General features: G+C 70.6%; 51 protein-coding genes, 6 tRNA genes and 2 pseudogenes (2 of these 59 only partly in view). 37 read left to right on the top strand and 22 right to left on the bottom strand.

The annotated features are described in order from the left end of the window. The 4 genes in view from argJ to H1D24_RS11080 are tightly spaced (at most 7 nt apart) and all read left to right on the top strand, a layout consistent with a single transcriptional unit that may run on beyond the window. On the top strand, window positions 1–510 hold the 3' end of the coding sequence (gene argJ / locus H1D24_RS11095; RefSeq protein ID WP_181657272.1) for a bifunctional glutamate N-acetyltransferase/amino-acid acetyltransferase ArgJ. 645 nt of this gene lie to the left of the window's left edge; the window shows 510 of its 1155 coding nt (coding positions 646–1155); the start codon falls outside the window, past its left edge; it ends in the stop codon at window positions 508–510. Further along, window positions 507–1415, top strand: coding sequence for an acetylglutamate kinase (gene argB, locus H1D24_RS11090; protein ID WP_181657271.1), 909 nt, complete (start codon window positions 507–509; stop codon window positions 1413–1415). The genes argJ and argB overlap by 4 nt, the downstream gene beginning before the upstream one ends. Beyond that, window positions 1412–2632, top strand: a complete 1221-nt coding sequence (locus H1D24_RS11085; protein WP_181657270.1) for an acetylornithine transaminase — start codon at window positions 1412–1414, stop codon at window positions 2630–2632. Before argB ends, H1D24_RS11085 begins: the two co-directional genes overlap by 4 nt. 7 nt (window positions 2633–2639) lie before the next feature. Further along, the gene (locus H1D24_RS11080) at window positions 2640–3179 is read left to right on the top strand and encodes an arginine repressor (protein ID WP_181657269.1); all 540 of its coding nucleotides are present in this window, start codon (window positions 2640–2642) and stop codon (window positions 3177–3179) included. Window positions 3180–3275: 96 nt separating this feature from the next. Here H1D24_RS11080 and H1D24_RS11075 read toward each other — a convergent pair whose 3' ends face one another. From H1D24_RS11075 to H1D24_RS11060, 3 genes and pseudogenes are all read right to left on the bottom strand, one after another. Then, a complete protein-coding gene (locus H1D24_RS11075; protein ID WP_181657268.1) occupies window positions 3276–4241 on the bottom strand; it encodes a bile acid:sodium symporter family protein in 966 nt (321 codons plus the stop codon). Window positions 4242–4365: 124 nt separating this feature from the next. Then, on the bottom strand, window positions 4366–4914 hold the full coding sequence (locus tag H1D24_RS11070) for an N-acetyltransferase (protein WP_181657267.1): 549 nt from the start codon (window positions 4912–4914) through the stop codon (window positions 4366–4368). A 2-nt stretch (window positions 4915–4916) separates the two neighbouring features. Beyond that, window positions 4917–6188, bottom strand: a pseudogene (locus H1D24_RS11060) (NsdA family TPR-like regulatory protein). Between the two features lie 715 nt (window positions 6189–6903). Between H1D24_RS11060 and H1D24_RS11055 the strand changes: the two are divergent. Beyond that, window positions 6904–7164: a hypothetical protein gene (locus tag H1D24_RS11055; protein WP_181657264.1), complete on the top strand. Its 261-nt coding sequence runs from the start codon at window positions 6904–6906 to the stop codon at window positions 7162–7164. Here H1D24_RS11055 and H1D24_RS11050 read toward each other — a convergent pair. Beyond that, window positions 7161–7868 carry a L,D-transpeptidase family protein gene (locus tag H1D24_RS11050; protein WP_181657263.1) on the bottom strand — a complete coding sequence of 236 codons (708 nt, stop codon included), beginning with the start codon at window positions 7866–7868 and terminating at the stop codon, window positions 7161–7163. The genes H1D24_RS11055 and H1D24_RS11050 overlap by 4 nt on opposite strands. 3 nt (window positions 7869–7871) lie before the next feature. Continuing rightward, window positions 7872–8459 carry a pyridoxamine 5'-phosphate oxidase family protein gene (locus H1D24_RS11045; RefSeq protein ID WP_181657262.1) on the bottom strand — a complete coding sequence of 196 codons (588 nt, stop codon included), beginning with the start codon at window positions 8457–8459 and terminating at the stop codon, window positions 7872–7874. 96 nt (window positions 8460–8555) lie between these two features. Between H1D24_RS11045 and H1D24_RS11040 the strand changes: the two genes are divergently transcribed. The 4 genes from H1D24_RS11040 (at window position 8556) to H1D24_RS11025 (ending at window position 13070) form a co-directional block, all read left to right on the top strand. Then, window positions 8556–8930 carry a DUF488 domain-containing protein gene (locus H1D24_RS11040; RefSeq protein WP_181657261.1) on the top strand — a complete coding sequence of 125 codons (375 nt, stop codon included), beginning with the start codon at window positions 8556–8558 and terminating at the stop codon, window positions 8928–8930. A gap of 192 nt (window positions 8931–9122) precedes the next feature. Continuing rightward, the gene (locus tag H1D24_RS11035) at window positions 9123–10319 is read left to right on the top strand and encodes an argininosuccinate synthase (protein ID WP_181657260.1); all 1197 of its coding nucleotides are present in this window, start codon (window positions 9123–9125) and stop codon (window positions 10317–10319) included. Window positions 10320–10412: 93 nt separating this feature from the next. Next, the gene (gene argH, locus H1D24_RS11030) at window positions 10413–11840 is read left to right on the top strand and encodes an argininosuccinate lyase (protein WP_181657259.1); all 1428 of its coding nucleotides are present in this window, start codon (window positions 10413–10415) and stop codon (window positions 11838–11840) included. A gap of 258 nt (window positions 11841–12098) precedes the next feature. After that, the gene (locus H1D24_RS11025; RefSeq protein WP_181657258.1) at window positions 12099–13070 is read left to right on the top strand and encodes an aldo/keto reductase; all 972 of its coding nucleotides are present in this window, start codon (window positions 12099–12101) and stop codon (window positions 13068–13070) included. A 19-nt stretch (window positions 13071–13089) separates the two neighbouring features. Here the strand turns inward: H1D24_RS11025 and H1D24_RS11020 are convergent, their stop codons facing one another. Both H1D24_RS11020 and H1D24_RS11015 read right to left on the bottom strand, forming a co-directional pair. Further along, the gene (locus H1D24_RS11020; RefSeq protein ID WP_181657257.1) at window positions 13090–13602 is read right to left on the bottom strand and encodes an HAD domain-containing protein; all 513 of its coding nucleotides are present in this window, start codon (window positions 13600–13602) and stop codon (window positions 13090–13092) included. Window positions 13603–13685: 83 nt separating this feature from the next. Further along, window positions 13686–14357 carry a lysophospholipid acyltransferase family protein gene (locus tag H1D24_RS11015; protein ID WP_181657403.1) on the bottom strand — a complete coding sequence of 224 codons (672 nt, stop codon included), beginning with the start codon at window positions 14355–14357 and terminating at the stop codon, window positions 13686–13688. A 342-nt stretch (window positions 14358–14699) separates the two neighbouring features. Here H1D24_RS11015 and H1D24_RS11010 point away from each other — a divergent pair, with 342 nt between their 5' ends. The 3 genes from H1D24_RS11010 to H1D24_RS11000 all read left to right on the top strand — a co-directional run bounded on the left by H1D24_RS11010 (window position 14700) and on the right by H1D24_RS11000 (window position 17018). Next, window positions 14700–15878: a glycerophosphodiester phosphodiesterase gene (locus H1D24_RS11010; protein ID WP_181657256.1), complete on the top strand. Its 1179-nt coding sequence runs from the start codon at window positions 14700–14702 to the stop codon at window positions 15876–15878. Window positions 15879–15952: 74 nt separating this feature from the next. Then, a complete protein-coding gene (locus H1D24_RS11005) occupies window positions 15953–16474 on the top strand; it encodes an RNA polymerase sigma factor (RefSeq protein ID WP_181657255.1) in 522 nt (173 codons plus the stop codon). Between the two features lie 40 nt (window positions 16475–16514). Then, window positions 16515–17018 (top strand): GNAT family N-acetyltransferase, encoded by a 504-nt coding sequence (locus H1D24_RS11000; RefSeq protein ID WP_181657254.1) that lies wholly within the window; start codon window positions 16515–16517, stop codon window positions 17016–17018. Between the two features lie 9 nt (window positions 17019–17027). On the opposite strand, the gene H1D24_RS10995 is transcribed toward H1D24_RS11000, so the two are convergent. After that, entirely contained in the window at window positions 17028–17405 is a 378-nt protein-coding gene (locus H1D24_RS10995) for a hypothetical protein (RefSeq protein ID WP_181657402.1), read from the bottom strand. A gap of 76 nt (window positions 17406–17481) precedes the next feature. Then, a complete protein-coding gene (locus tag H1D24_RS10990; RefSeq protein WP_181657253.1) occupies window positions 17482–17841 on the bottom strand; it encodes a hypothetical protein in 360 nt (119 codons plus the stop codon). Between the two features lie 621 nt (window positions 17842–18462). Here H1D24_RS10990 and H1D24_RS10985 point away from each other — a divergent pair. The 9 genes from H1D24_RS10985 (at window position 18463) to H1D24_RS10945 (ending at window position 31621) form a co-directional block, all read left to right on the top strand. Then, entirely contained in the window at window positions 18463–19497 is a 1035-nt protein-coding gene (locus H1D24_RS10985; protein ID WP_181657252.1) for a methionine ABC transporter ATP-binding protein, read from the top strand. Beyond that, the gene (locus H1D24_RS10980; RefSeq protein ID WP_181657251.1) at window positions 19494–20288 is read left to right on the top strand and encodes a methionine ABC transporter permease; all 795 of its coding nucleotides are present in this window, start codon (window positions 19494–19496) and stop codon (window positions 20286–20288) included. The genes H1D24_RS10985 and H1D24_RS10980 overlap by 4 nt, the downstream gene beginning before the upstream one ends. A 137-nt stretch (window positions 20289–20425) precedes the next feature. Beyond that, window positions 20426–21259: a MetQ/NlpA family ABC transporter substrate-binding protein gene (locus tag H1D24_RS10975; protein ID WP_181657250.1), complete on the top strand. Its 834-nt coding sequence runs from the start codon at window positions 20426–20428 to the stop codon at window positions 21257–21259. A gap of 31 nt (window positions 21260–21290) precedes the next feature. Continuing rightward, window positions 21291–22121, top strand: a complete 831-nt coding sequence (locus H1D24_RS10970) for a MetQ/NlpA family ABC transporter substrate-binding protein (protein ID WP_181657249.1) — start codon at window positions 21291–21293, stop codon at window positions 22119–22121. 215 nt (window positions 22122–22336) lie between these two features. After that, window positions 22337–22981 (top strand): GNAT family N-acetyltransferase, encoded by a 645-nt coding sequence (locus H1D24_RS10965; protein ID WP_181657248.1) that lies wholly within the window; start codon window positions 22337–22339, stop codon window positions 22979–22981. 127 nt (window positions 22982–23108) lie between these two features. After that, window positions 23109–24359 (top strand): precorrin-6y C5,15-methyltransferase (decarboxylating) subunit CbiE, encoded by a 1251-nt coding sequence (gene cbiE, locus H1D24_RS10960; RefSeq protein ID WP_181657247.1) that lies wholly within the window; start codon window positions 23109–23111, stop codon window positions 24357–24359. A 408-nt stretch (window positions 24360–24767) separates the two neighbouring features. Beyond that, window positions 24768–29147: a nicotinate-nucleotide--dimethylbenzimidazole phosphoribosyltransferase gene (gene cobT / locus H1D24_RS10955; RefSeq protein WP_181657246.1), complete on the top strand. Its 4380-nt coding sequence runs from the start codon at window positions 24768–24770 to the stop codon at window positions 29145–29147. Between the two features lie 269 nt (window positions 29148–29416). Next, window positions 29417–30661, top strand: coding sequence for a uroporphyrinogen-III C-methyltransferase (gene cobA, locus H1D24_RS10950; RefSeq protein ID WP_181657245.1), 1245 nt, complete (start codon window positions 29417–29419; stop codon window positions 30659–30661). Between the two features lie 63 nt (window positions 30662–30724). Beyond that, the gene (locus H1D24_RS10945) at window positions 30725–31621 is read left to right on the top strand and encodes a TrmH family RNA methyltransferase (RefSeq protein ID WP_181657244.1); all 897 of its coding nucleotides are present in this window, start codon (window positions 30725–30727) and stop codon (window positions 31619–31621) included. 158 nt (window positions 31622–31779) lie between these two features. Here H1D24_RS10945 and H1D24_RS10940 read toward each other — a convergent pair whose 3' ends face one another. Genes H1D24_RS10940 through H1D24_RS10930 form a run of 3 tightly spaced genes read right to left on the bottom strand, consistent with a single transcriptional unit; the run spans window position 31780 to window position 35691 of the window. Further along, entirely contained in the window at window positions 31780–33846 is a 2067-nt protein-coding gene (locus H1D24_RS10940; protein WP_181657243.1) for an iron ABC transporter permease, read from the bottom strand. 4 nt (window positions 33847–33850) lie between these two features. Continuing rightward, window positions 33851–34834 carry an ABC transporter substrate-binding protein gene (locus H1D24_RS10935; RefSeq protein WP_181657242.1) on the bottom strand — a complete coding sequence of 328 codons (984 nt, stop codon included), beginning with the start codon at window positions 34832–34834 and terminating at the stop codon, window positions 33851–33853. Further along, entirely contained in the window at window positions 34831–35691 is an 861-nt protein-coding gene (locus H1D24_RS10930; protein WP_181657241.1) for an ABC transporter ATP-binding protein, read from the bottom strand. Before H1D24_RS10930 ends, H1D24_RS10935 begins: the two co-directional genes overlap by 4 nt. Before the next feature lie 549 nt (window positions 35692–36240). Here H1D24_RS10930 and H1D24_RS10925 point away from each other — a divergent pair. Further along, window positions 36241–38028, top strand: a complete 1788-nt coding sequence (locus tag H1D24_RS10925; protein ID WP_181657240.1) for an ABC transporter ATP-binding protein — start codon at window positions 36241–36243, stop codon at window positions 38026–38028. 75 nt (window positions 38029–38103) lie between these two features. Continuing rightward, a complete protein-coding gene (locus H1D24_RS10920) occupies window positions 38104–39804 on the top strand; it encodes an ABC transporter ATP-binding protein (protein ID WP_181657239.1) in 1701 nt (566 codons plus the stop codon). A 217-nt stretch (window positions 39805–40021) separates the two neighbouring features. Here the strand turns inward: H1D24_RS10920 and H1D24_RS10915 are convergent, their stop codons facing one another. Together H1D24_RS10915 and H1D24_RS10910 are read right to left on the bottom strand one after the other, a co-directional pair. Then, a complete protein-coding gene (locus H1D24_RS10915; protein ID WP_309484272.1) occupies window positions 40022–40786 on the bottom strand; it encodes an ABC transporter permease in 765 nt (254 codons plus the stop codon). Window positions 40787–41006: 220 nt separating this feature from the next. Beyond that, window positions 41007–42407, bottom strand: a complete 1401-nt coding sequence (locus H1D24_RS10910; RefSeq protein WP_181657400.1) for a serine/threonine-protein kinase — start codon at window positions 42405–42407, stop codon at window positions 41007–41009. A 201-nt stretch (window positions 42408–42608) separates the two neighbouring features. On the opposite strand from H1D24_RS10910, the pseudogene H1D24_RS10905 reads away from it, so the two are divergent. The 4 genes and pseudogenes from H1D24_RS10905 to H1D24_RS10890 form a co-directional block, all read left to right on the top strand. Further along, a pseudogene (locus H1D24_RS10905) lies at window positions 42609–42805 on the top strand (DUF8836 family protein); the annotation flags it as partial. A 238-nt stretch (window positions 42806–43043) separates the two neighbouring features. Beyond that, window positions 43044–43253: a hypothetical protein gene (locus H1D24_RS10900; protein WP_181657238.1), complete on the top strand. Its 210-nt coding sequence runs from the start codon at window positions 43044–43046 to the stop codon at window positions 43251–43253. A gap of 323 nt (window positions 43254–43576) precedes the next feature. After that, on the top strand, window positions 43577–44533 hold the full coding sequence (locus tag H1D24_RS10895) for a phosphotransferase family protein (RefSeq protein WP_181657399.1): 957 nt from the start codon (window positions 43577–43579) through the stop codon (window positions 44531–44533). A 69-nt stretch (window positions 44534–44602) separates the two neighbouring features. After that, complete coding sequence (locus H1D24_RS10890; RefSeq protein WP_181657237.1) at window positions 44603–44908, top strand: TFIIB-type zinc ribbon-containing protein; 306 nt, start codon at window positions 44603–44605, stop codon at window positions 44906–44908. An 85-nt stretch (window positions 44909–44993) separates the two neighbouring features. Here the strand turns inward: H1D24_RS10890 and H1D24_RS10885 are convergent. The 5 genes from H1D24_RS10885 to H1D24_RS10865 all read right to left on the bottom strand — a co-directional run bounded on the left by H1D24_RS10885 (window position 44994) and on the right by H1D24_RS10865 (window position 45508). Continuing rightward, window positions 44994–45065, bottom strand: a tRNA-Val gene (locus H1D24_RS10885). A gap of 30 nt (window positions 45066–45095) precedes the next feature. Then, window positions 45096–45167, bottom strand: a tRNA-Val gene (locus H1D24_RS10880). A gap of 86 nt (window positions 45168–45253) precedes the next feature. Next, window positions 45254–45325 (bottom strand) — tRNA-Val (locus H1D24_RS10875). Window position 45326: 1 nt separating this feature from the next. Further along, window positions 45327–45400, bottom strand: a tRNA-Cys gene (locus H1D24_RS10870). Between the two features lie 35 nt (window positions 45401–45435). Next, a tRNA-Gly gene (locus H1D24_RS10865) sits at window positions 45436–45508 on the bottom strand. Between the two features lie 225 nt (window positions 45509–45733). Between H1D24_RS10865 and H1D24_RS10860 the strand changes: the two genes are divergently transcribed. The 3 genes from H1D24_RS10860 (at window position 45734) to H1D24_RS10850 (ending at window position 48584) form a co-directional block, all read left to right on the top strand. After that, entirely contained in the window at window positions 45734–46792 is a 1059-nt protein-coding gene (locus H1D24_RS10860; RefSeq protein ID WP_309484271.1) for a chorismate-binding protein, read from the top strand. Window positions 46793–46834: 42 nt separating this feature from the next. After that, window positions 46835–47656: an aminotransferase class IV gene (locus H1D24_RS10855; RefSeq protein WP_181657235.1), complete on the top strand. Its 822-nt coding sequence runs from the start codon at window positions 46835–46837 to the stop codon at window positions 47654–47656. Between the two features lie 103 nt (window positions 47657–47759). Further along, the gene (locus H1D24_RS10850; protein ID WP_181657234.1) at window positions 47760–48584 is read left to right on the top strand and encodes a GNAT family N-acetyltransferase; all 825 of its coding nucleotides are present in this window, start codon (window positions 47760–47762) and stop codon (window positions 48582–48584) included. Between the two features lie 105 nt (window positions 48585–48689). On the opposite strand, the gene H1D24_RS10845 is transcribed toward H1D24_RS10850, so the two are convergent. After that, complete coding sequence (locus H1D24_RS10845; protein ID WP_181657233.1) at window positions 48690–49217, bottom strand: DsbA family protein; 528 nt, start codon at window positions 49215–49217, stop codon at window positions 48690–48692. Window positions 49218–49565: 348 nt separating this feature from the next. On the opposite strand from H1D24_RS10845, the gene H1D24_RS10840 reads away from it, so the two are divergent. Beyond that, complete coding sequence (locus H1D24_RS10840; RefSeq protein ID WP_181657232.1) at window positions 49566–50012, top strand: hypothetical protein; 447 nt, start codon at window positions 49566–49568, stop codon at window positions 50010–50012. Window positions 50013–50134: 122 nt separating this feature from the next. Continuing rightward, window positions 50135–50293 (top strand): hypothetical protein, encoded by a 159-nt coding sequence (locus tag H1D24_RS10835; RefSeq protein WP_181657231.1) that lies wholly within the window; start codon window positions 50135–50137, stop codon window positions 50291–50293. 123 nt (window positions 50294–50416) lie between these two features. Here the strand turns inward: H1D24_RS10835 and H1D24_RS10830 are convergent, their stop codons facing one another. Together H1D24_RS10830 and H1D24_RS10825 are read right to left on the bottom strand one after the other, a co-directional pair. After that, window positions 50417–50974: a CGNR zinc finger domain-containing protein gene (locus H1D24_RS10830; RefSeq protein WP_181657230.1), complete on the bottom strand. Its 558-nt coding sequence runs from the start codon at window positions 50972–50974 to the stop codon at window positions 50417–50419. Between the two features lie 679 nt (window positions 50975–51653). Continuing rightward, the gene (locus tag H1D24_RS10825) at window positions 51654–52067 is read right to left on the bottom strand and encodes an SsgA family sporulation/cell division regulator (RefSeq protein WP_003959770.1); all 414 of its coding nucleotides are present in this window, start codon (window positions 52065–52067) and stop codon (window positions 51654–51656) included. 194 nt (window positions 52068–52261) lie between these two features. On the opposite strand from H1D24_RS10825, the gene H1D24_RS10820 reads away from it, so the two are divergent. From H1D24_RS10820 to H1D24_RS10800, 5 genes are all read left to right on the top strand, one after another. After that, window positions 52262–52702 carry a TIGR02611 family protein gene (locus tag H1D24_RS10820; RefSeq protein WP_181657229.1) on the top strand — a complete coding sequence of 147 codons (441 nt, stop codon included), beginning with the start codon at window positions 52262–52264 and terminating at the stop codon, window positions 52700–52702. A gap of 714 nt (window positions 52703–53416) precedes the next feature. Beyond that, window positions 53417–53488: transfer RNA gene (locus tag H1D24_RS10815), tRNA-Val, on the top strand. Window positions 53489–54070: 582 nt separating this feature from the next. Then, window positions 54071–55357, top strand: a complete 1287-nt coding sequence (locus H1D24_RS10810; protein WP_181657228.1) for an ABC transporter substrate-binding protein — start codon at window positions 54071–54073, stop codon at window positions 55355–55357. A gap of 14 nt (window positions 55358–55371) precedes the next feature. After that, the gene (locus H1D24_RS10805) at window positions 55372–56328 is read left to right on the top strand and encodes a carbohydrate ABC transporter permease (RefSeq protein ID WP_181657227.1); all 957 of its coding nucleotides are present in this window, start codon (window positions 55372–55374) and stop codon (window positions 56326–56328) included. Next, a protein-coding gene (locus H1D24_RS10800; protein ID WP_309484270.1) for a carbohydrate ABC transporter permease crosses the window boundary here: on the top strand, window positions 56325–56511 show its beginning. It continues 704 nt past the right edge of the window; the window shows 187 of its 891 coding nt (coding positions 1–187); it begins with the start codon at window positions 56325–56327; its stop codon lies beyond the right edge, outside the window. Before H1D24_RS10805 ends, H1D24_RS10800 begins: the two co-directional genes overlap by 4 nt.

Below are 56511 nucleotides of genomic sequence, written 5' to 3'. Positions count from 1 at the left end.
TGCATGTCCACCAACGACACGGTCCTCCTGCTCGCCTCGGGCGCGTCCGGTGTGACCCCGGAGCACGCAGAGTTCGCCGAGGCCGTACGGAAGGTCTGCGACGACCTCGGCCGTCAGCTGATCGGCGACGCCGAGGGCGCCAGCAAGGACATCAAGGTCGAGGTGATCAACGCGGCGACCGAGGACGACGCCGTCGAGGTGGGCCGCTCCATCGCCCGCAACAACCTCCTCAAGTGCGCCATCCACGGCGAGGACCCCAACTGGGGCCGCGTCCTCTCCGCCATCGGCACGACCAAGGCGGCCTTCGAGGCGGACCAGCTGAATGTCGCCATCAACGGCGTGTGGGTCTGCAAGAACGGCGGCGTCGGCGAGGACCGCGAGCTCGTCGACATGCGCTACCGGGAGGTCGTCGTCACCGCCGACCTCGCCGCCGGCTCCGAGTCCGCGACGATCTGGACCAACGACCTGACCGCGGACTACGTCCACGAGAACAGCGCCTACTCGTCATGACCAATACGACGCGGAAGCACACCGCACTCCCCAAGGCGCAGATCCTCATCGAGGCGCTGCCCTGGCTGACCCGGCACCACGGCAAGACGGTCGTCATCAAGTTCGGCGGCAACGCGATGGTGAACGAGGAGCTGAAGGCGGCCTTCGCCCAGGACGTGGTCTTCCTGCGGCACGCCGGGCTCAAGCCGGTCGTCGTGCACGGCGGCGGCCCGCAGATCAGCGCCCAGCTCGACCGGCACGGCCTGGTCAGCGAGTTCAAGGCCGGGCTGCGGGTCACGACGCCCGAGGCGATGGACGTCGTACGCATGGTCCTCGCAGGGCAGGTCCAGCGCGAGCTCGTCGGGCTGCTCAACCAGCACGGGCCGTTCGCGGTCGGTATGACCGGCGAGGACGCGCACACCATCACCGCCACCAAGCACCAGCCCGAGATCGACGGCGAGCTCGTCGACATCGGGCGGGTCGGCGAAATCACCGAGATCGACACCGGCGCGATCGAGGCGCTGCTGGCCGACGGACGCATCCCGGTCATTTCCTCGATCGCCCGGTCACAGGACGACGGACATGTCTACAACGTCAATGCTGATACGGCGGCTGCGGCTCTCGCTGCGGCGCTGGGTGCCGAGACCCTGATGGTCCTGACCGATGTCGAGGGCCTCTACGAGGACTGGCCCAACTCCGACGAGGTCATCAGCCGGCTCACCGCGAGCGAGCTGGAGAAACTGCTGCCGGATCTGTCCAGCGGCATGGTGCCGAAGATGGAGGGCTGCCTGCACGCCGTCCGCAACGGCGTCAACACAGCGCGCGTGATCGACGGCCGGGTCCAGCACTCGATCCTGCTGGAGATCTTCACGGACGAGGGCATCGGCACGATGGTCGTGCCGGACGAGGAGGGGGACCCCGTATGACCGGCAATCAGGAGCTGACCGAGCGGTGGCAGGGCGCGCTCATGGACAACTACGGCACCCCGCGGCTGCCCCTCGTCCGCGGCGAGGGCGCCCGGCTGTGGGACGCCGACGGCAAGGAGTACCTGGACTTCGTCGGCGGTATCGCGGTCAATGCGCTGGGCCACGCCCATCCCGCGATCGTCGAGGCCGTCAGCAAGCAGATCGCGTCCCTGGGCCATGTCTCCAACCTCTTCATGGCCGAGCCGCCCATCGCGCTCGCCGAGCGGCTGCTGCAGCTCTTCGGACGCGACGGCCGCGTGTACTTCTGCAACTCCGGGGCCGAGGCCAACGAGGGCGCCTTCAAGATCGGGCGACTCACCGGGCGTAAGCACATGGTCGCCACGCAGGGCGGCTTCCACGGCCGGACCATGGGCGCCCTGGCGCTGACCGGCCAGCCCGGCAAGCAGGAGCCCTTCCTGCCGCTGCCCGGGGATGTCACCCACGTGCCGTACGGCGATGTGGAGGCCCTCCGGGCTGCCGTCACCGAGGAGACGGCCCTGGTGATCATCGAGTCCATCCAGGGTGAGAACGGCGTCGTCGTGTCGCCCGTCGGCTACCTCAAGGCGGCCCGCGAGATCACCCGGGCCACGGGCACCCTTCTCGTCCTCGACGAGGTGCAGACCGGCGTCGGCCGGACCGGCCACTGGTTCGATTACCAGGCACACGAGGGCGTCGAGCCCGACATCGTCACTCTCGCAAAGGGGCTTGGCGGTGGGCTGCCTCTCGGCGCGACCGTCGCGTTCGGCGAGACCGCCGAGCTGCTGAAGCCGGGCCACCACGGCACGACCTTCGGCGGCAACCCGGTGGCGTGCGCCGCCGGACTCGCCGTACTCGACACGATCGCCTCCGAGGGCCTGCTCGAGAACGTGAAGCGGGCGGGGGAGAAGCTGCGGGAAGGAATCGAGGGCATCAAGGGTGCCGACGGCGGTTCCCGTAACCCGTTGATCGAACATGTCAGGGGTGCGGGCCTGCTGCTGGGTATCGTGCTCTCCGAGCCGCTCGCGCCCCAGGTGCAGCAGGCGGCTCAGGACGCCGGCCTCCTGGTGAACGCGCCCGCCCCCAACGTCGTACGGCTCATGCCGCCGCTGAACCTCGGCGACGACGAGGTGGACGCCTTCCTGCGGGCGCTGCCCGGTGTCCTCGACGACGTTTACGGGGACGGACGATCCGGAGAATGAGACGACGATGAGTCAGGCGCAGGACAACGAGCCCCAGGCGGGGCCTGCCGTGCCGCAGACACGCACCGCCCGCCACCGCCGGATCGTGGACATCCTCAACCGGCAACCGGTGCGCTCCCAGAGCCAGTTGGCGAAGCTCCTCGCCGATGACGGGCTGACCGTCACTCAGGCGACGCTCTCCCGCGACCTGGACGAGCTCAACGCGGTGAAGATCCGCAACACCGACGGCGACCTCATCTACGCGGTGCCCAGCGAGGGCGGTTTCCGCACCCCGCGGGCGCCGCTGGGCGAGTCGGCGAAGGAGGAGCGGATGCGGCGTCTCTCCGCGGAGCTGCTGATCTCGGCGGAGGCTTCGGCGAACCTCGTCGTCCTACGCACGCCGCCGGGCGCGGCCCAGTTCCTGGCGTCGGCCATCGACCAGGCCGAACTCCACGACATCCTCGGCACCATCGCGGGTGACGACACCCTGCTGCTGATCAGCCGCAACCCGACGGGCGGTCAGGCGCTGGCGGACCATCTGCTGCGGCTGGCGCAGAACCACCACTAAGCCTGGCCGGGCGGTTTTGAGTCGGACGTAGGGGCCGGCGGTCTTCGTAGACCGCCGGCCCCTATGTCGTTGTGGCTCAGGGCCACGCCCTTGCCGTCACACCCGCTCTGCCCGCCGCGTCCGATGCGACATCCACGCCGCGACCACCGCGCCCGAGATGTTGTGCCACACCGAGAACACCGCGGCCGGCAGCGCGGCCAGCGGGCTGAAGTGGGCGGTGGCGAGCGACGCGGCGAGGCCGGAGTTCTGCATGCCGACCTCGAAGGCCATCGCCCGCGAGGCGGGCTCGCCGAGCCGGGCGACCCTTCCGGCGCCGTAACCCAGCGCCAGACCCAGGCCGTTGTGCAGCACGACGGCCGCGAACACCACCAACGCCGCCGACTTGATCGCCGCGGCGCTGCCCGCCACGACGACCGCCACGATCACGGCGACCGTCGCGGCCGACAGCCACGGCAGCAGGCCGAGCACCCGGTTCACGTACCGGCCGAGCAGCAGCCGCACGACGAGACCGCCGAGGACCGGCAGGAGCACGGTCTTGAGGATGTCGGTGACCATCGCACCCGCCTCCACCGGCAGGTACTCGCCCGCGAGCAGGAGCGTCAGCGGAGGCGTGACCAGCGGGGCGACCAGGGTCGAGACGGTCGCCACGGAGACCGACAGGGCCACGTCGCCGCGTGCGAGATAGGCCACCACGTTGGACGCGGTGCCGCTCGGGGCACAGCCGACCAGGATCACGCCCGCCGCCAGCTGCGGGGAGAGGTCGAGTGCGTGGGCGATCAGCCACCCCAGCCCCGGCATGATCACGTAGTGGGCCACCAGGCCGAGCGCCACCGCCCACGGCCGCTTCGCGACACCCTGGAAGTCGGCGACCGACATCGTCAGGCCCATGCAGAACATGACGACACCGAGGAGGTACGGCACGTTCGTCTTCCAGCCGGCGAGGGCGTCGGGCACAGCGAGGCCGACGGCGCCGGCGAGCAGCACGAGTACGGGGAAGACGGTGACGGCTCGCCGTGCGGCACGATCGGTGCCCGAGGACTCCGTCACGGCGTCCGTGGTCATGACATGTTCAGTATGCACCCAGTTATGCAAACGCCGGGCGAGCGGGACTGCAACAGCGTCTCGCGATGTGATCAAGCACCTGGCCGCGCCCGGGCCCACGCGGCGCTGTGGCGAGGCGGCGCCGTCAGCTCCCCGGCGTCCTGGGCAAGACCATCGCGTCGTACAGGGGGGCGTCGGGGAACGGCAGCACCTCGCCAAACCATTCGTAGCCCCAGGCCTCGTACAGGGCGCGCACCTTCGGGTGGTCCCGTTCGACGAGCAGAGTCACCCGCTCCTCTGGTCGGCCACGCAGGAGCTCGTCGTGGATCTGCTGCGCCGCGCCACTGCCGCGGACCTTGTCGACGATCATGAGCTCGGACAGAGCGAAGGTGCGCGCCCCCGTCTCAACCGTGGCGCCCTCGGCAACGGGTGTGCGGAGCCCGTTCCACCAGCGGGTGTCGGCCTGCAGCGTGCAGCCGTACGCGTAGCCGACCGGGGTGTCCTCGAGGTAGCAGACGACTGCGGCGAAGCCGGGCACCTCGGTGTTCCAGCCGAGCCGCTCATCGAATCGGGCGACGCTGTGGAACTCCTCGCCAAGCCGGTCGGCGTAGATCTCCGCGTACACGTCGAGCAGTTGCTGCCGGATGTCACCAAGCCCGGTTGCGTCCCTGCGTTCCAGTCGCAGCCCGTCCACGCTCACGCTCCCGTCTGTCGCGTCTGCTCGAGGAAGTCTGCCGCCGCGGGTACGTGCGCGCGGCGCCGCATCTGGTGCCGCAGGTCGTCGAGCTTTCCCCGGATCCGATCGCTCTGCACCCGGCCAGCTATGGCGACCGCCTGCCCGGCCTCAGCCACGGCATGCTCGATGTCCCCTCCACCGAGGAGTGCCTGCGCGCGTTGGACGGTGTAGTAGACGCGGTTGCGTTCGAAGCGGGGATCGAGAAGGTCAAGCGCGGAAGCGGTGAGTTGCTGCGCCCGCTGGTGCCGGCCGAGTGCCTGGTGTGCGGCCCCGGCGAGGCCCATGAGCTCTGCGGGCGTGAGGAACGACAGTCACGCCGCAGGCTCGCCCCGGGCCCGGTCGTAGACCGTCTCCGCGCGGGCGAGAGAGCGCTCCGCGCGCGTGCGGTCGCCGGTACGGGCGTGTCCGACAGCCTGCCTGCAGTGCAGCAGCGCCATGAGCCACGGGTCGCTCTTCGCCTGGCGGGTGTCGACGGCGGCCCGGCCGATCCGCAACGCCTCCTGATCACGGTTGAGGAGCCGAGCCTGCATCGCGAGATTCGACCAGACGCGGGCCTGCAGCATGCCGTCGCCGGCGAGCATGCCCGCCTGCAGTGCCTCGTTGTACAGGCCGGTAGCGTCTTCCTGCCGTCCCGCGTCGTAGGCGAACCAGCCTGCGGAGGCCGCGAGATCCCCGGCCGCCGAGTACAGGGCGCGTTCGACCCGCTCGCCGTAGGTGCAGTGATTGAGCACATGGTGGACCCGGCGTAGCGCCTGCGCGGCAACCTCGTGCAGGGCTCCCCCGCCGAGGGCGTGGTCGTGGTTGTACAGCGCTGGGACGATCGCGCGGATCCGCTCCACGTCGCCTGTACCGAGGCGGCCGGCGGAGGGAATGGCGTCCAGGCCAAGGGCAGTGGCCAAGCCGACCGCGATGAACTCTCGTCGTCGCACGGGGCGCGGCTCCTTCACGGGCGCCGCCCGCCGGGGCGGGGGTGGTACGCGTGATGACTTACGCGGGGTGAAGCCCATCGCCTCCGGACTCCGGCTGAAGATTTCCTGAAGGGGTAGAAGGTAGCGGGACCACGGCCATTGCACGTCGCCCGCGATCCAGCGGCGGACATGCCGGTCGGTGCAGTTGGTCGGCTTGCCGAACATCTCCTCAGCGGTCTGGTTTACCTCGTCGGCGAGCTGCTGGTGGGTGTAGCCGAACTCGGTCAGTAACGCCTCAAGCTTGGTGTTCCGATGCTTGGCCACGGACATCCCCATCATGTGCCTGCGGTCCCTCGACGGTAGCCCTACCGTCACTGAGCGAAAGGTAAAACTGTCCGGTCGCCTGTCGGTAACTCCGCGTGTTCTGTCCTGATGGGCAACCGGACACTTCCGGTTTCCTCGAAGTCAGAGCAGAGGACCCCAGGGAACTGACACAACCAGGGTGCAGGCCCACTCCGTGCCCCCGGCCAGAGGCTTGTCCAAGCAGCAGGTCCGAGGCGCGGCGTGCGTGTGGTGTGCGGTCGTTCTCGACAATGGCACGGCCGTCGACCTGGGCTCCCGGACAGTGACGGTCTTGGACGGCCACGCGACGTGGTTTCCGCGAGCCTGTCGTTGTTGCGCGGCCAACCGCACGTATCTGGCTCTGCTGGACCACATCCAGTCGTGCGAGCAGTGCGCAGACGACCAGTCGAAGTGTGAGGAGGGCGCAGCTCTGCGCGCTGCCGTGCGGCAGGCCCGGCGATGAGCGGGGACCGCTTGATCTGCTGCCGCTGCCAGAAGGAAATCACGCCCGGTGAGGCCTACGAGGCTCACGTGCACGACCGGCCTTCCGGACCACCGCTGATCAACTACAGCCACAAGCGGTCCTGCAAGCGCAGCTGAAGTTCATGAGGCGCCAGGCGCAGGCCTCGCCTCTACGAGCTGTGGCACGCCGCATCGGAGCGCCAGCACACCACCGCTCTCTTGAAAAGGGGAAGGTATGGAAGCCTTCGAACGTGCTCGTCTCGACTCGTACTTCGCCCGCATAGCCGGGCAGTTCACACTGCTGGAACGGCCCGCGGCGTTCCTGATCACGCACCTTCTACGTGGTGTCGCGCGGTCCGCGATCGGACCTGTTCGGACGGAGGTCGTCATCGCGGTCGGAGGCGTCGTGGCGCTCCTGCTGGGTAAGGCGTCGTGGCGCGGCGCGGCGCGGAGGCGTACACGCCTAGTGACGCTTCCCCTTCCGGACTGCCACTAGTAGCGCGTGATCGCAGTCGGCCCGCTCTCCGTCCCGATGGCCATGTGTGGCCTGCGCCCCGGCTCGGCCCAGTCCAGGATCCGGCGCATCGCATCCGCGGAGACGGACACACAACCCGCCGTCGCGCCACGCCCGTTCACGTGCAGGAAGATCCCGGCCCCACGCCCGCGCACGGGCCGGTCGTAGTTGAAGCCGATGACGAGCGCGTACGCGTACTCCGGGTCGTACGTGATCAGGTGCTCGGCCTGCGAGGCGCGGCAGTCGGCGGCGCGGGGCTCGGTCCAGCGGTTGTAGGACCGCGACCGGTTGTCCTGACACCACCAGGAGTTCCGGTGCACGCGGCGGTACAGGGTGGTGGTGCCGGCGGGCGCGCTCCGGATGCCGAAGGCGTACGGCAGGTCGTACAGCCCGGTGGGCGTGGTGTATGTGCCCTGTCTGCGCGAACCGCCCTCGGCCAGGCCCTTCGCACCGAACCGAGCCGGAGCGGAGCCGGTCTTCACCCAGCGTCCGCCGCGCAGATCCCACCAGACGACGGTTCCGGTCGTCGAGGTGGTGCGCGCGGCCTGTGCGGTGATCAGCTGGGTGCCGCCGCCGGTGTCCGCCATCCGCTCGGGCAGGGGCTCCTCGGCGGCGCGCGGGGCGGCGCCGAGGGTTACGAGGGTGAGCAGGGCAGCGGACGCGAGGGCGACGACACCGGGACGCATGCCTCAGACCGTACTGGGCGGCAAGGGCAACGGCAGCCCTGGTAGGCCGTCCAGACTAGTCGTCACATGGTCCTTCTTCGCGAAGTACTCGCTGAGGGACGCGTCGTCCTCGCGCGCGAAGCGCTTGCCGTGCAGATCGCGGTCGGCGTCGTACGTCATGAGGGGCACCGCGAATCCGCAGGAGTCGCGGACGAGGTCCGCCGTCACCACGATGATCGCGCGCAGCCCGTGCTGTCCGGGATCGATGTCCGGGAAGTGGGTGAGCAGTTCGGGGAAGCGCGGGTCGTCGCGGAAGACGGCCTCGCCGCGGCCGTGCACCCGGACGATGTTCGGCGGTCCCTGGAAGGCGCACCACATGAGGGTGATGCGGCCGTTCTCGCGGAGGTGGGCGACGGTCTCGGCGTTGCTGCCCGCGAAGTCGAGATACGCCACGGTGTGTTCGTCGAGCACGGCGAGGGAACCGCTGAGGCCCTTCGGGGAGAGGTTCACCGTGCCGTCGCCCGAGAGCGGCGCGGTCGCGGTGAAGAAGAGAGGCTGAGCCTCTATGAAGGAGCGGAGCCTGCCGTCGATGCGGTCGTAGGTCTTTCCCATATCCAGTGAGTATCGTCCGCGATACTTCGAGTGTCTAACGAAATGAAGGGCTCCGTTTCGGCTCGCGACGCCGGCGCCCGGCTGGACGATGGAGACATGGTCCGGAAATCCCGTAAGTCCGGCGCGGTGCGGATGCGTCGCGTCTACGACCCGGTCGAGGCCGAGGACGGCACCCGCGTCCTGGTCGACCGGCTCTGGCCCCGCGGTCTGTCGAAGGGCGCGGCCCGGCTCGATGCCTGGCTCAAGGAGGTGGCTCCCTCCGACGAGCTGCGGAAGTGGTACGGGCATGATCCCGAACGGCACGAGGAGTTCGTCGAGCGCTATGAGGCCGAGCTCGCCGATCCGGAGCGCGCGGCAGCCCTGGAGCAGCTGCGGGACCTGGCGGCGAAGGGGCCGGTGACTCTCCTGTCGTCCACGAAGGAGCTTCCGCTGAGCCACGTGCCTGTGATCGTCGAGGCGATGAGCGACTGAAGGCTCTGATCATCACCATGAAGTCTGTTTCAGGGGCGTGAAGGCTCTGATCAGGCGCGTGAAGGCTCTGATCGCGCGCGTGAGGGCTCTGATCGAGCGCCTGCGTGCGGCCCGTGGACGACGGAGATTGACGAAACATACGGACCAGTGCATACTCATGCATAACAGCGAATGCACTGTGAGGAGACACCCGTGACCGAGCGCGTCGTACTCGCCTACTCCGGCGGTCTTGACACCTCCGTCGCCATCGGCTGGATCGCCGAGGAGACGGGCGCCGAGGTCATCGCCGTCGCGGTCGACGTCGGCCAGGGCGGCGAGGACCTGGACGTCATCCGCAAGCGCGCGCTCGCCTGCGGTGCCGTCGAGGCCGAGGTCGCCGACGCCAAGGACGAGTTCGCCGACGAGTACTGCCTCCCGGCGATCAAGGCCAACGCCCTCTACATGGACCGCTATCCGCTGGTCTCCGCGCTCTCCCGGCCGACGATCGTCAAGCACCTCGTCGCCGCCGCGAAGAAGCACGGCGCCACCACGGTCGCTCACGGCTGCACCGGCAAGGGCAACGACCAGGTGCGGTTCGAGGCCGGCATCGTCGCCCTCGCCCCCGACCTCAAGTGCATCGCCCCGGTCCGCGACTACGCGATGACCCGCGACAAGGCCATCGCGTTCTGCGAGGAGAAGAACCTCCCGATCGCGACCACCAAGAAGTCGCCGTACTCCATCGACCAGAACGTCTTCGGCCGCGCCGTCGAGACCGGCTTCCTCGAGGACATCTGGAACGCGCCGATCGAGGACATCTACGAGTACACCGAGAATCCGGCCACGCCCCGCGAGGCCGACGAGGTGATCATCTCCTTCAAGCAGGGTGTCCCGGTCGCCATCGACGGCAAGCCCGTCACCGTCCTGCAGGCGATCCAGCAGCTCAACGAGCGGGCCGGCGCCCAGGGCATCGGCCGGATCGACATGGTCGAGGACCGGCTGGTCGGCATCAAGTCCCGCGAGGTCTACGAGGCCCCGGGCGCGATCGCGCTGATCACCGCCCACCAGGAGCTGGAGAACGTCACCGTCGAGCGCGAGCTGGCCCGCTACAAGCGGCAGGTCGAGCAGCGCTGGGGCGAGCTCGTCTACGACGGCCAGTGGTTCTCCCCGCTCAAGCGCGCCCTGGACGGCTTCATCAACGAGGCCAACCAGCACGTCACCGGCGACATCCGGATGACCCTGCACGGCGGCCGCGCGGTCGTCACCGGTCGGCGTTCCGAGTCGTCGCTGTACGACTTCAACCTCGCCACCTACGACACGGGCGACACGTTCGACCAGGCCGCGGCCAAGGGCTTCATCGACATCTACAGCCTGTCGTCGAAGATCGCCGCGCGGCGTGATCTGCAGGCATAGCCTGACGCGCTGGGGAGGCGGTGGCACATCCATCGCCGGTGGCACGTCCATCGATCGGTCGCAGATCAACCAAACCCTCCGAGGAGCAGAGCAGTGAGCAGCAACACCGGTGACGTCCGGCTCTGGGGCGGACGGTTCGCCGACGGGCCCGCCGAGGCCCTCGCCAAGCTGTCGGCGTCGGTCCACTTCGACTGGCGGCTCGCGCCGTACGACATCGCCGGTTCGCGCGCCCACGCGCGCGTGCTGCACAAGGCCGGGCTGCTCACGGCGGACGAGCTGGAGCGGATGATCGCGGGCCTCGACCAGCTCGAGGCGGACGTGGCCGCAGGCGACTTCGTGGGCACCATCGCCGACGAGGACGTCCACACCGCCCTCGAGCGCGGCCTGCTGGAGCGCCTCGGCCCGGACCTGGGGGGCAAGCTGCGCGCCGGCCGGTCCCGCAACGACCAGGTCGCCACGCTCTTCCGCATGTACCTGCGCGACCACGCCCGGATCATCGGCGGCCTGATCGCCGAGCTCCAGGAGGCGCTGATCGGCCTCGCCGAGGCCCACCCGGACGTCGCCATGCCGGGCCGTACGCACCTTCAGCACGCCCAGCCGGTGCTCTTCGCCCACCATGTGCTGGCCCACGTCCAGTCGCTCTCGCGGGACGCGGAGCGGCTGCGCCAGTGGGACGAGCGGACGGCTGTGTCCCCGTACGGCTCAGGCGCGCTCGCCGGCTCCTCGCTGGGCCTCGACCCGGAGGCTGTCGCGAAGGACCTCGGCTTCGAGCACGGCTCCGCCGCCAACTCCATCGACGGGACGGCCTCGCGCGACTTCGTCGCCGAGTTCGCGTTCATCACCGCCATGATCGGGGTCAACCTCTCCCGGATCGCGGAGGAGGTCATCATCTGGAACACGAAGGAGTTCTCCTTCGTCACGCTCCACGACGCCTTCTCCACCGGCTCGTCGATCATGCCGCAGAAGAAGAACCCGGACATCGCCGAGCTGGCGCGCGGCAAGTCCGGCCGTCTGATCGGCAACCTCACGGGCCTGCTTGCGACCCTGAAGGCCCTGCCCCTCGCGTACAACCGCGACCTCCAGGAGGACAAGGAGCCGGTCTTCGACTCCTGCGACCAGCTCGAGGTCCTTCTGCCCGCCTTCACCGGCATGATGGCGACCCTCACGGTCAACCGGGAGCGCATGGAGGAGCTTGCCCCGGCCGGCTTCTCGCTCGCCACCGACATCGCCGAGTGGCTGGTCAAGCAGGGCGTGCCGTTCCGGGTCGCACACGAGGTCGCCGGTGAGTGCGTCAAGGAGTGCGAGGCGGGCGGCATCGAGCTCGACCAGCTCACCGACGAGCAGTTCGCCAAGATCTCCCCGCATCTGACCCCCGAGGTGCGGACCGTCCTGAACGTGCCGGGCGCGCTGGCGTCCCGCAACGGCCGCGGCGGCACCGCGCCCTCCGCGGTCGCCGTCCAGCTCGCCGAGATCAAGGCCGACGTGGCCGCCCAGCAGGAGTGGGCCACCGCACGCAAGTAAGACCGACCGGCAAATGGGGGGCGGCGTCGCGGGGCTGGGCACGCACATCTGCCGCGTTGTCGTCAGTCAACAACGCTCCGCGTTGCCTCCCTCCTCCGCCTTGCAGCTGCACGCACCCAGCCCCGCTCCTACTCCCACCCCCCATTTGCCGGTCGGTCTAGGCCGTAAGGGGTATCGAAGAGCCCATCCGGGAGCCGCAAGGGCATCGCGGGTTACGTTGGTCGACAGCCGCAAGGAGCCGACCGAACGGAGCCCGCGATGCCCTTCTCCCGACTCGCTGCTGCCACCACTCCCACGTGCCACATCGGCCTCGGCCTCGCCGCCGTAGGCCGCCCGGGCTACATCAACCTCGGCCGCGATCAGGACCTCCCGCCCGTACGCAGCGTCGACGCGCTGCGCACCCGCACCCACGAACTCCTCGACGCCGCATACGCGCAGGGCGTCCGCTACTTCGACGTGGCCCGGTCCTACGGCCGCTCCGAGGAGTTCCTCGCCGACTGGCTCCTCGCCCGCCCCGACATCACGGACGTCGTCGTCGGCAGCAAGTGGGGCTACACGTACACCGCGGGCTGGCGCACCGACGCCGAGGCGCACGAGGTCAAGGACCACAGCGTCGCCACGTACGACCGCCAGCGCGCCGAGACCGCGCAGCTGCTCGGCGACCGGCTCGACCTGTACCAGATCCACTCCGTGACGCCCGACAGTCCGGCCCTGGAGGACAAGGAGCTGCACGCGCGCCTGGCCGAGCTGGCCGCCGAGGGAGTGACGGTGGGCCTGTCGACCAGCGGCCCGGCCCAGGCGGAGGCCATCCGCGCGGCCCTCGAGATCGAGGCCGGCGGCGAGCCGCTCTTCCGCACCGTCCAGGCGACGTACAACGCGCTGGAGACCTCGGCCGGCCCGGCACTCGCCGAGGCGCACGAGGCGGGGCTCACGGTGATCGTGAAGGAGGGCATGGCCAACGGCCGACTCGCAGGCCCGCATGCGCCCGCGGTCCTGAACGCGGTGGCCGAGGAGACGGGCCTCGGCCCCGACGCGGTCGCCCTCGCCCTCATCCTTCAGCAGCCGTGGGCCGGAGTCGTCCTCTCCGGAGCGGCCACCACGAACCAGCTCGCCTCGAATCTGCACGCCGCGGCCGTCGACCTCGACGCGGACCAGACGGCCCGGCTCGGCGATCTGGTCGAGGACCGCGAGACGTACTGGCAGCACAGGGCGCGGCTGCCCTGGAGCTGACGAACCCGGGGGTGCCGGATCACGCCGTCAGGGCCTCCGCCCAGGAGGCGAGCGCGGTGAAGTGCTTCTGTGTCAGGCCGGTCCGCGGGTCGATCCACAGCAGCAGCGCGTCCGCGGGGTGATGGCGCTCGACCCAGTCCCGGTCCGCATCCGTGACCTCGTCGTCGACCCAGGCGAAGGGCCGCCCCGCCGCGTACGCCACGATGTCCCGCGTCTTCCAGTACGTGCCGTCCTGCGCACCGCCGAACACCTCACGCCAGGCTACGTACGGGAGCCGGGGCAGCCCCAGATGGGGGCCGATCCATTCGTTGGCCTCGTCCATCCACGTGGTCGCCCAGACCAGGTCGTACGCCTCGGACAGCTTCCGCAGCTCAGCGCCGTGCCCGGGATGGAGCAGGACGGGCAGAAACGGCGTCGCCGTCCACCCCTCGGGCCGGGTCAGATGAACCTCGAACCCCTCCGGCACGGGCCCGATCAACGCCATGTACGGATTCAGCGGCCCGTCGATATCGAGGAACAGGAACGGCTTCATGGGACCAGCATCCCGTCCGCCTGCCGCTCCCGCTGTGGGTTGCGTCCGTCCGCCGCAGGCGGTAAGCGGCCCCGGGGAACCGCTTACGCCGCCTTCGCCTTGGTCGCGTACATGTCCACGTACTCCTGCCCCGACAGCCGCATGACCTCAGCCATCACGGAGTCCGTCACAGCACGCAGCACATACCGGTCACGGTCCATGCCCTCGTACCGCGAGAACTCCATGGCCTCACCGAACCGCACCGTGACCCGCCCGGGCCGCGGCATCCCCGCACCGCCCGGCTGCAGCTTGTCCGTGCCGATCATCGCGAACGGCACCACCGGCGCCCCCGTCATCAGGGTCAGCCGCGCGATACCCGTACGGCCGCGGTAGAGCCGGCCGTCGGGGGAGCGGGTGCCCTCCGGGTAGATGCCGAAGATCCGGCCCTCCTCGAGCACACGCCGGCCGGTCATCAGTGCCGCGACACCGCCGCTCGCACCGTCCCGGTCCACCGGGATCATGCCGACGCCGGTGAAGAACCAGGCCATCAGGCGGCCCTTGAGGCCCTTGCCCGTGACGTACTCGTCCTTGCCGATGAAGACGACCTGACGGTCGCAGACCAGCGGCAGGACGATCGAGTCGATGAACGTGAGGTGGTTCCCGGCGAGGATGACCGGGCCGGTGCCGGGGATGTGCTCAGCGCCCTCGACCCGTGGGCGGAACATCAGGCGCATGATCGGTCCGAGCACTGCCTTGATGAGCGCGAAGCGGGACAACGGGTCCTCCGGTGTCAAGGGTCGAGGGTGAGTCTCTGCAGGTGAGGACGATACTCGCGGGCCCCCGGTGGTTGCACACCGGGTTCACCGACTGGATACGCACTGTTGACCCATGTTTACCTGCAGTGGCGTGCCGTTGCACGGCCGACATCCCGTCGTCACGATGTGACGGACATCGCGGCTTCTTCCTCCGCCGGCCGACCCTCCGTCAACTGGCAACGCGAGTACGACATCCAGCATCACCCGTGTGTTCCGCCCAAGGTCTCCCACCCGTCACACGAGGACACCTACGATCGATCCCGCTTTGGCAGGTGCAGGGCACCACAAGGGGAGGAGCGCTCAATGGCGACGCAGCGGACGCAGGGGTCGAAGGAGCAGCAGCCGGGAGCGGGCCCCGGCCGGCGCGCGGTACTGGGGGCCGCGGTCCTCGGTGCGGGCGGGGCCGTCATGGGCCTGCCCGGCACGGCCGCCGCCGCCGAACAGTACGGGGGCAGGGGCTACAAGGACCTGCCCGTGCCCACCGTCATCGCGCACCGCGGCGCCAGCGGCTACCGGCCTGAGCACACCTTCGGCGCGTACGAGCTGGCCCTCGACATGGGTGCCCACGTCGTCGAGGCGGGCGACCTGGTGCCCACCAAGGACGGGCACATCGTCTGCCGCCACGAGCCGGAGATCGGCGGCACCACGGACGTCGCCGACCACCCCGAGTTCGCCGACCGCAAGGCCACCAAGGTCCTCGACGGGGTGTCCACCACCGGCTGGTTCACCGAGGACTTCACGCTCGCCGAGCTGAAGACCCTGCGCGCCAAGGAGCGCATCCCGGCCAACCGCCCGCACAACACCCTCTACAACGGCCGCTGGGAGATCCCCACCTTCGAAGAGGTGCTCCAGTGGCAGGACGAGCAGACCCGGGGGCGCGGCCGCCAGGTCTGGATCTACCCCGAGCTCAAGCACCCCACCTACTTCCGCAAGCTGGGCCTCGGCCTGGAGGAGCGGGTCGCCAGGCTGCTGCGCAAGTACGGCAAGGACAAGAGGAACTCGCCGGTCATCCTCCAGTCCTTCGAGCCGAGCAGCATCCAGCGCCTGGACAAGCTCGTCGACAACCCGCTCGTCGTGCTGCTGTCCTCGGCGAGCTCCCGCCCCTGGGACTTCGTCGAGGCGGGCGACCCGCGCACGGTCGCCGACCTCGTCAAGCCCGAGGGCCTGAAGTGGATCGCCTCCTACGCCCAGGGCATCGGGCCGACCCTCGATCTGATCATCCCGAGGGACACGACCGGCAAGCTCACCACGCCGACCACCCTGGTGGCGGACGCGCACGCGGAGGGGCTGATCCTCCACCCGTACACGATGCGCAACGAGAACCCCTTCCTGCCCGCGGACTTCAGGAAGGGCACGGACCCGGACGCCTACGGAGACGCCTTCGGCGCCTTCAAGACCTACTTCGCCACCGGCATCGACGGGGTCTTCACCGACAACCCCGACACCGGGCTGCTCGCCCACGGCGACTTCGTCAACGGCTGAGCGTTCCGCCCCTGATGGAATGACAGACGGCCGCCCCGGCAACCGCATGCCGGGGCGGGCGCGTTCTGCCCGGCATGACCCTCGCCACGCCGTACGACATGGTCGGCGCCCTGCGCCCCCTGCTGGCCGCCGAGGCATCGGCGGAAGCCGACGCCGGTACCGAGCCCGGCGACCTCGAACAGGCCGTCTGGCTGCGTCTCCTGGAGCACGTGGAGACCGAAGGCCCGCCCGGAGATCCGGCGTCCTGGCTGCGCGACGCCGTCCGTGCCGAAGCACACCGTCTCCGTCAGGTGACGCGGCACGAACTCCCGTACACCGCCGAGCCGGCCGACGACACAGGGCCCGGCCCCGAACACCTCGCCCTGGCAGCGGCCCGGCGCCGGGCCCTGCGCAAAGCGGTGCGGGGGCTGTCCGGCCGCTGCGCCCGGCTGGTCGCGGCGCTGCTGTCGCCCCGCGACCTCACCTACCAGGAGATAGCGGGGGAGTTGGGTATCTCACAGGGCAGCCTTGGCCCGGAACGTTCCCGATGTCTGGGATGTCTACGCAGATTGCTGGCGGCGGAGGTTGCACCTCACGGCGCTCTGGGAAAAGAGTGAGGGACAACCGGCGGAGCAGGTGAGCGGGAGGCATGCACACATGGGCATGAGCGTGACCATCTCGGAGGCGACCGAGCAGGACGCCGAACAGATCCTCAAACTGCAGTACCTGTGCTACCAGAGCGAGGCCGAGCTGTACGGCGACTACTCCATCGAGCCGCTCACCCAGCCCCTCGACTCCATCAAGGCCGAACTGCGCGACGGAAGCGTGCTGGTGGCGCGGCTCGGCGACGAGGTGGTGGCGTCGGTGCGCGCCACCGTGGCCTCCGACGCAACGGCACACATCAACAAGCTGATCGTCCATCCGCGGATGCAGCGGCACGGCCTCGGCGGGCGGTTGCTGAACGCCATAGAGGAACGGCTCGGCGAGGACGGCACGGTACGGCGCTTCGAGCTCTTCACCGGCCACCGGAGCGAGGGCAATCTGCGGCTGTACCGCAAGCACGGATACGCCCCCGTCGGCACCGAGCGCGTCCATGACCGGCTCACGATGGTGACGCTGTCCAAGGACGTGGCGGCGAACGCTTTCGTCGCCAGCGCCTGAGGGCCGGCACTAGCTCTCGGCGCCCGCCGCTCCGCGAGCCCTGCGCAGCCAGAACATCGCGGTCACCGGCAGGAGCACCGGGATGAACAGATAGCCCATGCCGTAGTCCGACCAGACCGTGGCATCCGGGAAGGCGGACGGCTCCACCAGCGTCCACGTCCCCACGATCAGCACGCCCGCGAGCTCGGCGGCGCAGCACACCAGCGCCGCCCTGCGGGCCGTCTCCCCGCCGCGTACGAGCGAGTACGTGATGAAGCCGTACACGACGCCTGCGATCGCGGACAACGAGTACGCGAGCGGGGCGTGGTCGAACTCGGTCGCGATCTGGACGATCGAGCGCGACACCGCGCCGACCACCATCACGCCGTACAGCCACACCAGCAGCATGCCCGGGCCGCTGATCAGCCGGGGGCGGGTCTTCTGCTGACCGGCCACGGTCCCGTTCTCCTCGGACACGGCCACCTCAGCCTCCCCAGATGTCGTAGAGCCGCACCTCGAGCACGGCCAGCACCACGCCGCCCGCCGCGACCGTCACCGAACCCCAGCGGGTGCGCTCCGCCAGCGACATGAAGCCCACGGCCGGAATGCACGCGAGCGCGCCCAGCAGATACCCCACGAAGATCGTCGTGCCCTGCTCCGGCTTCTCGCCGCGCACCAACTGGACGATCCCGACGATCAGCTGGACGAGGGCGAGCAGCGACACCACGGCCATGCCGATGAAGTGCCAGTCCTTGGTCGGCTGGTCACGATAGGCGGCGAAACCGCACCAGGCGGCCAGCGCGAGCGCGGCGACGCTGGTCGCGACCGTCAGGGCATCAAGCATGCGGCGAGCCTATTACGGGCCGGACGGCCCGATGCGGTCGCCCCTGGGGTGCCTCCGGCGGGCCGCGTCCACCGGACGGCGATGGTGGCATTGACCACACCATTACCCGCACAGCGGCTCCCCGGACCCGCCGGGGCCATCGTCGTCGAAGCCGTTCGCGCCGCGTCCCCGCAGGTCATGCGCGGCGCTTCAGGGGGCGTAGCCGAAGGGGACCGGCGTCCAGCACTGTCCGCTATTCGGACAGTGCGCGCCGGTCCCCTCAAGACGTCTGGTTTACTGGGTTCATGACCACGACGAGCTGCCGCACCCTTGCGACCGAGGCGATCACGACGCCCGGTGCTCGTTGTATGTGTCGAATGTGCGCCTTCTGAGGGCCCCAGCACCGCCGAGAGACTCGCGCCCCGAAGCGAGACTGCCCAGCCCATGTCCGTAGGTGACTGCACACGCTGATCCGCACGTCCTGACAGCAGCCTGCCACCACGCACGGACTGAGCCTGCCCCGCGCACACGCTTCTCCCCGGTTCCCATCGCCATGCGCGAGAACCGTGCCGCGTTCCGACCATGAATGCCCCGTGCCGGCCGCCATTTCGCGCCGCGCACTCGACAGTGACGGAAACACACGTGATCACCACATCGGGCCTCACCAAGGTCTACCGCTCACGCGGCCGCGAGGTGACTGCCCTCGACGGCGTCGACCTCCACGTCCGCGAAGGCGAGGTGTACGGCGTCATCGGCCAGAGCGGCGCCGGAAAGTCCTCGCTCATCCGCTGCGTCAACCTCCTGGAGCGTCCCACCGCCGGCACTGTGACCGTCGCGGGACAGGACCTCACCGCCCTGGCCGGCCGCGGCCCGCGCGCCGGCAAGGCCCTGCGCGAGGCCCGCAGCCGCATCGGCATGGTCTTCCAGCACTTCAACCTGCTGTCCTCACGCACCGTCCAGGACAACGTCGAGCTGCCCTTGGAGATTCTCGGAGTCTCCGGCAAGGAGCGCTCCCGCAAGGCCCTCGAACTCCTCGACCTGGTCGGCCTGTCCGACAAGGCGAAGGCCTACCCGGCCCAGCTCTCCGGTGGCCAGAAGCAGCGCGTCGGCATCGCCCGCGCCCTCGCCGGCGACCCGAAGGTGCTGCTCTCGGACGAGGCCACAAGCGCCCTCGACCCCGAGACGACACGCTCCATCCTCCAGCTGCTGCGCGACCTCAACCAGCAGCTCGGTCTGACCGTCCTGCTCATCACGCACGAGATGGACGTCGTCAAGTCCATCTGCGACTCGGCCGCCCTCATGGAGAAGGGCCGGATCATCGAGTCCGGCACCGTCAGCGAGCTTCTGGCCACCCCTGGCTCGGAGCTGGCCGCGGCGCTCTTCCCGGTCAGCGGCGACGCCACCGGTGACGACCGCACCGTCGTCGACGTCACCTTCCACGGCGAGTCCGCGACCCAGCCCGTGATCTCGCAGCTCTCCCGTACGTACAACATCGACATCTCGATCCTCGGCGCCGCGATGGACACCGTCGCCGGCAAGCAGGTCGGCCGCATGCGCATCGAACTGCCCGGCCGCTACGAGGACAACGTCGTGCCGATCGGCTTCCTGCGCGAGCAGGGGCTGCAGATCGACGTCCAGGGCCAGGAGCCCGTGCTGCTGAAGGAAGGTGCCAAGTGACCTGGTCGGAGATGCAGCCGCTGCTGTCCCAGGCGTGTTGGGACACGCTCTACATGGTCGGCTGGTCGACGCTCATCGCGATCGTCGGCGGCCTGCCGCTCGGCGTCCTGCTCGTCCTCACGGACAAGGGCGGGCTGCTGCAGAACACCGTCCTGAACAAGGTGATCGGGCAGATCGTCAACGTCGCCCGCTCCATGCCCTTCATCATCCTGATGGTGGCGCTGATGGGCTTCACCCGCTGGATCACCGGCACCACCATCGGCCGTGAGGCCGCGATCGTGCCGCTCGCGATCGGCGCCATCCCGTTCTTCGCACGGCTGGTCGAGACGGCTGTCCGCGAGGTGGACGGCGGTCTGGTAGAGGCCGTGCAGGCGATGGGCGGCAACACCTGGACCGTCGTACGCAAGGTCCTCGTGCCCGAGTCGCTGCCGTCGCTGATCTCCAGCGCCACCACGACCGTCGTCGCGCTCATCGGCTACTCGGCGATGGCCGGCACCGTCGGCGCGGGCGGCCTCGGCGACATCGCCATCCGCTACGGCTACCAGCGGTTCGAGACCGGGCTGATGTGGATCACCGTCGCGATCCTCGCCGTGGTCATCTCCGTCATCCAGTTCGCCGGCGACTACGCCGCACGCGGGCTGCACCGGCGGGGTGGCCGCTCCGGATCCGCGCCGAAGCTGAGGTTCCTCAGGACCGAGACCACGTCTGTCGGGGACACGCCCGCCGCCATCCCCGCCCAGGCCACGGAGGCCGACAGGGCCCCGGCCGCCGAGGTGACCAAGGTCCCCTGAGCCCTCGGACCGGAATCACGGCTCCCCCAGATCTCCCCGCCCGCCCACCCGTCACCCGACCACTACCCCTCAACGACGGCGCTGCGCGCCGGCCCTGCTACGGGGGGTCGCACCACCCATGGAGAAAGGCACTTTTCGTGCGTAACACCGCCAAGATCACGACCGCCGTCCTCGCTGCCGGAGCCCTCACCTTCGGGCTCACCGCCTGCGGTTCGGACTCCGACTCGGGCGCCAAGGCCGACGCCTCCGAACCCCTGGTCGTCGCCGCCAGCCCGACCCCGCACGCCGAGATCCTCAACTTCGTCAAGGACAACCTGGCGAAGGACGAGGGCCTCGACCTCGAGGTCAAGGAGTTCACCGACTACGTCACGCCGAACACGGCGACCGAGGACGGGTCCGTGGACGCCAACTACTTCCAGAACCAGCCGTACCTCGACGACTTCAACAAGAAGAACGGCACCCACATCGTGCCCGTCGTGACGGTCCACCTGGAGCCGCTCGGCCTCTACTCGAACAAGATCAAGTCGGCCGACGACCTCAAGAGCGGTGCCACCATCGCCGTCCCGAACGACACGGTGAACGAGGCGCGTGCGCTCAAGCTGCTCGACGCCAACGGGATCATCACGCTCAAGGACGGCGTGGGCAACGAGGCGACCCCCAAGGACATCGCGAAGAACCCGAAGAACCTGCAGTTCAAGGAGCTGGAGGCGGCCCAGACCCCGCGCTCCCTGAACGACGTCGACGCCGCGGTGGTCAACGGCAACTACGCCATCGAGGCGGACCTCAAGCCGTCCGAGGACGCCCTGGTCCTCGAGTCCGCGGACAACAACCCCTACGGCAACTTCCTCGCCGTCAAGGAGGGCAACGAGTCGGACCCGCGCGTGAAGAAGCTGGCCAAGCTCCTCACGTCCGACGAGGTGAAGAAGTTCATCGAGGACAAGTACGCCGGCTCCGTCATCGCGTCGTTCTGATTCCCAGCCGAGCAACGGAGGCAGTCACACCATGCGCAAGACAGCGATCCCTGCCGCGGCCGCGGGCATAGCTCTGGCCCTCGGCCTGACGGCCTGCGGCTCGGGCTCCACGTCCGAGGGCGGTGACGACAAGGGCACCCTGGTCGTCGGCGCCACCGCGGTCCCGGCCGGCGAGGTCCTCTCGTACATCAAGGACAACCTCGCCGAGAAGAACGGCCTCGACCTGGAGATCAAGGAGTTCACGGACTACGTCCTCCCGAACACCGCGCTCAACGAGGGCACGCTCGACGCCAACCTGTACCAGAACAAGCCGTTCCTCGACGACTTCAACGAGTCCAAGGGCACGGATCTGGTCCCCGTCGTGCAGGCGTACCTGCCCCCCATGGGCGTGTACTCCAAGAAGGTCAAGGACGTCGCCGCCCTCCCGGACGGCGCCACCGTCGGCGTACCCAACGACACGACCAACGAGGGCCGGGCGCTGAAGCTCCTCGCCGCCCAGGGCGTCATCGAGCTCAAGAAGGACGCGGGGACGGACGCTTCCCCGGCGGACATCGTGTCCAACCCGAAGAAGCTCGTCATCAAGGAGCTGGAGCCCGCGCAGCTGCCCCGCTCCCTGGACGACGTCGGCGCGGCCGTCATCAACAACAACTTCGCCCAGGACGCGGGCCTCAGCCCCACCGAGGACGCCATCCACCTGGAGTCCGCGGAGAACAACCCCTACGCCAACATCCTCGCCGTCAAGAAGGGCGACGAGGACGACCCGCGGGTCGAGAAGCTGGTGAAGCTGCTCAAGTCGTCCGAGGTGAAGAAGTTCATCGAGGACAAGTACAAGGGCTCGGTCCTGCCGGTCACCGCCGGCTGAGTCCCGGTCGCCACCAGATCGCCACCAGATCGCCACCATGGGGTCCGCTCCTGAACCGGAGCGGACCCCATGGTGCAGTTCTGCGCCGCGATGCTGCATGCTGGGGCATTCACACCAGGGCTTACGGTCAACAGGCTTACGGCCAAGAGGGCTTATGGTCTACCGGGCTCAAGGCTCTACCGGGCTTACGGTTCCTGACGGTTACGGAGCAGCGCATGACGACAGCCATCTCGGGGTTCCCCGACATCTCCATCAGCACGGAGCGGTTGGTACTGCGCCCGTTCGAGGAAGCGGACGTCCCCGCCCTCGCCGAGATGATGAACGACGAGCTCGTCACCGCCTGGACCTCCTTCCCCCATCCCTACACCGAGGCCGACGCCCGGGTGCTGATCACCGTGACGGCACCCGCCGAGCGCACCGAGGGCCGCGGCATCGTGCTCGCCGTCACCGAGTTCCTCACCCAGCGCCTGGTCGGCATCGTGCATCTGCACCACACCGACTGGCGGGTGCGCTCAAGTGAGATCAGTTACGTCATCGCACCCTGGGCCCGCGGCGAGGGCTATGCGTCCGAGGCGGCTCTCGCCACCGCCCAGTGGCTTTTCCACGACCAGAAGTTCGAGCGCCTGGAGCTGCGCACGGCGGCCGACAACACCGCGTCGCAGCAGGTCGCGCAGAAGATCGGCTGTATCAGCGAGGGCGTGCTGCGGGGCGCCTGGATAGCGCGCACCAGAACCGAGAGCGGCTGGACCGACGTCCGTACCGACCTCATCGTGTGGAGCCTCCTCCCGGAGGACCTCGACGGTGTCATCGACCAGCTCTCCGAAACGGGCGGTTTCACCGCGTTCTCCGACTGGTCCTGACCTGGCGCGCCGGCTCCCGCCACCTCCGAGAGCCGCCGGCCACGTCCACCAGGTACGCTCACGGTGCCCTCGGGCGCCGTCGTGCGCCCCCTGACGACCTGCGAGAACCCTCGGGAGACTGACGACGATGGCCGACCGGGTCACGGTGATCGGCTGGGACGGTTCGCCGCTGACCGACGCGGCGCGCTCCGCGCTCGCCGCGGCCACGCTCGTGGCCGGCGCGGGACACCATCTGGCGCTTCCCGAAGTGCCGGCGGCCGCCGAGCGGATCCGGCTCGGCAGCGTCTCCCTCGCCGCCCGCCGTATCGCCGCCCACCGCGGCACCGCCGTGGTACTGGCCGACGGCGACCCGGGCTTCTTCGGTGTCGTACGCACTCTCCGCGCCCCCGAATTCGGCCTCGAGGTCGAAGTGGTGCCCGCCGTCTCCTCCGTGGCCACAGCGTTCGCCCGCGCCGGAATGCCCTGGGACGACGCGCAGATCGTCGTCGCCCACCCCCGCACCCTGCGGCGCGCCGTGAACGTGTGCCGCGCCCACACGAAGGTCGCCGTCCTCACCTCTCCCGGCGCGGGCCCCGCCGAACTCGGCCTTCTCCTGGAAGGCGTGCACCGCACCTTCGTCATCTGCGAGGAGCTCGGCACGGAGCGCGAACAGGTCACCGTCGTCACCTCCGACAAGGCCGCCGACCACACCTGGCGCGACCCCAACGTCGTCATCGTCATCGGCGGTCCCGTCACCGCGTCGGAGAACGGCAGCTGGATCGCCGGCCGCGACCAGACGGCCATCCCCGTGACCGAGGGCCCCGGCGGTCCCCCGTCGCGCGGCTGGGCGCTGCCCGCCGAGGAGTACGGCAGCGATCCCGACGAGGGCGAGACGGACCGCATGCGCGCCGCCCAACTCGCCCGCCTCGGCCCGCGCGTGGGCGACCTGGTCTGGGACATCGGCTCCGGCAGCGGCGCCTTCGCCACGGAGGCCGCACGTTTCGGCGCGGCCGTCATCGCCGTCGACCGCGACAGCGACGCATGCGCCCGCACCCTCGCCGCCGCCCGCCGCTTCGGCGTCCAGCCGCAGATCGTGCACGGCGCCGCGCCGCACATCCTGGAGGACCTTCCCGAACCCGATGTCGTACGCGTCGGGGGCGGGGGAGTGGCGGTGGTCTCCGCCGTCGCCGACCGCCGCCCCGAACGGATCGTCACGCACGCCGCGACGCGCGACGAGGCCGAACTCATCGGCCGTGACCTGATGGAGCACGGATACGCCGTCGAGTGCGCACTGCTCCAGTCCGTCGAACTCGACACGCGCGCGTGGACCGAGAAAAACCGGACGGTTGCCTTCCTGCTCGCGGGCGTCCGGGAAGGGCGGATCGAGCCGCCTCGCTGAAGAGTGTCGGTCTTGTGACAGATGGGGCCGAACGGGCGCCCCCGTGCCCCTGTGACCACACGGTGCGCGGTAGGCTGGCCGATCGTTGTACTGCACTCGGGTGACTGATGGTTCGTTGGTCAATGTCCGGAAAGCGCGCCCGTTTTGGGGGTGTGTGTGGTACGGCAGGGCCGGAGGGCGCGCGACGTGGCGCAGTCCACAGCGGGCCGTGGCGCATCGGGCTGCCGCGGTGGCGGTCCGACCGGAACAATGCCGGTTGACGGCATTGCCGGCGGTCCGTTCGTGCCGCGTGGCGCGCACGCTCGTTCTTCATGACGGGCGGTCGGTGCGCCGCTCCGGGCACAGGGGCTTCCCGGCCGAAGGCTGGGAACGGCCGAAGAAGCACTAACCGATGGGCGAGGGGTACGCATGACCGACACCGGCCAGGGCCCGGGCGAGGGACTGCCGGAGAGCGCAGGCATGGTGGAGCAGCCAGGCGTCTCCGCGCCCGGTGCGTACACCTACCTCGGTCCCTCCGAGAACCCCGCCGATGACGACGACCTGCTGTTGATGCCGGGCGCCCAGGGAGCATGGAGCGAGGGGCAGACGCCCGCGCCCGCCGCCGTCGCCCACGAGCCCGGTCCGCACGAGATGGCGGGCAGAGACAGCGGCTCGGTCGACCTGAGCGGCGTCCGTGTCCCCGCCCCGGCACCCTCGCCCTCGCCGGTGGTGCGTCGCCCGCTGCACCTCGGCCCGCCCGTGCCGGACAGCAGCGCGAGCCCTGTACGTTCGCTCGCCGACCGTGGCCCTGCCAGCAGGCCGCCCACCCCGGTGTCCGGGCGCCACGCGGGCCCGCCGACCAGCGGTCCCGAATACCTCGACATTCCGGGTGCCGGCACCGGTTCCTCCGTGGCGCAGGCAACCGGTGAGACCGCGCCTGGCGCTGCCACGGCGTGGGCACCTCAGGCTCACCCCGAGGCAGTTGCCGCCGTCCATGGAACCCCCGCAGAAACGGTCGGTCCGGACACCTCCGCGCAGCCTGCGCCGACGGCCGGCGCCGATGTGCCGGATGCCGCGGACGCGGCCCTGGCCCCGTCTATTACGGACGCGGCGCTCGACCCGGCCGCCACAGACGCGACCCTCGACCCGTCTGCAGCGGGCGTCGGGCAGCCGACGCATGCCATGGACGCCGGTCAGTCAGCGCACGCTATGGACGCCGGATCGCTTGCATCGGGCGCCGATGCGGCGGCGCAGATTCAGCGCGGTGAAGAGGCAGTGCAGCCGCCGCAGAGCGGAGACCCCGCATATGCGCAGCAGGCCCCCGCGGAGTTCGCGTACGCGCCGCACGGCGGACAAGACGTGCAGGCTCAGCACGCGGGCGTGGCGGCCGCTCACGCGGGGTACGTCGCTCAGCAGGCTGCGGACGGGGCCCAGTTCACGCACGCCGCCGACGCCCACCCGCAGCCGGGCCAGGCGCCCGCTCCGGATGCCGGGGCGCACGCGTTCCCTGTCACGACCCCGCCCTCGGCCTCCGTATTCACGGCCGAATCCGGCCAGTTCGCGTACGCGGACGAGTCCGCCCCGGCGGGCCCGCCGTCGACCGGTGAGCAGTTCTCCCTCGACCTCACGCGGGAAGCCGAGCCGGTGCACGTTCCGCACGAAGCGCAGGCCCTGAACACCCCGTTCGCCTCGGACACCGTGCAGTCGGACACCGTGCAGGCGGAGCAGTCCGCCGGGTTCTCCGACGCTACGCATGGCTCACACGAGCAGTCGTATCCGGGAACGCTGACGGACGAGGCGATGCCGGTGGCGCAGGGCGATCCGCTCGCCCACGCCGACCAGGCTCAGCAGATTCCGGCCACGCGCGACGAGGTGCAGGCGGGTATCGCCTTTGCGGCCGCGGATGTCCAGGCCGTCGCCGAAACCCCTGCCGCGCCGACCGGCGTCGCCCTGCACACCGAGGGCGCCAGTACGCAACTCGAGGCGTCCGGCGTGCCCGAGGGGTCCGACGTACTGCCTGACGGGTCCGGCGTGCTGCCCGACGGGTCTGATGTACTGCCCGAGGGGTCCGGCGTGCTGCCCGAGGCGTCTGGCGTACTGCCTGCCGGGTCCGGCGAGGTGCCGGTCGCGTCGGCGCTCGAGGCCCACGGTGCCCAGCCGATCGGCGAGTTCGTGCCCGTCGAGGGCTCGGTGCCGACCACGCCGCACCTGGCGCCCACGCCGCCGCACGCCCTGAAGGTGCCGCCCGTGCCTGCCCTGGAGGAGCAGGCCGAAGCCACCGTCGTCGCGAACGCCGAGACGGCGGAGCCCACCGAGGAGGCGCCGCAGCCGGTCGCCGTGGCCCCGGAGCCCGTTGCCGAGCCCATCGCCGCCCCGGCCGACACCCAGGTCGGTGCCCCCGTCGCCGTAACGGTGGACGAGTCCGCCGTCGTACCGGCAGAGGAGCCGTCCGCCGTACAGGACGCGGACGACACCGTCGTCGTACCGGCCGAGGAAACACCCGTCGCACCGGCTGAGGCGACGCCGGACGCACTGGCCGACGGGACGCCGGTAGCACCGGCCGGGGAGACGACCGTCACTCTGGCGGAGACACAGACTCCCGTCGCGCCGGCACAGGACGACGTGGCCGAGCCCGCCGCCGGGACGGCGGAAGAGTCCTCCCAGGATTCCGAGCCCGAGCCGGAGTCCCTGCCCGAGCCCGCGCCGGCCGTCGCCCCGGTCCCCGAGCCGGAGTCCCAGCCCGAACCCGCGACAGCCGTCGCCCCGGTCCCCGAACAGGGCACCGCCCCGGTCGTGCCCGAGCAGGAACCCGTCGGCATCGTGCCCGAGCAGGAGCCCGTCAGCACCGTGCCCGAGCACGAGCCCCTGGGCACCGTGCCCGCGCCGCGCGACGGCGAACAGCCCACACCCGTTCCCACCGCGGAGGCCGCACCCGTGCCGGACAGGGACGTCCAGGAGCCCGAGCCGCTCGTCGCACAGAACGCGGACAGCCTCGACACACAGGGGGCCCCCGAGGCCACGGCAGAGGGAGAGGCCGAGGCCGTCGGCCTCGCGGGAATCCCGGGGCAGCAGGCCGGCCCCCCGGCCCCCGGCTACGAGGACGCCGAACGCGAGGCCGTCCTGCGCGTCATGCGCGAGCGCCGAGACATCCGCAACGGCTTCCGCAGCGACCCCATCCCGCACGAGGTCCTGCTCCGCGTGCTGGAGGCGGCGCACACCGCGCCGTCCGTCGGCCACTCCCAGCCCTGGGACTTCGTCGTCATCCGCTCCGCCGAGACCCGGCAGACGATGCACGAACTGGCCATGCGCCAGCGCGAGGCGTACGCCAAGTCGCTGCCCAAGGGCCGCGCCAAGCAGTTCAAGGAACTGAAGATCGAGGCCATCCTCGAGACCCCGGTGAACATCGTCGTCACCGCCGACCCGACCCGCGGCGGCCGCCACACCCTCGGCCGCCACACGCAGCCGCAGATGGCCCCGTACTCCTCGGCGCTCGCCGTCGAGAACCTGTGGCTGGCCGCGCGCGCCGAGGGTCTCGGCGTCGGCTGGGTCAGTTTCTTCGACGAGCGCGAGATGGTACGTACGCTCGGCCTGCCCGAACATCTGGAGGTCGTCGCGTACCTCTGTGTCGGATACGTCGAGGAGTTCCCGGAGGAGCCGGAGTTGATGCAGGCCGGCTGGTCCAAGCGCCGCCCGCTGTCGTGGGTCGTCCACGAGGAGACGTACGGCCGCCGCGCCCTGCCCGGCGAGCAGCCGCACGACCTGCTCGCGGAGACCGTCGCGGGCATCCGTCCGCTGGACGCCAAGGCGCTCGGCGAGGCATGGGAGCGCCAGAAGCGCATGACGAAGCCCTCGGGCGCGCTCGGCATGCTCGAGATCATCTCCGCCCAGCTCTGCGGCCTGTCCCGGATGTGCCCGCCGCCGATCCCCGAGCCCGCCGCGGTCGCGATCTTCGCCGGCGACCACGGTGTGCACGCCCAGGGCGTCACCCCCTGGCCGCAGGAGGTCACCGGCCAAATGGTGGCCAACTTCCTCGGCGGCGGTGCCGTCTGCAACGCCTTCGCCAACCAGGTGGGCGCCGAGGTCTGCATCATCGACGTGGGCGTCGCCTCCGACCTGCCGGCGACCCCCGGCCTGCTGCCCCGCAAGGTGCGCGCAGGCACCGCCGACATGACGACGGGCCCCGCGCTGACCCGCGAAGAGGTCAGGGCGGCCATCGAGGTGGGCATCGAGACGGCCCGCGACCTGGTGGCCGCAGGCAACAAGGCGCTGCTCACCGGTGAGATGGGCATCGCCAACACCACGGCGTCCGCCGCGCTGATCTCGGTCTTCACGGGCGCCGACCCGGCCGAGGTGACCGGCCGGGGGACCGGCATCAACGACGAGATGCTGGCCCGGAAGACCGAGGTCGTGCGTCGCGCACTGGAGCTCCACCAGCCCGACCCGACCGACCCGATCGGCGTGCTCGCCGCGGTCGGCGGACTCGAACACGCGGCGATGGCGGGCCTGTTGCTGGGCGGCGCGTCGCTGCGTACGCCCGTCATCCTCGACGGCGTGAGCGCGGGCGCCGCCGCGCTGGTGGCCCGTGCGATCGCCCCCGAGGTGCTGGCCGCCTGCATCGCGGGCCACCGCAGCGCCGAGCCGGGCCACATGGCAGCCCTCAACAAGCTGGGCCTGCGCCCCCTGGTCGACCTGGACCTCCGCCTGGGCGAGGGCACGGGCGCCCTCTTGGCCCTGCCCCTGGTCCAGAGCGCAGCACGGGCCATGCACGAGGTGGCGACGTTCGACTCGGCGGGAGTAACGGAGAAGTAGCCCGTCGCTGGTTTGTGGCAGGCGTCCTGGTTTTGTGGGCAGGCGTTCCGCAGGGCGGAACGGGTGGGCACAAAACCAGGACGCACCCGCACCCGGGAGGGGTCCGGGGCAGGTGCCCCCGGTTTCGGGAAGGGGCGGGTCTGGGGAAAGAAACCCGCCCACCCCCGCCGTATCGTGGACCCGCACCTAAAATCCGCACGTCAAGGGCCGCTCCAAAGCCGCAGCGCCCCCATCTCGCACCGCCGCCCGCAAGAGGAGCCGCACCTCCCATGGCCGAAAACCCCGCCTACCCCGTAGGCCTCCGCCTGACCGGTCGCCGAGTCGTCGTCCTGGGCGGCGGCCAGGTGGCCCAGCGCCGCCTCCCGGCCCTGATCGCGGCGGGCGCAGACGTCCACCTCGTATCCCCGGAAGCGACCCCCTCCGTGGAGGCCATGGCGGACGCGGGCGAGATCACCTGGCACCGCCGCCGGTACGAGGACGGGGACCTGGCGGAGGCCTGGTACGCCCTGATCGCGACCAGCGACGCCGAGGCGAACACCGTCGCCTCGGCCGAGGCGGAGCGCCACCGGGTCTGGTGCGTCCGCTCCGACAACGCCGACGCCGCCACCGCCTGGACCCCCGCGACGGGCCGCAGCGAGGGCGTCACCATCGCCGTGCTCACCACCGACGCCCAGGGCCGCGACCCGCGCCACACGGCCGCCATCCGCGACGCCGTGGTCGAGGGCCTGCGCGACGGCACGCTGGTCGCCCCGCACCACCGCACCCGCACCCCCGGCGTGGCGCTCGTCGGCGGAGGCCCGGGCGACCCGGACCTGATCACGGTGCGCGGCCGCAGGCTCCTCGCCGAGGCCGACGTGGTGATCGCCGACCGGCTCGGCCCGCGCGACCTGCTGGCCGAACTGCCGGCGCACGTCGAGGTCATCGACGCGGCGAAGATCCCCTACGGCCGTTACATGGCCCAGGAGGCCATCAACAACGCACTCATCGAGCACGCCAAGGCGGGCAAGTCGGTCGTACGGCTGAAGGGCGGCGACCCGTTCGTCTTCGGCCGCGGCATGGAGGAGGCGCAGGCACTCGTCGAGGCGGGCATTCCGTACACCGTCGTGCCCGGCATCTCCAGCTCGATCTCCGTTCCCGGCGCCGCAGGGATCCCCGTCACGCATCGCGGAGTCGCTCACGAGTTCACCGTCGTCAGCGGGCATGTCGCGCCGGACGACGAGCGGTCGCTGGTCGACTGGGCGGCGCTCGCCAAGCTGCGCGGCACCCTGGTCGTCCTCATGGGCGTGGACAAGATCGGGAAGATCGCCGAGACGCTCGTGGCGCACGGCAAGCCCGCGGACACGCCCGTCGCCCTGGTCCAGGAGGGCACGACGGCCGCTCAGCGCCGCGTCGACGCGACCCTCGCCACGGTCGCCGAGACCGTACGGACGCACGAGGTGAAGCCGCCCGCGGTCATCGTCATCGGCGAGGTCGTGAACGTCTCCGCCGACGGGACCACGGCCGGCGTCGAGTAACCCCGGGTAACAGAAGCGTTCCCAGCCGTTGGCACCATCTCCAGGACAAGGCAGTATCACCCTGTGGCCGATCTCATCACCGTTGAGGATCCCGCCGATCCGCGCCTGCGCGACTACACGGGCCTGACCGACGTCGAGCTGCGCCGCAAGCGCGAGCCCGCCGAAGGCCTGTTCATCGCCGAGGGCGAGAAGGTCATCCGGCGCGCGAGGCACGCGGGTTACGAGATGCGCTCGATGCTGCTGTCCTCGAAGTGGGTCGACGTCATGCGCGACGTCATCGAGGAGGTCCCGGCCCCGGTATACGCGGTCAGCCCGGACCTCGCCGAGCAGGTCACGGGCTACCACGTGCACCGTGGAGCGCTGGCCTCGATGCAGCGTAAGCCGCTGCCGACGGTCGAGGAACTCCTCCAGACCGCCCGCCGGGACGTCGTCATGGAGTCGGTCAACGACCACACCGACATCGGTGAGATGTCGCCTTTGGGTCCACAAGAACGTGCAGTTCAGCGCGTCGCCGTGTTCGAGGACATCGTCGATCACGCCAACATGGGGGCCGCCTTCAGGAGCGCCGCCGCCCTCGGCGTCGATGCCGTCCTCCTCACCCCGCGCTGCGCCGATCCCCTCTACCGCAGGTCCGTGAAGGTCTCGATGGGGGCCGTCTTCCAGGTGCCGTGGACACGCCTGGAGTCCTGGCCGAAGGACGCCGAGCTCCTGCGGTCTGCGGGCTTCACGGTCGCTGCACTCTGCCTGAGCGACCGGGCAATCGCCCTCGACGAGCTGGCCGCGCGGGACTACGAGAAGCTGGCCCTGGTCTTCGGCACGGAAGGCGACGGCCTCACCCCCGAGGCCCTCGCCGCGGCCGATGAACACGTTCGCATCCCGATGGACGCCGGTGTCGACTCCCTCAATGTGGCAGCCGCCTCGGCCGTGGCCTTCTACGCGACCCGCCCGAGGCACGCCTGATACCCCGGCGTACAGCCCGACTCGTCTGTCGCTCTGCGTGTCCGTCGTAACGGGGGTTTCCGTCGTAACGGGCTGATAGTGGCTGCCGTGCAGGCGATCAGCTTGATGCCGGTTCGGCGGGGTTCCCGGCGCTCTTGGAGTGGCGGGTGGCGTGCGTCCTACCGGCGGCTGCGCATGAGCAGATGGAGGAAGTACGGCGTGCCGATCACCGCGGTCATCAGCCCGGCGCCCAGCTGAGCCGGCGCGATCACGGTTCGGCCTATCACGTCCGCGGTGCAGACGAGCACGGCGCCGAGGAGCACCGCGACCGGGACCACCCGGGCGTGCTGGCGGCCCACCAGGGCACGGGCCGCGTGCGGTGCCACGAGCCCAACGAAGCCGATCGTGCCCGCGGCTGCCACGGCGGTGGCGCTGAGCAGGACGCTCAACACCAGGAAGCCCAGGCGCCCCCGCGCCAGATCGAGCCCCAGGAGCCTGGGGGTGTCCTCGTCGAGCGATACGAGATCGAGTTCGGTGCGCCGCAGCACCGCGACGAGCACGCCTACGGTGAGCACGGCCGCGAGCGGTACCACGTCCGGCAGGGTTCGCCCGTAGGTGGAGCCCGACAGCCAGGTGAGGGCCTTCGTCGCATTGAACGGGTCGGTGAGGACGATGAGCAGACTGATCAGTGCGGCGGTGCCGGTGGCGACGCCGAACCCGACGAGGACGAGCCGGTTCTGCTGGAACCCGCCTCGCGCGGCGAGTCCGAAGACGACGACGGAACTGATCGCCGCGCCCGCGAACGCGGCACCGGCCAAGCCCCATGATCCGGCCACGGGCGCCGTCGTGACGAGGAGCACGGCGCCGACCGCGGCTCCGCCGGAGATGCCCAGGATGCCGGGTTCCGCGAGCGGGTTGCGGGTGACGGCCTGGACGAGTGTTCCGGCCAGGGCGAGGGCCGCGCCGGCGAGGAGTGCCGCGAGGACCCGGGGCACCCGGGTGTCCAGGACGAAGCCGACGGTCTGACCTGCCCTGCCCTGGGCCCAGTTGACCACGTCGCCCAGCAGCAGCTTGCTGTCGCCCAGCAGCACGGCGGCGATGGTCACGCCGACGAGTACGGCCGCCAGGACGGCCGTGGTGGTGAGGAAGACGGCCCTGCTCCTGATGCGCAGCCGCTCGGATGCGGCGGCTCCTGCGCTGTCCCGGACCCGTGTGGCCATCACGATCAGGAACACGGCGCCGACGAGGCTGGTGGCAACGCCCGTCGGTACGGCGACCGCGGTGTCCGCCGGCACGATCGCGCGCAGGAGCACGTCCGAGCCGAGTACCAGCACGGCACCGGCCAGGCCCGCGACCGGAAGGCCCGCACGCGCCCGGGTGAACGGGCGGATTCTGCGGGCGAGGGGGCGCACGAGGGCGGGCGCGCACAGGCCGACGAAGCCGATCGGTCCGGCGAGTGTGACGGCCGCCGCGGACAGCAGCGCCGCGAGCACGACCCCCGTGATCCGGGTGGCACGGACCGGGACGCCAAGGCCCCGGGCGGCGTCGTCGCCGAGGGCCAGGGCGTCGACGCGGCGGGCGACGAGGAGCAGCCCGGCGAGCCCGGCGACACCGATCGGCGCCATCTGCAGCACGCCGTCGAAGCCGTTCTGGGAGATGCTGCCCTGGTTCCACTGGTAGAGGCCTTCGGTCTGCTGGGGGAACAGCAGGAGCAGCCCCTCGGTGACGGCGGTGAGGCCGAGGGTGAGGGCACTGCCGGCGAGGACGAGCCGGACGGTGCCCGAGCCCAGGCCGGACAGGCCGAGTACGACGGCTGCCGCGGCGAGGCCGCCGGCGAACGCGATGCCGGAAGAGGCGACCAGCGGGAGCGAGACACCGGTGACCGTGGCCAACCCGAGGGCCAGGTAGGAACCGGCGTTCACCGCGAGCGTGTCGGGTGAGGCGAGTACGTTGCGGCTGACCGCCTGCAGGGCGGCGCCCGCCATGCCGAGCACGGCCCCGACGAGCAGCCCCGCGGTCGCCCTCGGCAGGCGGGAGGCGATGACGACGGACGCGTCGGCGGGGTCGGCCCGGCCGGTGAGCGCCTTCCACACCTCCCCGGCGCCGACGGCGGCCGTGCCCTGCGTGATGTCCACGACCGCGAGGACCACGACCAGCAGGGCCAGGGCGGCCGTCACCGCGGCCGCGCCCGTCCGGGACGTGGCCGCCGACGGACGGGTGGCGGGGGTTGTCGCGGTGACGGCCATGGCGCTACTTCGTCAGCTCGCCGACGAGGGCGTCGATGTAGGCCCCCATCGACTCATGACCGCCGAACATCCAGATGCCGTCGGGCAGCCGGTGGACGTTGTCCTTCTTCACGAACGGCAGCGACGTCCACACCTTGTCCTTCGCCAGGGCGTCGGTGAACGGGGTGCTGCTCTTGTCCCCGTCGTTGCCGATGTAGGCGAACTGCACGTCGTCGCCCAGCTTGGTGAGCCCCTCGACATCGGTGGAGCCGAGCCCGTAGCTCTCGTCGCCCTTGACGGTCCAGGCGTTCTTCAGGCCGAGCTGCTCGTTGACCGCGCCGATGAGCGAGCCGCTGGTGAAAGGCCGGATCGAGACCTGGTTGGAGATGTCGTAGCCGTCGGCGAAGGCGAGTTCCGCGCCGTCGAGACCGGCGTCCGCGAGGGCCTTCTTGCCCTCGGCGACCTTCGCGTCGAATTCCTCCTTGAGCTTCTCGGCCTGCGCGGTGGTGCCGGTGGCCTTGGCGAGGAGGTCGAGGTTCTCCGTCATCTGCCCGATCGGATCGGAGGCGTTGGCGGACCGCACCTCCACGACCGGGGCGACCTTGCGCAACTGCTTCACCGCGGCCGGCGGCAGGTCGGTGCTGGCGACGATGAGGTCCGGCGACAGGGCGGCGATGGTGTCCATGCTGGGCTCGCCGCGGGTGCCGATGTCCTTGGGCTCGTTCTTCAGCGGGACCACGGTGTCCCAGGTCTTGTAGCCCTTGACGTCGGCAACGCCGACCGGGTCGACCCCCAGCGATATCAGGAGCTCGACTTCGTGCCACTCGGTTCCGACGACCTTCTTGGCCGGCCCGTCGAGTTCCACCTTCGTGCCGGAGGCGTCGGTGAGGGTGATGGGCTCGACGCTCTTCTTCGCGTCGTCGTCGGCGGCGGGCTCGGTCGTTCCGCACGCGGTCAGGGTGAGGGCCGCGGCGGTGGCGGCCGCCGCGGTCAGGAGGAGGCGTCTCATGAGGTGATGCTGAGCCTTTCGCTTCGCGTGTGGTGTCGGCCGATCGCGCGGGTGCGCAGCCGGCCCGTGACGGGGTCGGTGTCGACCTCGACGCGGATGCCGTACGTGTCGGTCAGCCGCTGGGGTGTCAGCACGTCCTCGGGGAGGCCGTCGGCGATGACCCGTCCCGCGTGGAGCAGCACGATCCGGTCGGCGACGGCCGCGGCCTGGTCGAGGTCGTGCAGGACGGCACCGACGGCGATCCCGTGGTCGTCCGCCAGGTCGCGGATGAGGTCCAGGAGTTCGATCTGGTACCGCAGGTCGAGGTAGGTCGTCGGCTCGTCGAGGAGCAGCACGCCGGTCTCCTGCGCCAGGCAGCCGGCCAGCCAGACGCGCTGGAGCTGTCCTCCGGACAGGTGCTCGACGCCACGCTCGGCGAGTTCCGCGACACCCGTCATGGCGAGCGCGCGGTCCACCGCCGCCCGGCCGTCCGGATCCGCCTTGCCCCAGCGGCCCCGGTACGGGTAGCGGCCGAACTCGACGACGTCCCGTACGGTCAGCCCACTGGGGGTGGGACGCCCCTGGGTCAACAGGGCGACATGACGCGAGAACTCACGGGAGGTCAGAGCAAGGCCGTCGATGGCGGCGTCGATCACGAGTGTGGCGGACCGGGGCCGCTGCAGCCGCGCGAGCGTACGCAGCAGCGTCGACTTCCCGCTGCCGTTCGGACCCACCAGGACGGTCACTTCGCCGGGCCGCAGCGCCAACGACGCGTCGTGCACGACGTCGACGCCGTCGTACGCCACGGTGACGTCCGTGGCCGACAGTTCATGGCCACGGGGGAGCCTGGCCGCGGAGGTCTCTTCACCGACATTCACGCCGCGAAGGTTAGCCTAACCTTACAGTTGACTGGAAGGCGTCGGATCGATCGCAAGGCTGAATATCGCCACACTTCGGGAATGGCCGGGATCGAGCAAGCTACCGGCCCGGCGGCGGGTCGAGCTGTCAACGGCCGACAGAAGCGGGAAATAGAGAAAGTGTCAGAGAATCAACGCCGCGGCGAGGTGGAACTCTGACCAGCACCGTTTACTCCGGGCACCTTGGCCGCAGGTGCCGACCTCTGGAATCGTACAGATGCCGCCATCCCTGGCCGAAGGATCAAGGGCGAGGCGCGCCAGACAGAGCGGGTCACCAGACGGAGCCCTCCTGCGCTGACGACTGGGGGTCAGGCAGGCTCGTGGAATTGGTCCATCGAGGTCGCACCCGTGGCCGGACGGGACTTCGGTCTGTGAAAGGTGGAAACAGGAAATGCCAGCCACGTCCCGCTCGCTCGCCCTCGATCCGCCATGCGGACACCGGCCGCAGGCGTTCGGCCGGGCAGAGATGCCGGTCAACGTACCCTGCCCCCGGCCTGCCTTGGTCTGCGTGTGAGCACCACCGACACGCGCGTCGTCCCGGCGACCCTGCGCACGGCGACCGGACGCGAGGCCACCCGATGGGTCGCGGCGCACTGCCGCGAGGTGCCATGGCTGACGGTCGCCACCGTGCTCACCACGGTGGCCGGGGCGGCGCTCCAGGTGCTCCCGGTGCTACTGCTCGGCCGAGTGGTCGACGGGGTGGTCGAGGGCGAACAGCGCTCGATCCTGGTCACGGTCGGGGTGTTGATGGGCGCCGCCGCGCTGCTCGGCGCGGCGGCCGCCGCGGTGTCGACCTACCTGATCGGGCGGCTGGGCGCGGATCTGCTCGCGCGATTGCGGGAAGGCGCCGTCCGGGCGGTGCTGGGGATGCCGAGCGCACGGATCGAGCAGGTCGGCCGGGGAGACGTGCTGTCCAGGGTCGGTGACGACGTGGCCGTCATCTCCAAGGGCATCCGCACAGCCATCCCCACGGTGTTCTCGGCGGGAGTGCTGGTCGTCATCGCCACGGTCGGCATGTTCGGACTGGACTGGCGGCTCGGCCTGGCGGGCGCCGGCGCGCTGCCCGCGTACGCGCTGGCCCTGCGCTGGTATCTCCCCCGGTCCGCCCCGCTCTACAAGAAGCAGCGCGCGGCCCAGGCGGACCGTGCGCAGGCGTTGATCAGCGGTCTGAACGGGATCGGCACGGTCCGGGCGTACCGCCTCGAGGAAGCCTTCCGCGAGAAGGTCACCCGTGAGTCGTGGCGGGTGCGCGATCTCGGCATCGAGGTGTTCCGGTTCTTCGGCCGGTTCGTCGGCAGGGAGAACCGCGCCGAGTTCATAGGGCTGGTCCTGATCCTCGTGGTGGGGTACGCCCTGTTGGAGGCCGATGCCGCCAGCCTGGGCGAGGTGTCGGCGGCCCCGCTGCTGTTCCACCGGCTGTTCGTCCCGCTGGGCGCCATCATGTTCACCTTCGACGAGGCGCAGAAGTCGGGCGCGAGCCTGACCCGGCTGGTCGGGGTGCTGGGGGAGGCCGCGGAGGACCGGCTCGTGGGCGACCCGGCCGTCGCGTCGGCGGACGCCGCGCCGTACCGGGTGACGGTGGAGGGGCTGACGTTCAGTTATCCCGGCACCGAGGAGCCGGTCCTGAGGGATGTCGACCTGACGATCCCGGCCGGCGGTTCGCTCGCGCTGGTGGGAGCGACGGGCGCGGGCAAGTCGACCCTGGCCGCGCTGATCGCGGGCATCGGGACCCCGCAGGCCGGGTCGGTGCGCATCGGGTCGACCGACATCGCCGGTCTGGACGAGGCCGGGGCGCGAGCCTTGGTGAGCATCCTGACGCAGGAGGCGCACGTGTTCTCCGGTCCGCTCGCCGACGACCTGCGGCTGGCCGCGCCGGAAGCGACCGCCGCCGAGCTGATGGACGCGTTGCGCACGGCCGGCGCCGACGGGTGGGTCGACGCACTGCCCGACGGGCTGAATACCCTGGTCGGCGAGGGCGGCGAACGCCTGGACGTCACCAAGGTCGCCCAGATCGCCCTGGCCCGGCTGGTGCTGGGCCGGGCGCCGGTGGTGGTGCTCGACGAGTCCACCGCGGAGGCGGGCAGCGAGGGCGCCACCGAGCTGGAGCGTGCCGTGCTGGCCGCCTGCGCGGGGCGGACCACGTTGTTCGTGGCGCACCGGCTGACCCAGGCGATGGCGGCGGACCGGATCGCCGTGCTGGACGCGGGACGCGTTGTGGAGCAGGGAACTCACGAGGAGTTGGTGGCTCTGGGCGGCCGGTATGCGCGACTGTGGCGGGCCTGGCGAGAAGGCAGTTAGGTGACTCTGAATCAGGTTTGGGCCACCCCTCATGCGGTGGAAGCGACGCTGAGTCTTTGATGACGGAACCGAGCCATGACAACTCCTGACACGCAGCGGCCCCGACCGGGGTTCGACATCCTCCGGACCGCACTGCGCCGCAACGTCGGCGCCATGACCTGGGGCACCGTCCTCATGGGCATGTACCAGGCGGGCGAGACCGCCTTCCCCATCGCGCTCGGCCTGATCGTCGAACACACGATGCGGGACCGAAGCCTCGGCTCACTCGCCCTGTCGATCGCCGCATTGGCCGTGATCATCACGACCGTGTCGCTGTCGTGGCGGTTCGGGATGCGCGTCTTGCAGAAGGCCAACACGACCGAGGCGCACCGCTGGCGGGTGCAGGTCGCGGCCTGCGGACTCCAGCCGGTGGCCAGGGACGTCGACCTCAAGTCGGGCGAGGTGCTGACCATCGCCACCGAGGACGCCGACCAGACCGCCGACATCATCGAGGTGGTACCACTGATGGTCAGCTCGCTGGTCGCGGTGCTGGTCGCGGCTGTCGCGCTGGGCCTGGCCGACGTCCGGCTCGGCCTGCTGGTGATCGTGGGAACAGTCGCGATCCTGTCGATCCTGAGCGTGCTGTCCAAGCGGACCGGCTCCAGTACCCGCGAACAGCAGGCCCGGGTGGCGCGGGCGGGCGCGAAGGTCGCCGACCTGATCACCGGACTGCGCCCGCTGCACGGCTTCGGCGGCAACCACGCGGCGTTCCTGTCCTATCGGAAGGTCAGCACGGAGGCGAAGCACCAGGCGATCACCGTCGCCAGGGTGAACGGCGCGTACGCGGGCACCGCCCTGGCCCTCAACGCGATCCTCGCCGCCGCCGTGACCCTGACGGCGGGCTGGCTGGCGTTCGACGGCCAGATCACCATCGGGCAGCTCGTCATGGCCGTGGGGCTGGCGCAGTTCATCATCGAACCGCTCAAGCTGTTCGCGGACATGCCGAAGTACGTGATGATCGCGCGCGCGTCCGCCGAACGGATGGCGCTGGTGCTGGCCGCGCCGCCGGTGACGACCCCGGGGCCGGAGCGCCCGGCCGCAGGCGGAGACCTCGAGATCGACTGCGTCCGCTACGGGCCCCTGCGCGACCTGAAGTTCCAGGTGCCCGCCGGTGAGTTCGTTGCGATCGCCGTCTACCAGCCGCGCGCGGCGGCCGAGCTCGCGTCGATCCTTGCGGTGAACGTCCCCCCCGACGCGTACGAGGGAGTGGTACGGGTCAGCGGGCAGGAGATCGCGGACCTGTCGATCGAGGCGGTCCGCGAGCACATGCTGGTGAACCCCTACGACGGGGAGATCTTCGCGGGCACCCTCCGTACGAACATCGACCCCTCGGGCACCAGCCGGATGGTGCCCGAGGCCGTCGAGGCGTCCATGCTGACCGACGTCGTCGCCCTCCACCGCGAAGGACTCGACTACGGCGTCCGCGACCGCGGCGCGAACCTTTCCGGGGGGCAGCGCCAACGGCTGTCCCTGGCCCGCGCCCTCGCCGCCGACACCGACGTCCTTGTCCTGCACGACCCGACAACAGCCGTCGACGCGGTCACCGAACAGCTCATCGCGCGCAACATCGCGAAGCTGCGCCGAGGCCGCACCACCATCGCGATCACCAGCAGCCCGGCCCTCCTGGACGCCGCCGACCGTGTCCTCGTCCTGGACGACGGCGTCATCACCGCCGAGGACACCCACCGCAACCTCCTCGCCACCGACGAGCACTACTGCCTGGCCGTTGCCCGGTGACCTGCTGAGCGGCCTCGAGGAAGTGGGGTGCCTCCGCCGTCGTCCTCGTGGCCGCGCTCAACGCGCGAGGCCGGGTACGGAAGGTTGTCATCGGCAAGAGGTTGCGGGCGAGTACATCCAGCACTTCTGTGACGTCCCTCAGTCGCTGCGGGTCGTCAGACCGAGGGCCGCGGTGAGAGCGGTCCCCGTGCTCGCGGCCAGTGGTTCACCTGGCAGGTCATGTGCCGCGCGGCGGTCTGCTGATCTTTTCGCGGGCCACCAGCTCCAGCACGACCGCGACAGCGACGGCCTCCACGGCCAGCAGGGCGATCAGGACGAACAGTTGGACCGCTCCGGCCAGCAGGGGTGAGGCGCCGCCGAGGAGCATGCCGATGAACGCCCCGGGCAGGGTGACCAGTCCGACCGTTCTTGTCTGGTCGAGTGCCGGGATCAGTGCCGCGGCGGCAGATGGCCGGGCGATCTCCAGTCGGGCTTCCCGGTCCGGGAGCCCGATGGACAACGCGGCTTCGACCTCTCCGTGGCGCGTCTCCAGTTCCTCCAGTGCGCGCCGGCCGGCGAGCACCGTCGCGGTCAGCGCGCCCCCGATGAGGATGCCGGTGATGGGGATCAGAGCGATGCCCTCGACGGGGAGCAGCCCGATGGCCACGAGCAGCAGGACGACCGGGAACACGGCCGCGCCGATGGGTACGGCGGCCCACCACCATGTGTGGTTGCCGGTGAGGCGGCGGCCGGCCGTCCACGTCGCCACCGCGAACATCACGGCGAGAAAGCCGAAGAGCAGTGGGCGCGACCCGAGCGCCCACCGGACGACGGCCGCGACCGCGGCCAGCTGCACGGTCGCCCGGAGCCCGGCGGTGACGATCGCGCGGGTGTGCCCGAGGCCGGCCAGCGCTGTCACCGCGGCTCCTGCGACGAGCAGCACCGCGAGCGCAATGGCCAGGGTCGGGTTCACCGGGAGCAGAGTGGAGGCCGACGTGATCACGACCCCAGCTTATGGAGGGTACGGAGGATCAACACCAAGGTGTGAGTGCCCTTCAACGGCGTCGCCGAGAGACGCGTCTGCGAGTGCGCGGCCACGGGCGGGACGGCGGGGCACCCGTGCCGCGAGGCGCCGTGGGACCGCATCGGCTGCGGTGCGGTGGCAGGCTGCGGCTGGAGGAGCCGCAGCCTGAGCAGTGGCCGCAGTGGCTTGGCCGCAGGCTCTACTGCGGAGCGTTCCCGCCCCGGGCATCTCCGCCGTGCAGGTACTGCGCCGAACCCCGTGCCCCATCGCCCGCGGCACCGAGCCCGCGGGCCGGCCCCTGGCAGCCCTGCGCCGCCGCGATACCCAGCGCCACCAGCAGCGTCACCACCACGAACACGAAGAGCCGCTGGCGAAGCAGCCGCGGATTGGCGGGCAGACGGCCGGTCCCCGTCGTCCTGGGCGCCGGACGTCCGGCACCACTGCGCGGCGCCGGACGGCTCCCGGAGCGCGTCCCGTTGCGGTTCGGCGTGGGCCGGGATCCGGCGCTCCGCGACGGGGTGTTCCGCGGCGGAGTACTACGGGCCGGCGTGCTCCGTGATGACGGGGTGTCCCGGGACGACGACGGCGCGTTCCGGGACGAGGCTGAGCGGCCCCCCGAGCGCGAGCCGCCGTTGGAGCCCCGCGGGGGAACCCCCTGGGCACCCCGCTCGGTGCGCTGCTCCGTGTATCGCTCGGTGTACTGCTCGGTGAGCCGGCCCGTCGGACGGTCGGCCTCCCCACGCGGCGCCGGCGACCGGGCGTCCGTCAGACTCTGCGCCTCCCTTGCCGCGATCTCCTTGAGCCTGAGCGACAGCTGCAGCGTGCTGGGGCGCTCCTCCGGGTCCTTCGCGAGGCACGCCCGGACCAGCGGAGCCAACGCATCGTGCACACCGTCCAACTGCGGCTCCTCGTGCACCACCCGGTAGAGCATGACCTCGGAACTGCCGTGCCCGAAGGGCGAGTCGGCGGTCGCTGCGTACGCGAGGGTGGCACCGAGGGCGAAGACGTCCGTGGCGGGCGTGACGGCCGCGCCCCGCACCTGCTCGGGCGCGAGGAAGCCCGGCGACCCCACCGCCGTACCGACGTGCGTGAGCGTGCTCGCGCCCGTCGCCCAGGCGATGCCGAAGTCGATGATCCGCGGGCCCTTGGGGGACAGCAGGATGTTGGAGGGCTTGAGGTCCCGGTGCACGACACCCGCCTCGTGCACGGCGACGAGCCCCTCCGAGAGGGCTGCGCCGACGGCGGCCACCTCGGCCGCCGTCAGCGGACCCTCCTCGGCGACCTTGTCGTGCAGCGAGGGCCCCGGAACGTACTGCGTGGCGAACCACGGCCGGTCCGCCTCGAGATCGGCGGCGACGAGCCGGGCGGTGCAGCCGCCGCGGATGCGGCGGGCGGCCGACACCTCGCGCGCGAACCGCGAGCGGAACTCCTGGTCCTCGGCGAGATCGGGCCGGATCACCTTCAGCGCGACCCGCTGGCCACGCCGGTCGGAACCGAGATAGACCACACCCATACCGCCGGCGCCGAGCCGTCTGTGCAGCCTGAACGAGCCGACGACACGCGGGTCCTCGCGCCTCAGGCGCATCATCGCCATGTCCATCCCCGCTGCCCGGTCCGTCTGACGAGCCACAGCTTACGTTTCCGCGGCCGAGTGCGTGCATAGGCCGCGCCTTCACGGCCCGATCGATTGTCAGTGCCGGGTGGGAAACTTGAAGAGTGGCCAGGGGAGGGGGGATCCGTGGCCGCTCGTCATGGCCCGGATCCCCAACCATCCATTGTCGAAGGGGGATTGGGCCGGGCGGCTGTGCGCCGGGGCGTCGTCGAGGTGAGCGAGGTCACCCGTGGGGGCACCTCCCAGCGGTGGGTGGGGGAGGCTCGGTGGCGCGCACGGCCCGGTTCATGGCGAATCGTGTGCTCGCCCTGGTCGAGCAGCCCGTGCCGCGCGAGGACAGTTCGGAGCAGACCGGGCGTTCCCTCAGGGAAGACCCGGAGTCCTAGGTCCCCTTCTCCACCCAGGGGAGTATGCGGCCCGCGGCCGCTCATCCTGGCGGATGCCCGGCAATCGGTACGAGGGCATGACGCCCGGCATCGCCCGCGCGCATAGATTTGAGGTCAAGCGGCGGGTGCAGCACTCGTCCCCCGAGGTCAAGCACCCGCCGCTTGCCAGGCTCGAGACGGCTCGAGCCGCAGAGCACACAGACAAGCAAGCACAGAGAGATCTGGTCAGGGAGGGACCATGGCGGGCACGGCACCGCGGACCATGATCCGCAGGCAGCGGCGCAGGGCATACCTCGCCGCGTTCGGCACCAGCCGGTCCGGCCAACGCCATCCGCTGGTGGCGACCGCCATGGTCCTTCCGCTGGCGACCCTCCTCGTGGTCGTCTTCGGCGGCTGGGAGGCAGTGGTCACACAGGCGTCGTCCGTGGGCGTGATGCTGGGGCGTTGAGAGGCGCCCCAGGCCCGGAAGAGCGGTCCGGGCGGGGACATCCGGCCATGAAACCCCGTGGGGACGGGGGTGCGGCGGACGGCACAGATGCCCGCGCAGCTGGGGAGCTGCGCGGGCACCTTTTTGCGCCTATGCCGGCGCCGCTCTCGCGGGCACCTTTTTGCGCCTAAGCCGGCGCCGCTCTCGCGGACCTTGTTGCTCGCCGCTGCGGTTTCTCAATTGATGGTTGCGGTGGTCTGGGTTCAAGGGACAGCCACCAGTCCAGCGTGGGGCCTGCGTACGCTCATGCAGTGCCCGGCCCGTTCACCGCACACCAAGGGGACCTGTTGCCAGCAGACGTACTGCCCGCGCTGACCGCCAAGGCACGAGGTGCGGCTCACCCCCGGAGCGCCGTCTGCGCCTGCACAACCCAGGACACGGTCCTGACCGACCGCGCCGACGGCACAGTCGTCCGCCACGGCGACACGGTGGCCAAGGCCCACGCCCCCGGTACGGACCCCGTCGAGCTCTCACAGCGCCTGGCAGTCGCCGCGCACCCCCACCTGAGCGGCATCCTCCTGCCCCCGCTCGGCCTGACGCCGGTCGACCTGCACGGCCGCCTGGTCACCTGCTGGCCGTACGGCACCCCGGTCGACCCCGAGGCCCCCGAAAACGCCCCATGGGAAGAAGCCGCCACGCTCCTGGCCCGCCTCCACTCGACCCCGCCCTCCACGCTCGCGGCGGGGCTCCCGCCGATGCGGGGCCCTGCCAAGGCGGCCCGTGCGATCGCCAGGCTCCAGGCGGCGGGCCCCCACCCCGCTGCCGCCCCGGTGCTCCGCGCCTGGTCCTCCCTTCCTGCCTGGGCCCGCGCCGAGGGACCGATGCCGGGCGCCGGGGCCCTGTGCCACGGTGATCTGCATCTCGGCCAGCTCGTACGCCACCCGGCCCCCGAGGGGTCCTGGCTGCTCATCGACGTGGACGACCTGGGCCTGGGCGATCCCGCATGGGATCTCGCCCGCCCGGCGGCCTGGTACGCCTGCGGTCTCCTCCCGCCGGACGAGTGGAACCGCTTCCTCACCGCCTACCAGCAGGCAGGCGGCCCCGCCGTCCCCGTGGACGGCGACCCCTGGGCCACGCTCGACGTCCCGGCTCGCGCGCTGACCGTGCAGACCGCGGCCCTCGCCATCGTCAAGTCCGTCGCCGCTGATCGCCCGCTCGACGAGGTGCAGCAGGCCGTCGTGGAAGCCTGTGGCCGAATGCTTGCCATGCCGGAGCAGTTGATGCCGGGGGACGCGAAGTAGGGTGCAACGGACCGAGGCCGGGCAGAGTTCCGGCGAAGCGGCAGCGACCGGCGAGGAGTTGAGCCCACCATGCAGTGTCCGAAGTGCCATGCACGGATGCACACCTACAACCGCAACGGCGTCGAGATCGAGCAGTGCAGCGGGTGTCGCGGGATATTTCTCGACTACGGCGAGCTCGAGGCCCTGACCCGCCTCGAGTCCCAGTGGTCGCAGCCGGGCCCGCCGCACCAGGGCGCTCCGCAGGCGTACCCGCCGGCCCCGCCCGCCGCGCCGGCCTGGGGCGCCCCGCACGGCGGCCATGGCGGTCACGGAGGCCACGGTCACCACGGGCACGGCCGGCACAAGAGCTTCGGCCACATGCTCTTCTCGTCCTGAGCAAGGGGGGCGGGCCCGGGCGACCCCGGCCTTCCCCGAGAGCACGACGAAGCCCCCGGTCGCATGACCGGGGGCTTCGATTCTGTGGACGATACTGGGATTGAACCAGTGACCTCTTCCGTGTCAGGGAAGCGCTCTCCCGCTGAGCTAATCGTCCGGGATCACGACCGGAGCCGTGAGCACTGCGTGCGCGATACTGGGATTGAACCAGTGACCTCTTCCGTGTCAGGGAAGCGCTCTCCCGCTGAGCTAATCGCGCGGGGAGATCCGTGCGGATCCGCGAAGGATCTTTGGGGACCAGGTCGTCGGAGACCGATCCTCGCGGATCAAGTCCTTGCAGACCAGTGGACGATACTGGGATTGAACCAGTGACCTCTTCCGTGTCAGGGAAGCGCTCTCCCGCTGAGCTAATCGTCCTTGGAGGTGGAGACGGGATTTGAACCCGTGTAGACGGCTTTGCAGGCCGTTGCCTCGCCTCTCGGCCACTCCACCTGGAGTGCAGGGGGTCGGGAAGATCCCCCACTTCGAGCGGACGACGAGGCTCGAACTCGCGACCTCAACCTTGGCAAGGTTGCGCTCTACCAACTGAGCTACGTCCGCCTGTCGTTTCGGTCCGCGCTTCCGCGTCCCGGCGACGTGTTGAACTCTAGCGGATTCCTGGGCCAGCACAAAAACGCGTTTACGCAGCGTGCTGCGCCGCGGCGCCCCGGGCGCACCCGCAAGGCGCCGGGAGAGCACTTGCCAGGCAGCCGCAGCGGGCCCCAGACGTACGTGCAAGAGATGCACGAGGCACCGTCCCAGAACGCCCGACCTAGACTCTCAGCCGTGCACAGCCCCCCTCCGCTCTCCTCCCGAACGGCCTCGACGGCCCCGCTGGCTCGCTTCGGCGGCGTCGTCGCCCGCGATCTTCTCGACGTCACCGACGACCCCGCGGCCCTGGATTCCAGGGGCTTCTGGGCCGTGGCCGCCGACTTCGAGGGGCGGCTGGTCTGCGCCCGCTTCGGGGACGTACGCAGGGAGCCCGTGCCACCCCCGCCGCCGGGGGCCTGGCACGGGCCGGCGGCCGGTGACTGGACGTCGTCGCTCGACCGTGACGCGTACACGGCGGGTGTGCGCCGCATCCGCGAGTACATCGCGGCCGGCGAGGTCTACCAGGCCAATCTCTGCCGCGTCCTGTCCGCGCCCGTCGCGCCCGACGCCGATGTGGACGCGCTCACCTCGCTGCTGGCGCGCGGCAACCCGGCCCCCTATGCCGGAACGATCCGTCTGCCCGGCCACGGCGTGGAGATCGCCAGCGCCTCGCCCGAGCTCTTTCTGCGCCGCGACGGGCGCATCGTCGAGTCGGGGCCGATCAAGGGCACCGGCCGCACCGAGGCGGATCTGCTCGACAAGGACCATGCCGAGAACGTGATGATCGTGGACCTCGTCCGCAACGATCTCGGGCGGGTCTGCGAGACCGGTTCCGTGACCGTCCCCGACCTCTGTGTCGTCGAGAAGCACCCGGGTCTCGTCCATCTCGTCTCGACCGTCCGAGGGGAGCTGCGCGAGGACGCCGGCTGGCCGGAACTGCTGGACGCGACCTTTCCGCCCGGTTCCGTCACCGGCGCCCCCAAGTCCAGCGCCCTGCGGATCATCGAGGAGCTGGAGACTGCACTCCGCGGCCCGTACTGCGGCGGGATCGGCTGGGTCGACGCCGACCGGGGTACCGGCGAGCTCGCCGTGGGCATCCGGACCTTCTGGATCGACCGCACGGCGGGCGTCCTCCGCTTCGGCACGGGAGCGGGGATCACCTGGGGCTCGGACCCCGAGCGCGAGTGGGAGGAGACCGAGCTGAAGGCGTCACGGCTGCTCGCGGTAGCGTCGGGGGAGTACCCGGCGGCGTAGTCCGGGGGTGTGGGACGTACGAGGCGAGTGGAGGACCCCCACGTGAAGATCTGGCTCGACGGTGGGCTGCAGGACCTCGACGCCGCCCGCGTCTCCGTGTTCGATCACGGTCTGACGGTCGGCGACGGCGTCTTCGAGACGGTGAAGTCGGTCGACGGCCGGCTCTTCGCGCTGACCCGCCACCTCGACCGGCTCGCCCGCTCGGCACGTGGCCTCGGTCTGCCCGAACCGGACCTGGACGAGGTACGCAGGGCCTGCGCGGCCGTACTCGAGGCCAACCCCATGCCGCTGGGCCGGCTCCGGATCACGTACACCGGTGGTCTTTCGCCGCTCGGGTCGGACCGCGGCGACCACGGACCGACCCTGGTCGTGGCGCTCGGCGAGGCGGCCCGGCGTCCGGACACCACAGCCGTGATCACCGTCCCCTGGACCCGCAACGAGCGCGGCGCGCTCGCCGGACTCAAGACCACCTCGTACGCCGAGAACGTCGTGGCCCTCGCCCGCGCACACGAACAGGGCGCTACCGAGGCGCTGTTCGGCAACACGGTGGGGCAGCTGTGCGAGGGCACGGGATCGAACGTGTTCGTCGTCCTCGACGGCGAGATCCACACGCCCCCTGTGGCCTCCGGATGCCTGGCCGGCATCACGCGTGCGCTGACGATCGAGTGGACCGGCGCCCACGAGACGGACCTGCCGCTCGACGTGCTGGACCGCGCGGAGGAGGTGTTCCTGACGTCCACGCTGCGCGACGTGCAGGCCGTCCACCGCGTCGACGGCCGGGAACTGGCGGGCGGACCCGGCCCTGTGACCGCTAAGGCGATGCGTATCTTCGACGAGCGGGCCGCGGACGACCTCGACCCGTAAGATCCTCCTCCTGGTCCCGCCAGGTATCTGCCGAGGTGTCGGTGGCCTCGTAGGCGCCGGAATTCGGATGACCCGGGGTCCGGAGGTGGGTAGAACAGCCCTGATGACGACGACCCTGCGGCCGATCGAGCCGCTTCAGCACGATGCCGGCGGGGCACGCTCGCGCCGCTACCAGGTGTGCGTGAACAGCCGTCCCGTAGGCGCGATACATCTCGGCACGCACCCCGTCTTCGGACCTGCCGCGGCCCAGATCCGCGAGCTGCACATTGACGAACGGGACCGCAGGCGCGGCCGGGGAACCGTCGCCGCGCTCGCGGCTGAGGAAGTCGCGCGCGGCTGGGGCTGCAGGCGGATGGAGGTCTCGGTGCCCGCCGACGCCGAGGCGGCGCTCCGGCTGGTCACGGCGCTCGGCTACGTGCAGCGCAACCGCGGCATGGAGAAACCGCTCGGCACCACGCCGCCCGCACTGCCGGAGGGAAGCCTGGGCCGGCCCATGACGGAGGCCGAGTACGGTCCCTGGCTGGAGCACGGCAAGGAGCACTACGCGCAGAGCTGGATCAAACGGGGCGTCTCGGAGGCCGAGGCCCGGGCGAAGTCCGAGAAGGATCACGCGACCCTGCTGCCCGATGGTCCGGCCACCCCCGACATGCTTCTGAGCGTCCTGGAACACCAGGGCGACGCGGTCGGCACCCTGTGGGTGGGGCTGCGCGACCACGACGCCTTCGTCTTCGATGTCGAGGCCGACGAGCGGTACCGCGGCCGGGGCCACGGCCGCTCGTTGATGCTGCTGGCCGAGGCCCAGGCCATCGCCGCCGGAAGACCCCGCATCGGCCTCAACGTCTTCGCGGGCAACACCCCTGCTGAGCGGCTCTACGAGTCGCTGGGGTACGCACCGACGGTGTACGCCATGTACAAGGACCTGTTGTAGGGGCGGGGCGCAGCGTGGAAGGCGGGGGCCGGCAATCCGTTGCCGGGCGACCCTCACGGGCCCGGGTGCCCGCCCGCCGGTGCCGGTGAGGAAGTCGCCCGGAGACTATGCTTCCCGCTCGCCCAGCAGCCGGTCGGCGATCTCCTCGATGCGTTCGCGCAGCCCTTCCTGGCTCTTGCCGCCGTCCAGGCGCTCGTCGCCGATGACATATGTGGGCGTACCCGTCACACCGATCGCCTTGCCCTCCGCCTGGTCGGCGTCGACGATCAGGATGTGCCGGCCGTCGATCAGGGCGGTGTCGAACTCCTCGGCGTCCAGGCCCAGTTCGCGCGCCACCTCCACCAGGAACGGCTCGCCCTTCTGCTCCAGTTCCTCGACGCGGCCGAGCACGGCCTCCACGTACGCCCAGCCCTGGCCCTGCACCTCGGCCTCCTCGGCCGCCTGGGCGCCGGCGAACGCGTACTTGTGCTTCTCGAGGGGGAAGTGCCGCAGCCGCAGCTCCAGCCGGTCGCCGTAACGGGCGCGCAGTGCGCGGAGATCGTCGAGGGCGGTGCGGCAGTCGGGACACTGGAGCTCGCACCACACCTCCAGAACAGGGCGTGCCGTGGTGCTTGCGGGGGTGGAGTCGCTCATGACCCCAGTCTTCCAGCCGCCCGGGTGCCGCCCCAACCGGAGTCGCCCCCTCAGGCTCGACGGTGCCGCTGCCGCTGTGGGCAGTCTTGCCGCTGGGGCCGTACGGGTGGGCACAGCTGCAGCACCCCGACGGCGGGTTCGCCGCAGTCCAGGGTCGGGACCACCTGGTCTGGTCCTGGGTCCTGGTCCTCGACCTGGACCTGCACCTGCACCTGCACCTGGGAAGGATCCCGTACCCGGAGATCTCCCTGAGGTCCCGACGCACCGTGGCCCCGAGGCCACGGCCCGGTGCAGGATGGAGGGGACGAATCGCCCCAGCCCGACTGTCTGCCCTGCCTGGAGGACCGGATGATTGCTGAGACCGTCTGTTCCGCCGTCTCCGCGGCCGGCCTCGGCATTGCCGCGATCACGGCATACCGCAAACGCTTTCTGGCGGCGGCCCGCATCGCCGCGTACTCGCTGGTCCCGCTCGGCCTGGTCATGACCGGGGCCGTGGAGTGGCTGGCCCGTACCGCGTTCAGCCCGGTGGCCTGGGCGGGCTTCGGGGTGCTCGGCGGTGCCTGGCTGCTGTTCATGACGACCCGCGCGGTCGAGCGGCGCCGCGGTGGGACCCGTAAGGAGCGCAAGGAGGCGAAGGCCGCCGCTCGAGGAGCCGCGGTGGAGCCCTCGGCCTCGGTCCCGTCCCTCGGTCAGGCCGCACGCCCCGCCCCCCGGCCCCAGGCCAAGTCCGGCGGCGCCGACGCCGCGGACGACTTCAGCGACATCGAAGCCATCCTCAAGAAGCACGGCATCTGACATCGCCCCCACGGCAGCCGTGACCTCTCACCCTCCCCATGTCAAGGATTTCGGCGAACTACCGCTTCGTTCGGGCGTGTTGATCGCGTAGCGGGCATCCGCTGCGCCATCATCACCCCGAGATGCTGGACACATCACAGGGCGATGCCGCCCCTCCGACTCCGGCCGACGAGCGTCGCGGGTGCCTCTTCGCGCTCTCCCAGCCGCCCCTGATGATCTTCTTGGCGGTGATCGGCATTCTGCTGCTCATGGCATCAGTGCATGATCTCTTCCTGCTGTGACCGGTATCACGGGACCTGTGGCTGATGATCACGGGGCTGCGTCAAGGACCTGCCCTACTGACATCAAGGCTGCCCTACCTGGCATCAAGGCTGCCCTACCTGGCCACCCCCGAGCAGGGTGTTTCAGCTCGCGGCTTCCTTACGCCGTGCCCGGTACGCCGCGACGTGCAGTCGGTTGCCGCAGGTGCGGCTGTCGCAGTAGCGGCGTGAGCGGTTCCGCGACAGATCCACGAAGGCATGCCGGCAGTCGGGCGCCTCACAGCGTCGTAGCCGGTCCTGCTCCCCGGCCACGACGAAGAACGCGAGGGCCATGCCGCAGTCGGCCGCCAGATGGTCGGCGACGGACGCACCGGGCGCGAAGTAGTGCACATGCCAGTCGTAGCCGTCGTGATCGGTGAGCCGGGGCGTCGTGCCTGCCGCGGCGACCAGCTCGTTGATCAGGCCGGCGGCGGCCCGGGCGTCGGCGGCGGCGAAGATCCCGGCGAAGCGGGTCCGCACGCGCCGCACGGCGGCCAGGTCGTGCTCGGTCAGGACGCCGACGTCGCTGATTTCGTGCTTTCGTACGAAATCGGCCAGGGCTGTGACCGTCGCGAGCCCGTCGGTCTCGTCGATCTCCGGCGCGGTGTTCACCAGATCGACCACGGTATCGAGGGCACACCGGGTGTCGTGGGTGATCAGCACGAGTCGCTCCCTGGCCTGGGGGTCGGGCAGAGCCCGCCGATGCAGGCCGATGCTAGCGGCTCTGGGCTGCGGACCATCAGCCCGGGACGCCGAGCCGGACCTGGCCGGGCCCACGCGGCTGGCCCGGCCGGGCATCGCTGCCGCACCCGATCCCGCCCACGCGTCGGAGCCGCACCTCGCCGGGCCGTGCGTCGCTGCCGCACCTGCCCGCGCGGGCGCGGAACCCGGCGGTCCGGCCAACACGTCGTCGCCGTACCCGCGCCGGCCACGCATCGCCGTCGTACCCACACCGGCCCACGCGTCGGCGCGGACCCGCGGTCCGGGCAACACGCTGGCGCAGCACGTGGTCCGGCTACGCCCCGGCGCCGCACTAGCGTCCGCACCGCATCGCGCCGCACTCGGCCCGGCCGCCCGTCGGTGCCGCACTCGGCCCGGCCGCGCGTCGGCGCGGAACCCGGTCCGGCCAACACATCGGCGCGGAACCCGGTCCGGCCACGCGCCGGCGCCGTACCCGCGTCGGCCACCCACGCATCGCCGTCGTACCCGCACCGGCCCACGCGTCGGCGCCGCCCCGCGGTGAAACCCGTGGCGGCGGCGCCGGCGCATGCCCTATGCGGTTGTCGTAGCCCGAGCCGTCTCCCCGAGTGGACGGCGCCGGGCTGCTCTGAGTCCGGCCTCGTTAACTCTCCGCCAGGATGTGTGAGAGCTCCGTGTCGAGGTCGAAGTGGCGATGCTCCGTGCCCGGAGGCACCGCCGCGTCCGTTCGCTTCAGGAACGATTCGAGGGCCCGTGCAGGGGCCTCCAGGAGGGCCTCGCCTTCGGGCGAGCTCAGGGCGATGCAGACGACGCCCTGACCGTGGCTGCGGGACGGCCAGACACGGACGTCGCCGGTGCCTGTGGGCCTGTGCAGGCCCTCGGCGAGGAGGTCGCGGGCGAACACCCACTCGACGGTCTCCTCGGCTCCGGTGTGGAAGGTGGCGTGCACGGCATACGGATCGGCCGTGTCATACCGCAGTCCTGCGGGAACAGGCAGTGAGGACTCGCTCGACACAACGAGGCGCAGGTGCAGCTCGCAGCTGACCGTGGTGTTCATAAGCGCCAGGGCCTTTCGCTCAGTGTGCGCTCGGGGATTCGCACGTCGGCGAATTCGACATGCCACCTACGGTGCCGTTGTAAACCCCTCTGAGTGTTTTGCGTGTCTTTCGGTAGCTCGTACGGCGGAGTATTGGTTCGTCCGCAAGGGCCATTCCGGTGATTGACTTTTTCTGTCCGGTAGGGTTTCCCCGTATGAATACGGGGAGTGACGAACCGGGGGAGGCCACCGTGGCATCCGACGCGAAGGCGACATCCGAAGAGTCCGAGCTGGGCTCGCGGGCGCCGGAATTCATCAAGGCGCGACGGGCGCTGCACCTGAGCTGGCAGGTCGGCGTCTTCGTCGCGGGGCTCGCGGTGGTCGCAGCCGGCGTGATCATGCTGCCGCTGCCGGGCCCGGGCTGGCTCGTGATCTTCGGCGGCATGGCGATCTGGGCGACCGAGTTCGTCTGGGCACAGCTGGTGCTGCGCTGGACGAAGCGCAAGGTCACCGAGGCGGCACAGCATGCACTCGACCCGAAAGTCCGGCGCCGCAACATCACCCTGACGACCATCGGACTGGTGATCGTTGCCGTGCTGGGCGGGATCTACGTGTGGAAGTTCGGCCTCGAGATGCCGTGGAACATCGACCAGTGATCGCCGGGCGGTGATCTTGGCGGTCGGCCCGCCCTGGGCGCCGGACGATGCCTTCCCGCGTCCCCGCACTCGGCTGGGCCTGGTTCGCCGGCCGCCTGCGGTCGCTGGCGCCCCGCGCTCGGGCCCGGCGCCAGTCTTCGGTCAGCCGGGCCCTCCGGCCCTGCCTCGTACTGCCTGCGGTCGACGGCTCCCTCGGGTGCTCGGTCCGCCACCACTCCTCGCCCTGCGTCCGTCCCTTGGTCTCCCCTGAGGCGCGCCTTGGCCCGGCATCGACCGGTCTGCGGCCCGCGGCCGGATCTCAGCCTGCGCCGACCCTCATGCTGCTTCCGGCGACGGTCCGGCGACGGTCCGGCGGTGGTCGCCGGCGCGCGTCCCGGCCCTCGCCTGGTGAAGTCCTCGCTGCGCCTTCTCCGGCTGCCGGCGCCCAGCCCTCGGCTCGCGTCGGACGTCCCGCGCTCAGCCTGTGGGCACCGTTCCTTGGCCAGAGCCCGCCGCTGCCCCATCCGTGGCGCACGCCCTGCCTCCGGTCCTCGGCCGCCTCGTGCCACCCGCCCGCGTGTCGGCGGACGCGGCACTCCCGGCTCGGGCGGGAGAGGGCTTGCGGGCGGTGCCCGGCCCCAGCCGTCTGCGGCCCGCCTTCGCCGCCCCTCGCGGGCTCCCTCGCGGGCTGGTCGGAGGCACCCGCTGACATGCGGTAATGTTCTCTGTGCGTCCGGGCGATTAGCTCAGTGGGAGAGCGCTTCGTTCACACCGAAGAGGTCACTGGTTCGAACCCAGTATCGCCCACCCTGGATCTGCGGCCCGGAGGCTCCCAGCCTCCGGGCCGCAGTGCATTTCACAGGTGACTACGACTGCGACGGTGCGACGCGCACGGTGGGCAGCTCGGCGCCCAGGGCCGGTCATAGGCATGTTCACGACCATCACGGCCACGACCACTACGGTCTGAACTGTGCTACTGCTGGCTCGCGTGCCGACGGCAGGCCGGAGCCCCCGTCCGACGTCCCAACCCGTGCAAGCCCCGGTCCGACGTCCCGACCCATCCAAGCCCCCGTCCGACGTCCCGACCCGTGCAAGCCGCGCCGGAGCCGGTCGCACGATTCCCGCGACGGCGGCGCATTCCGACGCCCGATCCGCGCAAGCCTGCGGCCCCATCCGGTCGCCCGATTCCGGCGACGGCGCCGCATCCCGCCGTACGGCCCGCCGAACAGCCTGCACGCGGCGCAACCCTGTCGCGTACAGGCGTTATTGAAACGCTTCGAGAAATCCTGTCCGAATCGTTGACGGGGCCCCACCCTCTTCGTACCTTGTGCCAGCAAGCGCTTGCTTGAAACGATTCACGACAAGTCATGATGTGGCGGGGAGGCCCAAATGCGTGCCGACGAGTCTATTGGGAGGCGGAAGCTCCTCATCGCTGGAGGTGCTTCGCTGGCCACTGTGGGGCTGATGGCAGCAGGCTGCGGGGGAGAGAGCGGCTCGGGCAGCGGTGGGACCGTCACCCTGCGTCACGCCTGGTGGGGCGGCGAGCCGCGGGCGGTGGCGATCAAGAAGTGCATCGCGCTGTTCGAGAAGAAGTACCCGAAGATCAAGATCCAGCCGGAGTTCACCGACTACCAGGCGTTCTGGGAGAAGTTCCAGACCCAGGCCGCGGGCGGCAACCCGCCGGACGTCTTCCAGAACGCCGTCGCCTTCCTGCGCAAGTACGACAAGCGCGGTGTGCTGATGGACCTCAACTCCCAGATCAAGGCCGGGAACCTCAGCCTCGACGGCTTCCGCGCCGGCGTGGAGGCCAACGGTCAGGTGGACGGCAAGCAACTCGGCATCCCGGTCGGTGCCAACACCATGTCGCTCGTGATCGACAACAAGGTCTTCGAGAAGGCCGGCATCAAGCCGGAGTTCGGCTGGACCTGGGACGAGTACTTCGACGCGCTCCAGCACATCAAGGACACCCAGAAGATCGCCGGAGACACCGGCTACTTCGGGATCATGTACCTCTACGACCTGTACCTGCGTCAGAACGGCAAGGCCTTCTTCACCGACGAGGGCCTCGGATTCACCGAGGACGACCTCATCCCGTGGTGGGAGGACGGCTACAAGCGCATCAAGTCGGGTGTGATCTGCGACCCGAAGAAGGTCGCCCAGGTCGCACCCAAGTCCGCGCTGTCGGCCGGGCTCGCGGCCTCCGAGTTCACCTGGGACAACTTCTCCGTCCGCTACGCAGGCGAGGGCCACCCCAACATCGGCCTCGCGCCCATCCCGACCGTGGACGGCAAGGACACCGGCCAGTACCTCGGCTCCCTGATGCTGTCGATCTCCAACAAGACCAAGCACCCCAAGGAGGCCGCCCAGTTCGTGAACTTCATGGTCCACGACCCCGAGGTCGGCAAGATCATGGGGTACGACCGCGGCATCCTGCCCACCGACGAGCAGTACGAGGCTTACACGCCGTCAGACGACCAGAACAAGGCTATCGCCGCGTTCGAGGAGCAGTGCGCCAAGGAGGGCGTGCTGGGCAAGATCACCCCGCACCCGTCCGGCGCCGACGTCGCCGAGGCCGCCTTCCTGCGTATCGCGGGCGACATCGGCCAGGGCAAGACCAAGGTGAACGCCGCCGTGAAGCAGTTCTTCAACGAGGCGAAGGCCGCGTTCGCGGCCTGAGGGGACATCGCACCATGACGCTCGTCAAGGACACGCCAGTCCTGGACCTGAGCGAGCGCTCCCCTCGCCCCGCCGCAGCCAAGCGGCGGGGCCGGCGGGAGAGCCTCGCGGGCTATCTGTTCATGTCACCGTGGCTGGCAGGCTTCCTTCTGCTCACTGCCGGTCCGATGGTGGCGTCGTTCTACTACGCCTTCACCAGCTACAACCTGTTCACCTCGCCGCAGTGGGTCGGCCTTGACAACTTCACGGCGATGTTCGAGGACCCCCGCTGGCGCAAGTCGGTCGAGGTCACCCTGAAGTACGTGGTGATCGGCACCCCGCTGAAGCTGCTCCTTGCGCTCGGCGTGGCGCTGCTGCTGGCGCAGAGCCGACGCGGTCAGGGCCTGTACCGGGCGGCGTTCTACATGCCGTCGCTGATCGGCGCGAGCGTCTCGGTCGGCTTCGTGTGGCGGGCGCTGTTCTCCGACAACGCGATCGTCGACAGCGGTCTGAAGGCCTTCGGCTGGAACCTGGGCGGCTGGATCGGCGACCCGGACCTCGTGCTCTACGCCCTGGTGGCGCTCACCGTCTGGCAGTTCGGCGCCCCCATGGTCATCTTCCTGGCCGGTCTCAAGCAGGTCCCGCGCGAGCTGTACGAGGCGGCCGAGGTGGACGGCGCGGGACCGCTGCGCAGGTTCTGGAGCATCACGCTCCCGATGATCTCCCCGGTGCTGTTCTTCAACGTCCTGCTGGAGACCATCCACTCGTTCCAGATCTTCGGCTCCGCGTACGTCGTCTCCGACACCTCCTGCGGCCCGGCGGACGGCACCCTCGTCTACACCTGCTACCTGTACCAGAAGGCGTTCAAGGAGACGCAGATGGGCTTCGCGTCCGCGATGGCCTGGATGCTGCTGCTCGCGGTCGCGCTGGTCACCGCGGTGCTGTTCTGGTCGCAGAAGAAGTGGGTGCACTACGAGGAGGGCGCCAAGTGAGCACCGCCAACGCCACCGTGCGGACCAACGCCACCGAGGCCACGACGAGTTCGCGCCGCAGGACCGGGTCCGTCGTCTGGCATGTCTCCGCTGTCGCGGTCCTGGCCGTCGTCCTCTACCCGGTGCTGTGGGTGGTCGGGGCCTCGTTCAAGCCCGGCGAGGACATCATCGGTTCGCTGGACC

The organism is Streptomyces himalayensis subsp. himalayensis (assembly GCF_013778455.1).
In the GTDB taxonomy this organism is placed as follows: Bacteria; Actinomycetota; Actinomycetes; order Streptomycetales; family Streptomycetaceae; genus Streptomyces; species Streptomyces himalayensis.
The sequence above is the reverse complement of the archived record's forward strand: the minus strand, read 5'-3'. Positions and strand labels throughout refer to the sequence as shown.

Excerpts from the sequence above, each read along its gene's own strand:
- argB (WP_181657271.1), top strand. The coding sequence starts at position 507 with ATGACCAATACGACGCGGAAGCACACCGCACTCCCCAAGGCGCAGATC.
- H1D24_RS11085 (WP_181657270.1), top strand. The coding sequence starts at position 1,412 with ATGACCGGCAATCAGGAGCTGACCGAGCGGTGGCAGGGCGCGCTCATG.
- H1D24_RS11080 (WP_181657269.1), top strand. The coding sequence starts at position 2,640 with ATGAGTCAGGCGCAGGACAACGAGCCCCAGGCGGGGCCTGCCGTGCCG.
- H1D24_RS11075 (WP_181657268.1), bottom strand. The coding sequence starts at position 4,241 with ATGACCACGGACGCCGTGACGGAGTCCTCGGGCACCGATCGTGCCGCA.
- H1D24_RS11055 (WP_181657264.1), top strand. The coding sequence starts at position 6,904 with ATGGAAGCCTTCGAACGTGCTCGTCTCGACTCGTACTTCGCCCGCATA.
- H1D24_RS11050 (WP_181657263.1), bottom strand. The coding sequence starts at position 7,868 with ATGCGTCCCGGTGTCGTCGCCCTCGCGTCCGCTGCCCTGCTCACCCTC.
- H1D24_RS11045 (WP_181657262.1), bottom strand. The coding sequence starts at position 8,459 with ATGGGAAAGACCTACGACCGCATCGACGGCAGGCTCCGCTCCTTCATA.
- H1D24_RS11040 (WP_181657261.1), top strand. The coding sequence starts at position 8,556 with ATGGTCCGGAAATCCCGTAAGTCCGGCGCGGTGCGGATGCGTCGCGTC.
- H1D24_RS11025 (WP_181657258.1), top strand. The coding sequence starts at position 12,099 with ATGCCCTTCTCCCGACTCGCTGCTGCCACCACTCCCACGTGCCACATC.
- H1D24_RS11020 (WP_181657257.1), bottom strand. The coding sequence starts at position 13,602 with ATGAAGCCGTTCCTGTTCCTCGATATCGACGGGCCGCTGAATCCGTAC.
- H1D24_RS11010 (WP_181657256.1), top strand. The coding sequence starts at position 14,700 with ATGGCGACGCAGCGGACGCAGGGGTCGAAGGAGCAGCAGCCGGGAGCG.
- H1D24_RS11005 (WP_181657255.1), top strand. The coding sequence starts at position 15,953 with ATGACCCTCGCCACGCCGTACGACATGGTCGGCGCCCTGCGCCCCCTG.
- H1D24_RS11000 (WP_181657254.1), top strand. The coding sequence starts at position 16,515 with ATGGGCATGAGCGTGACCATCTCGGAGGCGACCGAGCAGGACGCCGAA.
- H1D24_RS10995 (WP_181657402.1), bottom strand. The coding sequence starts at position 17,405 with ATGCTGCTGGTGTGGCTGTACGGCGTGATGGTGGTCGGCGCGGTGTCG.
- H1D24_RS10990 (WP_181657253.1), bottom strand. The coding sequence starts at position 17,841 with ATGCTTGATGCCCTGACGGTCGCGACCAGCGTCGCCGCGCTCGCGCTG.
- H1D24_RS10970 (WP_181657249.1), top strand. The coding sequence starts at position 21,291 with ATGCGCAAGACAGCGATCCCTGCCGCGGCCGCGGGCATAGCTCTGGCC.
- H1D24_RS10965 (WP_181657248.1), top strand. The coding sequence starts at position 22,337 with ATGACGACAGCCATCTCGGGGTTCCCCGACATCTCCATCAGCACGGAG.
- cbiE (WP_181657247.1), top strand. The coding sequence starts at position 23,109 with ATGGCCGACCGGGTCACGGTGATCGGCTGGGACGGTTCGCCGCTGACC.
- cobT (WP_181657246.1), top strand. The coding sequence starts at position 24,768 with ATGACCGACACCGGCCAGGGCCCGGGCGAGGGACTGCCGGAGAGCGCA.
- cobA (WP_181657245.1), top strand. The coding sequence starts at position 29,417 with ATGGCCGAAAACCCCGCCTACCCCGTAGGCCTCCGCCTGACCGGTCGC.
- H1D24_RS10940 (WP_181657243.1), bottom strand. The coding sequence starts at position 33,846 with ATGGCCGTCACCGCGACAACCCCCGCCACCCGTCCGTCGGCGGCCACG.
- H1D24_RS10935 (WP_181657242.1), bottom strand. The coding sequence starts at position 34,834 with ATGAGACGCCTCCTCCTGACCGCGGCGGCCGCCACCGCCGCGGCCCTC.
- H1D24_RS10920 (WP_181657239.1), top strand. The coding sequence starts at position 38,104 with ATGACAACTCCTGACACGCAGCGGCCCCGACCGGGGTTCGACATCCTC.
- H1D24_RS10910 (WP_181657400.1), bottom strand. The coding sequence starts at position 42,407 with ATGGACATGGCGATGATGCGCCTGAGGCGCGAGGACCCGCGTGTCGTC.
- H1D24_RS10900 (WP_181657238.1), top strand. The coding sequence starts at position 43,044 with ATGGCGGGCACGGCACCGCGGACCATGATCCGCAGGCAGCGGCGCAGG.
- H1D24_RS10890 (WP_181657237.1), top strand. The coding sequence starts at position 44,603 with ATGCAGTGTCCGAAGTGCCATGCACGGATGCACACCTACAACCGCAAC.
- H1D24_RS10850 (WP_181657234.1), top strand. The coding sequence starts at position 47,760 with ATGACGACGACCCTGCGGCCGATCGAGCCGCTTCAGCACGATGCCGGC.
- H1D24_RS10845 (WP_181657233.1), bottom strand. The coding sequence starts at position 49,217 with ATGAGCGACTCCACCCCCGCAAGCACCACGGCACGCCCTGTTCTGGAG.
- H1D24_RS10840 (WP_181657232.1), top strand. The coding sequence starts at position 49,566 with ATGATTGCTGAGACCGTCTGTTCCGCCGTCTCCGCGGCCGGCCTCGGC.
- H1D24_RS10835 (WP_181657231.1), top strand. The coding sequence starts at position 50,135 with ATGCTGGACACATCACAGGGCGATGCCGCCCCTCCGACTCCGGCCGAC.
- H1D24_RS10825 (WP_003959770.1), bottom strand. The coding sequence starts at position 52,067 with ATGAACACCACGGTCAGCTGCGAGCTGCACCTGCGCCTCGTTGTGTCG.
- H1D24_RS10820 (WP_181657229.1), top strand. The coding sequence starts at position 52,262 with ATGAATACGGGGAGTGACGAACCGGGGGAGGCCACCGTGGCATCCGAC.
- H1D24_RS10810 (WP_181657228.1), top strand. The coding sequence starts at position 54,071 with ATGCGTGCCGACGAGTCTATTGGGAGGCGGAAGCTCCTCATCGCTGGA.
- H1D24_RS10805 (WP_181657227.1), top strand. The coding sequence starts at position 55,372 with ATGACGCTCGTCAAGGACACGCCAGTCCTGGACCTGAGCGAGCGCTCC.